The organism is Microcystis ichthyoblabe FBCC-A1114, assembly GCF_050500245.1.
Classification (GTDB): Bacteria; Cyanobacteriota; Cyanobacteriia; order Cyanobacteriales; family Microcystaceae; genus Microcystis; species Microcystis ichthyoblabe_A.
Genome location: NZ_CP191408.1, coordinates 2,191,180 through 2,248,850 on the forward strand (window position 1 = coordinate 2,191,180; position 57,671 = coordinate 2,248,850).

Sequence of the window (57,671 nt, forward strand, 5' to 3'; positions counted from 1 at the left end):
TTCCTCGCAACTGTTAGGAGGATTCGGAGCTAAATTAGATGAGGAGAATTGGGGGGAGGGTATCTATTTTTTAGCTCCCTCTTTACGCACGGCAATCACCGTTATCCATCAATTACCCCCAACAGAAGCAACTCTCTGGTTAAGAATTTTAGGCCGGGGAAAAGTACAAGCAAGGGCGATCGATGAGCTAGAATCGTTACCAGAGGATCATCCTTTTCGGGTAAATGCTCTAGAATTATTATTAAACTTGAGAACTTCTTTAACTAACGATCAAGAGCTTGAACAGGAGGACAGAGAGTTAATTATGAGATTATCACCTTTATACACTTCCCGTCTTCAGGAAGAACTGGATGCTGGCCGTCAACAAGGTCTTCAACAGGGTCTTCAACAGGGTCTTCAACAGGGTCTTCAACAGGGTCTTCAACAGGGTCTTCAACAGGGTCTTCAACAAGGAGAACGTCTGGTGGTAGAAAATTTATTGAAAGCTCGTTTTGGTAATTTAGACCCAGATTTGTCCGTAATCATCGATCGCATTTTATTATTACCAGTGGAGGAGTTTACCCCTTTAATACTCAATTCATCTCGCACAGAATTAATTGCCCACTTTTCTAATTGAAAGCATAACTCAATCTTTTGATGATAGTGGATTTGAAAATTGGCTGATTAACCAGAGCAGGCAATTTTCTGGGCAAATTCGGGGATATTTCGGATTAAGCAATTGCGAGATAAATTATGGCTCTTCGTTACTTGGTATGGTTCGATAGGGGGGCATAAATCGACTAAATCCTTATCTGGTAAAAGACTTAATTGATTAGTTCGCTCTAGATCGAAAATAATTAACAAAAATCGCTAAATGCCTTTCTATATAAGGGTTCCATCCCTTATAACCCCCGTCCATTGCATAACACAAACCAAAGAGCCTAAATTATTAAATCACGTTAGATAAACCTATGACTAGATTTATTCATGACCAGTTTGCTAAAGATTATCTCGAAGAATTATTATCTTCTCTGGGAGAAGTAAAATCGGCACGGGTTGTACGAGGAGAAGTACGAGAAATCGATGTCTGGTTTTCACCCCAGATTCTCGATAATAATCCGAGAGAACTGCTAGGATTACTGGGAAAAATGGCGATTAATCCCTGTTTATTTGAACCCTTTCGCAATCCTGTCACTGCTACAGAAATTAGGACTTGTCTGTTAAAACTGTTGGAAGTGGAAGGAGAAATTAATCGTCGAGCAAATCGTCAGAAAACGAATGTTAACGATGGAGAAATCCCCCGTCTCTGGATTTTGACTCCCACCGCTTCCTCGCAACTGTTAGAAGGATTCGGAGCTAAATTAGATGAGGAGAATTGGGGGGAGGGTATCTATTTTTTAGCTCCCTCTTTACGCACGGCAATCACCGTTATCCATCAATTACCCCCAACAGAAGCAACTCTCTGGTTAAGAATTTTAGGCCGGGGAAAAGTACAAGCAAGGGCGATCGATGAGCTAGAATCGTTACCAGAGGATCATCCTTTTCGGGTAAATGCTCTAGAATTATTATTAAACTTGAGAACTTCTTTAACTAACGATCAAGAGCTTGAACAGGAGGACAGAGAGTTAATTATGAGATTATCACCTTTATACACTTCCCGTCTTCAGGAAGAACTGGATGCTGGCCGTCAACAAGGTCTTCAACAAGGTCTTCAACAAGGTCTTCAACAGGGTCTTCAACAGGGTCTTCAACAGGGTCTTCAACAGGGTCTTCAACAGGGTCTTCAACAGGGTCTTCAACAGGGTCTTCAACAGGGTCTTCAACAGGGTCTTCAACAGGGTCTTCAACAGGGAGAACGTCTGGTGATAGAAAATTTATTGAAAGCTCGTTTTGGTAATTTAGACCCAGATTTGTCCCTGATCATTGATCGCATTTTATTATTACCAGTGGAGGAGTTTACCCCTTTAATAATTAATTCATCTCGCACAGAATTAATTGCCCACTTTTCCAATTAAAAGAATAACTCAATCCTTTGATGATACTGGATTTTAAAATTGGCTGATTAACCAGAGCAGGCAATTTTCTGGGCAAATTCGGGGATATTTCAGCTTTCTTGCTAATTTGTGGCCAAATTAGCGGCAATTTAACTCTGATGGCCTGAGAATAGCTTTTCTAAAGCTTCCTTCAAGGTTGGTTCCATGACAATTTTATTTTGATAAGCAACTGTTACTCTAGCGATTGTCGGGACACTATTTTGGTCTGCCACTAGATACAAAGGTTCTACATAAAGCAGCGATTGTTCAATGGGAATAATTAATAGGTGTCCTTGCAAAACTTTAGAACCGTCCCGATTCCAAAGGGAAATCTGTTGAGAAATATCTGGATCTTGGTTAATTAAAGCCTCAATTTGATTCGGTCCGTACACTAACCTTTGTTTAGGAAATTGATAGAGCAATAACTTACCATACTCTCTATCATCTGAACGAGCTGCCAACCAAGCGATTAAATTTTGCCGACTAGAGGGAGTATAGGGATGGAGGAGAATAAATTCTTCTTTGTCGGAATCGGGCAGTTTCATGATTAAATAATAGGGTGATACAGCCTGGGGTTCCGTGCCGTAAATTTCTAGGGGAATTTCCCATTGATCCTCCCGATTATAAAATACTTGCGGATCGGTCATGTGATAGGTTAACAATCTTTCTGCTTGGGTACTAAATAAATCTTCAGGATAACGGATATGACTGCGGAGAGTTTTCGGCATTTCTGCTAAAGATTTAAAGAGATGAGGAAAGATTTTACTCCACGTCTGAATAATTGGATCATTTTCATCGGCAACATAGAAATTCACCGTTCCATGATAGGCATCCACTACCACTTTGACCGAATTGCGAATATAGTTAAATTTATCTTTCCCCGGGTCAGAATAGGGATAGCGATCGCTGATAGTATAAGCATCAATAATCCAATGTAATTTACTACTACTATCGCCCACATCTGCCGCTACTAAATAGGGGTTGCGATCATAACTTAAAAAAGGGGCAATAGTTTGCACACGATTTTGGACATCACGACGCATTAATAAGCGAGTTTCGGGAGTAAAATCTTGGCTAAATAACATTTGCCAATCCCGCAGATAAAGGGCAAATAGCCAACGTCTCCACCCCGTCCCCACTAGGATTCCTCCCTTACCATCGTAGGTATTATAGACATTTCCATCCCCGCTAGGAAAATCCAATTCTTCTACGGTGGTGGGAGTAATCACATAATTATTAGTTAATTCCCCGTAGTAAATGCGGGGTTTACCAATGGGAATACTATAATCAATTAATTCGCTAGAGGTTTGTAGAGCTCCTTCGTCTTTATTTGTGCCGATATCTTTGACAAAATAGTAGGGTAAACCCCCGGCAGCGACTAAATTAACCGGGGAAAGAGTGAACCCATAACCGTGGGTATAAACGAGATGTTTATTCACCCAAGTATTAGCAGAAGTGGGAACCGCACTATAATCTAATTCTCTAGCGGCAATAATGGTCTGTTGTTTTTCGGATATTGGACGTTCCTCGATGTTTTGATGCGATCCTACTCGCACTTGATAGCGATCAATATCAGCATCGGGGAATTTATAATATAAGCGAATTTGCTGTAATTGTCGGTTAGTTTCTAGCAGTGGTTTGGTGTCCCAAAGACGAATATTATCGATAGTTAGATGGTTTCTCTCTAAAACTTCGGCATTTAATTCGGCCTGTGGATCGAAAACTTGGGCATCAATTCTATCTAAGTAAAAAGCCGCTCTTGTGGATTGAATACTTCTTTCAATATAGGGTCTTTCTCTCACCAACTCATTCGGTTGTACGACAGTCCTTTGCAATAGTCCACTGATAATTGTGCCACTTATCCAAACAATTAAATAGAGAAATACAGGAACTAAGTAGGGGGAAAATACCAACTTTTTCTTGGCAGTTTTGTATAATTTGCGACGGTTTATTTTAGCAAATAATGCTTTTTCTCCTAACCATATAGAGGTTATTCCTGCAATAATTCCCAGAATAATTTCAATAAATTGACCAACATGAACATCGATATAACCCGCACCATAAACTACCCCTTCCGGAGAGTAAAGTAGCAGGTAACGCTGAATAATATGGTGTAATACTAGCAGCCCCATTAACCCACTCCACAGGGCGTATAAATGACGCAGTTGCGGACGGGAAAACCCCGGAAATGTTCCCAGAGAAAGACTATTACCCGAAAAAAGATAGGTTAAAATAACAGCAAAAAGAGTATATATTCCCACACCACCGAGCCATAATTCTAGTAACTGCCACAGGGGTAATTGAAAGATATAAAAACCTAAATCATTCCCGTATTGAGGATCGTTAATATTGAAAGGAACACCATAAAAATATTTTAAAAAATTCGCCCACTGCCCAGCAATAATAAAAGATAGCATTACAGTAAATACTATAGATATTATTCTCAAAAAATACTCGGTTTTAATTAATAATCCCAAGACTAAAAGAGCGATAATTACCCCTTGCCAAAGATTACTAGAAATATCGGTTAATACTTGCCTAATCCAAACTATTTCCAGAGGAGAACTTAGGGAAGAACTAAGGTTAGGGAGATTAAAATCTGGTGTCCAGAGACTGAGGGCTAGTTTACTGTAATACAATAACATTGACCCAATCCAAGCTCCAATTCCCGTTGCGATAATCAAAAGACTGAGTAAATTAATACTGGGAGATTGAGGACTGGGAGGATAACTATCTTCTTTCGGTTTTTGCCAACGAAAACGCTGGGCTAAACGTAAATTAGTAAAGATAAAAAGTAGAGAAAGAATCGCACTTCCCCAACCTAATCCTAGTTGCCAAGATAATTGCTTCAGGAAAGTGTTTAAATAACCCATCTCGGTAAACCAGAGGCTATTGGCCACCACTAACACCCCCAACTCCCCGATCACAAGGCAGCCGAGAAACAGTAAAATGGGTTTAGCGATCGAGCTTCGGTTATGTCTGATCAGCATAAATAAAGTGATAAGGGAGAGTCTTCTTTCATTCTAGCGATTTTAGTTTCTCCCTGCTGCTTTTTCTTAATTTAAAGATAAACTTAAGAAACTATAGCCGGGTTAGGGCAATAATTTAGCTGAAAGTCAGCAATTTTCCCTAATTTTAGCGAGGATTAGCAGACTGGAGTATTTCCCGAAAAATCCTGCGTCGATAGGAAGGAGATTCATTGCTCATATTCCATAAAGTTTCGTAGAAAAAGAAAGAAACACCAAAATTTTTTTGTCTCGATTTTTCCACTTGTTGAGTAATATTAACCATCGGAATCGGACGACCTTTTAAACCAGATAAAATCCCAATAGCTACGGGGATAGATTCTCTAGCTTGTTGTAATTCTGGTTGGGATAATTCCAGGTCAAAGGCGTTCATATCAGTTCGATACACTTGTATTATTAATTCATCAATCAAGTTTTTTTGTTGCCATTTTTGCCAATCTAAAAGATAGGATTCTAGGGAGAAAGTGTAGGGATTAGGAGATAGGGAAATAATCGCTCTAGGTTGGTGCTTTTTAATCGTCTGGGCTAAACTATTCATGTAGTCAGTAATTTTATCGGCCCGCCATTGAATCCATGCTTTATCTTGGTAATCTTGCGGTGGTAATTCTCCCGAATGTTCCCTTTGATAGAGTTTAATTGTGGTTTCATCATAGCCAAAATCGGCGGGATAACCAAAATGGTCATCAAACTGAATTCCTTCTATATCGTAGTTAGTAATAATCTCACTGACTAAATCGGTAATAAAGTTTTGTACTTGCGGATGTAAGGGATTTAACCACACCCGTTGATGCACTTTTCCTTCCCACCAAATCACACTTTTATCCTGTCTTTGGGTTAACCAATCGGGATGTCGTTTGGCTAATTCTGAATCCGCAGGAGCCATAAAACCAAATTCAAACCAGGGAATAATTCTTAATTTTTTCCGATGACCTTGGCTAATTATTTCCTTTAAAAAGTCGCGATTTTTTAAAGATTCATGAGGATCGATCGCTCGTCCTGTCACTTTTTCTGCTACCCTAGAAGGATAGAGTGTATAACCCCAATTCCAGACCGTGGGATAAATAGTGTTAAAGTTTAAATCGGCCAACCTATCAAGGGCATCTTTTAGGGTTTCCCGTTTAAATAATACCTCACTATCGATATTAGTTAACCAAACTCCACGAATTTCGGGTTTTTCTTGGGTTTGATTGGTCGATTGTGCGGGAAAATTAAAGGTTATCGTCATGATACAAGCAAAGATAATTAAAAATATTAACCAGCTTATTTTCCCGTATCTTTGACTATAAATCACTAAACCATCGGCGAAATTATTAAAGGTTTTACTGATTTTATTCATAATGGGAAGTGGGGGAGTGGGGAGACTTATCAGTTATCAGTGAACTGATAACTGATAACTGATAACTGATAATGGCTAAATTATCTCTCTAAATTGCGAGGATCTAGAGAATCGCGTAAACCATCACCGAGTAAATTAAAAGCTAAAACGGTGAGAATAATTAACAAAGCAGGTGGCCAAATTAACCAGGGTTGTAGAACAATAATTGAGGCATTGGTAGCCAAAGAAAGCATATTTCCCCAACTAGGATCCGGTTGTTGAATTCCCAAACCAATTAAACTTAAAACCGATTCGGCCACGATAAATCCCGGCACGGCTAACGTAGCGGAAATAATGATATAACTAGCAGTTTGGGGCAGCACATGACGCAGAATAATATAAAGAGGTTTTGCTCCCATAGCTTTAGCAGCCTGAATAAATTCCTGTTCTTTCAGGGATAAAACTTGACCGCGAATTACTCGCGCTAATCCCGACCAACTGATAAAAGAAGTAATCAGGACGATTAATAAAAAGCGCTGGGTGCTGGTTAATCCTGCGGGTAAAACCGCTGCTAGGGCCACGAGTAAATATATGCCGGGGATAGTCATTAAAACTTCCACAAAACGCATTAAAATCGCATCTAACCAACCGCCAAAATAGCCAGAAATGCCACCGACAAATAAACCAATAGGGAAAGAAATTAAAATCCCGACCAAACCGATAAATAAACTAATTCTGCCTCCGAAAATCAGGCGACTAAAACTATCGCGTCCCGATTCGTCAGTTCCCAATATATTGATTCTACCATCGCCGATGACCCCGAACAGATGGATATCAAAAGGAATACCGGGGAATAAAGTTACTTCCTTCCATTTTGGCGGCAAAGGTAGGCGAATTTGACCGAAATTATAGGTTTCACCCTGAACCAAGAGACGCAGCGGCAAGGGTTTGTTAAAATCTCTAATTAGCTTCCGCTCACCAGTTTCTATATTAATAGCACTTTGAGTGGTGGGATAGACGTGGGGGCCAATCCACTCACCCTTGTTACTTCCCGACTGCGAGCGCCAAAAGATTGGGGTGGGGGGTAGGAGAGACTGACCGGGTTGGGAGGAGTAGGGAGAGTAGGGAGCGACAAAATCCGCCGCCATTACGCTTAAATAGAAGATTAACAGTAAAACTGCTCCCCAACGAGCGAGAGGATTATCTTTGAGTTTGTGCCACCAGTCCATAGGCGATGAGGTCAATAGGAGAGTTAATCTTTATTTTGTCAGTTTGATTGCTACAATTCATCATACCAACAAAAAAGCTGTCTAATGTTTATTAATCCCCTTGTTTATGAGAAATCTCCTGTCTATCGTCAAGATTTTGAGACAGCGCAACCGTTTAAGCATTTGGTCATCGATAATTTTTTAGTGAGGGAGCAAGCGCAAATTTTGCTAGAAAATTTTCCCAGTTTTAATTCGCAAAAAGCTATTAGTGAGTTAGGAAAAGTTGGCGGGAAGGCGGTTAATGAGGATTTAATCGGTTTGGGGGGTGTTTATCAACAGTTTGGCTGCTACGTTCAAGCTCAAGAGTTTTTAGAGTTAATTTCCCAATTAACCGGTATTGATAATTTAATTCCAGACCCTAGTTTTTATGGGGGTGGAACCCATGAAAATTTACACGGTCAAGAATTAGACCCTCACATTGATTTTAACCTCGATGAGCGTCACTGGTATCATCGCCGCTTGAATTTATTAATCTATTTAAATCCCCAATGGCAAGCAGATTGGGGAGGAAATCTAGAGTTACATTCCAATCCTCGTCAACCAGAAGAAAATAAGATTAAATCTTTTGTACCTATCTTTAATCGTTGTCTTATTTTTGAAACTAATGAACATTCATGGCATGGATTTTCTCAGATTAATTTACCAGAAAATCAACGGCATTTATCGCGTAAATCTCTTTCTATCTATCTCTATAGTAAAGAACGTCCAGCCGAGGAATTATCACCATCTCATACAACTTTTTACATCCCGCGCCCGCTGCCAGAAAATATTCAACCCCATCAAGTTTTAAGCTCGGAAGATTACCAACAAATTAAAATTTTACTGAAAAGACGGGATGATTTAATTCGTTTTTATCAAGATAGAGAACTGAAAGAATCTCAGGATTTAGTTAGTTTAAAATCCCATATTAAGCGCTATCTATCCCTCCAATATCCTCGCCTATGGAAAATTATTAAAAGTTTACCCCGTTGGCAAAAGTGACCAGAAAAAAATCCCTATTTTCCAATCAAAGAAAGTAGGGAATAATCAAAAAAACTGACTGGGAACTTAGCCTAATAACTGGGTAGCACGGGTAGTTAAAGCATTGGCAGTTAAACCATTATAGGCCATAATTTCCCCGGCGCTGGCGGTGGTTTCTCCCCGTTTCCAAGCGAAGACATCCCGACGCGCATTACTGCGTAACATAATCGGTTCTAACATGGCGCTTGTACCACCGGTTACTCCGATTAAAGCATCACCAGCAAAGAGACTGTCAAAACCAGCATCATCGAGGAAATTATTATCAGCTTCCGAGCTAGTTTCACTCATCACATCGCTAGGACGATAGAGACGACGGGGATTAATTACCGAGACGATTTTTACCCCGATTCCTGCTGCTTCTAACTGTTGTGCAGACTCAAAGACGGGTAATAAAGTCATATCACCAATGACGGCAAAAACGACTTTTTTGCTGCCTTCCGATTCGTGGAGAATTACGCCGCCTTTTTCCAAAGCTTGACGAGTTTGCTCAAAGCTGGTTCGCACCGGTAAAGGCGATTTACTAGCGGTGATTGTAATGCCTTTATTGCTAGTTCCTAACGCCCATTCATAGCAGACTTGAATACTGTTAGCATCGCAGGGAAAGAGAGGGAAAATATTACCATTTCGCATCATAGCAGCGAAATAATTTTCAATCTCTGGGCGTTGGTGTGTCCAACCATTACGTCCTTGCTCCAAGGCTCCGGCGGTGAATAAAGTAATAGTAGAAGGGGTGGGACGACGTAACTCGGCCATCGCTTGGGTTACAGTCTGCCAAATCGGTAAACCATTTATAGCAAAAGACTCGTAGGAACACCATAAAGTCCGCGCTCCCAAGAGAGATAAACCAACGGCTAATCCAGCACAGGCATCCTCGCTTAAAGGCTCATAAACTTGACCTTTAGGACTCTGGAAATAGGTATCATCGCTGGTGGGGTGAATAATCTTTAAACCGACGTTAATATTATTAATTCCCGAAGCGGCATTACCATCAGCATTAGTGACAACAAAATTGGGGTCAGCTTTACCCACAGCTACCACTAATTCCCCCATAGCAGTGGTGGCCACTTTTTTATCGCCACCCACAGTATATTCCGTCATCGGTAAGGTTCCTAAATCCGGCAGCGGGAGAACTTTTTCCGTTACCACTGTTTCCGCTGCCGGACCCCCTCCAGAGCGCTCGAAATTGGTACGAACAATTGCCCAAGCTTCAGGGGGTAAAGCGCGTTCTTGTAAGGCAGCAACGATATAATCTTTTTCTAGAGAATCTCCCGGATAAAGATTATGGGAAGCCGCTCCCCGTTTGTGAACTCCCGCCCCTTTCAGTTGTTTAATAATGATCACCGTTAGTTTACCACCTAGGGCTAATTGGGCGGCTTTATCCGTGGCTATTAACACCGCTTTCATGAACTCCAGACGCTGGTTAAAAGAGAATTTGGTGCTATCTACATATTCCCCATTTTGATTAGCATCATCGAAGTCTTTAGCATTAATTAAAATCACTTCCTCGAAACCATTACCGCGCCAATAGGCTTCCATTTCGGCGTTAGTTTTCAGGGACACCATGCTATGGTGTTCTTGGGAATAGCCATTCCAGACTAAAATCGGCAGAAAATTGGTAATTTCGGGATAAGCAGTGTGAAAATGACCAAAACTACTCATGATGTAGGGTTCTCCTAAACCACCATCCCCGATAGTCACAGGGAAAAGGGTATTAGGGTGTAATTTGGCCGCTGCCATGGCGAAATGTTGGCCTTGGCCCAAAGAACCGGCCGGCCCGAGCAGTCCGGGGATTTGTCCAGAAAGATGCCCTAAAAGTCCGTGTTTTTCCCGAAAACGTTCTCCCAATTCGGTGACGTTGCTGATGCCCATGGCTTCGAGAGAGCGATCAAGAAAGACGTTACTATAAAAACCGGGGGCATGATGGCCCACTTCGGTGAAGATATTTTTCTGGCCTAACATCATCAAAGAGGCAATTACGTCGGCAGCGCTGGCAAAACCGCCGGGGTGTCCCGATTCTTTGGTAGCGGTGATTTGTAGGGTGAGGTAACGCAAAGCATCGGCGGCTAGGAGGGTTTGATAGATAGCATTCGGGTCATTAGGAGCAATAATAGCAGTTTTTCCCTCAGCGATAGCGGCTTTTCCTGCATATTTATCAAATTCGGGTAAGGAACCCCAAAAATATTTTATCCCTTGACAAAAATCGGGAATTGTGCTAGTAGCTGTCATAAAATTAATATACCCCTTTACATACAGGCAATCGTTAAAACCATCTTACAGTTAGCGGTAACTCTCGATAGATACGATATTACAAGGGGTTTCCATAGGCGATCGACTATTTGTGCTACACTGATCGCCAATGTTAGCAATAAAATTAATCCTATTGATCATGTTAAATAGCAGCCAATTACAGCATTTAATCAGCAAATCACTGCGTTATCTATTAATTATCGGCACTATTGCCCCTCTAACTTCCTTAGAGGCTCGCCCAGTCCAAGCTACTCCTCCTAGTAGTGCTGCACCCCCTAAAGAAGCAATTGCCCCTATCCCCGCAGAAAGCAAAGATTATACCCTAGGAGAAGGGGATAAAGTGCGCGTCACCATCTACCAAGTCGCGGATTTAAGCGGCGATTTCCTTGTTTTAGCCGATGGAACCCTAACTTTACCTCTGATTGGTAGCGTCAAAGTGGAGGGAATGACCGTCACCGAAGCCAGCCAAACCCTGGCCAAACGTTACACCACCTATCTCAAACGTCCCGTGGTTACTGTTAGCGTTCTCACCCCCCGGCCTCTGCAAATCGCCATCGCGGGGGAAGTCAATCGTCCGGGTACTTATACAATTAACCCCGAACAAAGCCAAAAAACGCCCCTATTGACCGAAATAATCCGGCAAGCGGGGGGAGTGACTACGGTGGCCGATATTGGTCAAGTTCAAATCCGACGCAACCTCAAGGGACAAGAACAGCTAATTCAAGCCAATCTCTGGCAATTAATCCAAAAAGGCGATACAACCCAAGATATTAGCCTTAGAGATGGCGATAGCATCGTTATTCCCACTAAAACGACCCTTAGCGTCGGGGAAGTCAATCAATTAGCCGATGCCAATTTTGGACTAGATAGCGATCGAGAAATTAATGTTACTGTGGTGGGAGAAGTTTATCGTCCGGGGTCCCATCGTATTGTCCCCAGTCCCAACAATAACAATAACAATAATAATGAACAAGAGCGCGGCGGTACCAGGAAACCGGCCCGACTAACCCAAGCTATCCAACAAGCGGGAGGCATCAAACCCCTCGCCGATATCCGACAGGTGCAAGTGCTGCGTTATACTCGTGACGGTTCCCAACAGAAAATCCCGGTAGATCTGTGGAGTTTACTCGAAAAAGGTGATATGACCGGCGATATCTTTCTTCAAGAAGGTGATACGGTGATTATCCCCACCGCGACTGAAATCTCGGCCAAGGAATCAGAAACCCTAGCATCGGCCAGTTTTGCCCCTAAAACCATTAACGTGAAAGTGGTCGGGGAGGTGAAAAAACCGGGAACAATTGAAGTTCCTCCCAATACCCCCCTCAATCAGGCAATTTTAACCGCAGGAGACTTTGATAAGCGTCGGGCCAATCAGTCCACAGTGGAATTAATTCGTCTCAATCCTAACGGAACCGTCACCAAAACCTCAATTAACGTCGATTTTTCCCAGGGTATCAACGAGAAAACTAACCCGATTCTCCGCAATAATGATGTGGTGGTGGTTCATCGTAGCAATCTGGCCTCTGCCACCGACACCCTTGGCACGGTTTTAAGTCCCTTTACCGGTCTGACAGGCCTCTTCAACGGATTTTTTAATCTTTTCCGTTAAAAAAGTTTACTTTAACCCGATGTCATTAGCTAAGTAATCGAGCTAATAATAGATATAGAAACGGCGAAAAGTCGTGAGCAGTCACGGCTTTTCTGCTCAAGAGACTCAGGAAAGAAAACTATGATTTTTCTCCTTACTCTAGCCCTAATCTCCCTGTCGATTAGCTACAATGTTCACGGCGAAATAATTAGCCTCAGTACCTGCTTATTAGGTCTTTTTTGTGGCTTATTAAGTTTGTTCTTTACACCCCTACTGGTAAAGGTTTTTATCCTTGTCACTTTAGTCCTCTTTAGCTCAGATTTTAAACCCTAAACTCGACTAAAACCCTAAGCATACTTAACCCATCAAAAAAACTGTTATGCAAAAACGCTATCTCGGTCAGACTAATATAGAAATTACTCCCCTTCTCGTGGGTACTTGGCAAGCAGGAAAAAAGATGTGGGCAGGTATTGAAGATAAGGAAAGTATTAGGGCTATTCGTGCCGCTTTTGAGGCAGGAATTACCACTATAGATACAGCCGAAATCTACGGGGAAGGTCACTCGGAATCGATTGTCGCTCAAGCTTTGGCCGATGTGCGAGAACAGGTAATTTATGCCACGAAAGTCTTTGCTAATCACCTCAAATACGAGGAAGTTATCGCCGCTTGTGATCGCTCTTTAAAAAACCTCCAAACTGATTATATCGATCTTTATCAAATTCATTGGCCTAGTGGCTCATGGAACACGGAAATAGTGCCTATTTCTGAAACTATGGCTGCTCTTAATTATCTGAAAGCACAGGGAAAAATTCGCGCTATAGGGGTTTCCAATTTCTCCCGCTCTCAACTGGAAGAAGCTCGTCAATACGGCAGAATTGAGAGTATTCAACCTCCCTATTCTCTCTTTTGGCGCTCGGTAGAAAAGGAAATTATGCCCTATTGTATAGAAAATAATATTTCTATTCTAGCCTATTCTCCCCTTGCCCAAGGTTTATTAACAGGAAAATTTAGAAATGGTTATCAGTTGGCAGCAGAGGATCATAGAATTAAAAATAAACTCTTTCATGGCGAAAACTTTCAGAGGGTACAAGCGGCTTTAAATCAATTAGAACCGATTGCTAACCGCTATCATTGTTCCCTAGCTCAATTATCTCTTGCTTGGTTAATCAAGCAACCTCAAACTAATGCAATTGCTGGGGTAAGAAATGCCGCTCAAGCAGTTAATAACGCTCAAGCAATGACAATTAATTTAACCCCAGAAGACCTAAAATTAATTGATAATATTGGTAAACAGGTAACTGATTTCTTGGATGATAATCCTGTGCTGTGGGATTTCTAAGAATTATGCAGCAGTTATCCTAAGGGTGAGGATAGAAGTTTTGGTGGGTGCATCTCAACATTTGCAGAAATACCGACAATCAGCAATTATCAGTGACTCTTAAATTGGTACAAAAATATGAACAATCGCGTCTAAGCATCCCACCGAAAAACTAATGCGCGGGGGGTTTGGGGGCGGCGCCACGACCCCAACGGGGGGTTTGGGGGGTAGAACCCCCCAAAAGCTTGGATTGAGTGATAAAATCGGAAGTAACGCCCAATTTTAAAAGAGAGTTTCCCTTTAAAAATCCCAACTTAGTAGATTTACGAAAGTGAGATTCAGTTCCTGTTCTTTGATTGTAACTGGCTACTTAGTTGATGATAGGTGGTGCGTTAGTAACGCACCCTACGTTTTACTTAGTAGATTTACAAAAGTGAGATGCACCCTATTTAATTCTCAGGAAAAAGCCTGTATAATGATAGCTATAGTCCGATTCTTACCGCAGGATTATCCCTATGGCTAAATCCAAAAAACACAATCTGCAATGGATTAAAGAAACCCTCGACTTAAATCCAGATCATAACTGGAAATCTAGTCCGGGTAACAGTATTTTTGTAGCTGGTCGCGGTGCAGTGCGCTTTGAAGTTCCTCAAGATTGGCATTTTGAACCCGATGATAATTCCTTTCGTTTTTTAGATAGAAAACCCCCCGATGATGATTGTCGTTTAGAGGTTTCCTATAATTTACTTCCCCCCGGAGATTGGAAAGAATTACCCCTAAAAGGAATGGTCAAAAAGTTAGCTCGTGAAGATAGCCGCAATCCTCACGAAATCGGCGAAGTTATCCAAGAAAAACGTCAAACTGTCCGCATTGTTTGGGTGCAAATTCAATTCATCGACCCCCAAGAAAATCGTCCCGCTTATTCGCGCATTGCCGTGGGTATTGGTTCCGGGGTTCAATGTTTAATTACTATGGATTATTGGGTCGATGATGCGGACAAATTCACCCCCGTCTGGGATACGGTTATCTCCTCGCTGGTGTTAGGTTTATACATTCGTGATCCCCGCAGCGGTTTAGCTTTCCCCGACTAAAGGTAATAGCAATTTTGCAGGAAAATTTCCTTGACAAAAAACCTTAATTGTGATAGTAGAAAAATTGATCGCTCGACTCTGGTGGGGATAGCTGCCGGTCCCCGCATTGACGGGATGTGCAGGAAAGCAAGAGGCACTGAGACTCAAACGCAAGCTATGACCTTGAGGAATAGTGATAAAAGTAGCCTGCATGGCCATATTTAGGGATGATTCGGGATTATTTACCCGTTTATAACCCTGAGTGATATTAAAAACTCGACCATCGGGGGTAACTTGAGAAACCACCGCGCAGATATCGAAACTAACCGCATCTGCTTGACAATAACAATCCAGACGGGGACTACCCAAAATCGTTAAATCCTTCTCTAGAGGGGGAGAAGTGTAGGTAATCACATCACTGCGACAGTCTAGCATGGTGCGGTCGAATATTCCCCCCGGTAGGGCGCTATGACCTCCTAAAGATGGCACTGGTCGCCAAGGATCGTGAACTATGATATCCTCGATCGCAGGTTCTAACAAAATCGCGCTTAATTTCCCCTCATCCTCGCGCAGATTGGCTAAACCTTGACTAGCAAGATAATAAATTTGCTGATTTTCTCTGGGAAACTTTTCCAGATATTGCCATTGATTAGACCCCATTTGAAATAGATACAGGGGAGGATTTTTTAATAACTCCGTTTCCTGACCTTTTAAGAAATAATCAAACCATTGCAGCTGCATTTTATCCACAGGACTAATTGCCTCTTGACCATAATCTATCTCTCCTACTTTTCTCCCCCAGGGTAGATGAGTCCAAGGACCAATAATTAGCCGTTGGGGATAAATAGAACGACTTTGCATTTCTTGGTATAAACTCAAAGTTCCCCGGAGATGAGGATCGAACCAACCCCCGATATGTAACATCGGCAAATCGATATTTTTTAAAAGGTGTTGCGGTGATAAATTTTGCCAATAGTCATCGGGAAGATAACGAGTAATCCAATCGTGATAAAAAGAATCGGCGGCTAAATCCTGTAAAATTTGGGGAGAGGCTGCAATAGGATCAAAAAGGGGTAAATTTCGGGAAGCTACCCAGAGTTTTTGATAGGCAGTTTCGTCCCCTTTTAATCTAGCTGTTTCCGCAGCTAATTGTATTGACCAAGCGAGATTATATTGTAAATTAAATGCTTCATTTTCATAACCCCAATCTCGATATAAATCGTGAGCAATCATCGCTGGGCAAATAGTTTTTAAAGAACCGTGACCATTAGCAGCCGCATATAATTGGGTCATTCCCTGATAGGAAAAACCATACATTCCCACCACACCCGTATTATTAGAAATAGTTAAAACCCATTCAATAGTTTCTAATCCGTCGCTAATTTCATGGGCAAATAAATTAAAATTTCCCGTCGAGTTTCCCCGTCCCCGCACATCCTGAATTACTACAATATAACCCTGACTTGCATACCAGCTAGGATGGGCATAAACCACCGTGGAAGCGATCGCTTTTCCGTAGGGTTGTCGCATTAGTAAAATGGGAAAAAATTCCCTACTATCGGGACGATAAATATCGGCAGCTAAACTAATTCCATCTTTGGTGATGAAACTAGCTGTTTCTTTTTTTATGGGGTAGGGATTAAACATTATTATCTCTTTCAGATCAAAAATACTGTCAGGTGGCTCAATCGAGAAAACTTGACCAAGACTAGATAAAGCTTAACTAAATGTTACAATAAAGGCGGACTGCCTCAATTGCCTAGGACTGGAGAAAAATCAGCGATGCTACGACTAGAGAAAATTAGTAAGATTTACCCAACGGGAGAAGTGTTAAAAGATGTCACTTGGGAAGTAAAAACTGGCGATCGCATCGGGTTGGTGGGAGTCAATGGGGCCGGAAAATCCACCCAACTGAAGATTATTATGGGGGAAGTGGAACCCACCGCCGGGGAGATCATCCGTCCTACCAGTCTCCATATCGGCTATCTTACCCAAGAATTTGAAGTGGATCCCCGTCGGACGGTACGCGAGGAATTTTGGACGGTGTTTAAAGAAGCGAATCAAGTCCACCATCAACTAATAGAAATTCCCCAGCAGATGGAAAAAGCTGACCCTGAAGAATTAGATCGCTTAATTCATCAATTAGATCGCCTACAAAGACAATTTGAGGCATTAGATGGTTACGGATTAGAAGCACGCATCGAGAAGATTTTACCAGAAATGGGCTTTACTATTGATGACGGTGATCGCTTGGTAAGCTCCTTTAGTGGTGGTTGGCAAATGCGGATGAGTTTAGGCAAAATTCTCCTGCAAACTCCCGACATTTTACTCCTCGATGAACCAACTAACCATTTAGACTTAGAAACTATTGAATGGTTAGAAAAATTCCTCAAGGATTTAACCACTCCCATGGTCATAGTGTCCCACGACCGGGAATTTCTTGATCGCCTCTGTACCAAAATTGTCGAAACTGAAAGGGGGGTTTCTACCACTTATCTAGGTAATTATTCTGCCTACCTACAGCAAAAATATGAACAACAATCCGCTCAGTTAAGTGCCTACGAACGTCAACAAAAAGAACTAGAAAAACAGCAAGTTTTCGTCGATCGGTTCCGGGCCAGTGCCACCCGTAGCACCCAAGCAAAAAGCCGGGAAAAACAATTAGAAAAGGTGGAAAAAATTGAAGCACCAATCGCCGATGTGCGTACCTTAAAATTCCAGTTTCCTCCAGCAGTGCGTAGTGGTCGAGAAGTGGTAACTATCAAAAATCTTGTTCACATTTACGATGATAAAATTCTCTTTTTGGGAGCAAATCTGGAAATAGAAAGGGGCGATAGAGTGGCGTTTTTAGGTCCGAATGGGGCGGGAAAATCGACGCTTTTACGTTTAATTGTTGGGTTAGAAACCCCCACAGAAGGCTCGATTGAAATCGGTAAACATAACGTTATTCCTAGTTATTTTGAGCAGAACCAAGCAGAAGCTTTAGACCTAACTAAAACTGTTTTAAATACCATTCATGATGAAGTTCCCGATTGGAAAGATGTGGAAGTTCGCAGTCTTTTGGGGCGATTTTTATTCAGTGGGGAAACGGTATTAAAAAAAGTAGAATCCTTGAGTGGTGGCGAAAAAGCGCGTCTTGCTTTAGCCAAGATGTTACTTGCTCCCGCTAACTTATTAATTCTCGATGAACCCACTAATCACCTCGATATTCCCGCCAAGGAAATGTTAGAATCGGCTTTAAAAGTTTATGAAGGCACGGTTTTAATTGTTTCCCATGATCGTTATTTTATCTCCCAGGTAGCTAACAAAATTGTCGAGATTCGGGATGGTGAATTAATTGTCTATGCGGGAGATTATCACTATTATCTAGAAAAACTAGACGAAGAAAAACAAAAAGCCGAACAAAAACGCATTGAAACCGAAAAAGCGGCCAAATCTGCCGCTAAACGCGCTAAACAAAAGGCCAAAAAAGGTTAGAATGTAGAGTATCAACCTATCCACGATTATCTATCAATTAATTAATCTTATGGCAGCTATAAAAGTAGGCGATCGAGTTCCTAATTTTTCTCTCCCCTCCCAAACAGGGACAACGGTTAATATCAGCGATTTAATCGGTAAAAAATCCCTGGTCATTTATTTCTATCCCAAAGATGACACCCCGGGTTGTACCGCAGAATCCTGCGCTTTCCGCGATAGTTACGAAGTGTTTACCGATGCAGGTGCGGAAGTTATTGGTATTAGTGCCGATAGTCCCCAATCTCATCAACAATTTGCCCAAAAATATAATCTTCCCTTCACCCTTTTAAGTGATAGCGATAACCGAGTGCGGAAATTATTCGGTGTTCCCGCTACCTTATTTGTCCTCCCCGGACGAGTTACCTATATCATTGATAAAGAGGGAATCGTCAGACATATTTTTGATTCTATGTTAGATTTTAAGGCTCACGTTACCGAATCTTTGAACACAATTAAATCTTTTTAGGTTGATGATCACGAAAGAAATCCCGATCAGATAATTACTTGGGAAGAAATTAAAACATCTATCCGATAATTGTGCTGATTCTGACTAAAAAATACGCCAATTAAAGTCTGAATTGCTGCTTCTCCTCTGGTTTTAGCTGATCGCTTATGGATCAAAACTCATCTTAAAACAGAGGAGGAAAAACCACGGTTCTCAACTTAGTTGGGGTTTAACTAGGAGGATTTTTATGCCAAGTAAAATAAAAAGTTGCTCCTTCACCTGCTTGAGATTCTATCCAAATTGTACCTCCTTAACTGTCTTTAGAGACTAGATAGTGATCGGTTGTTCTCCTCGGTTTTAGCCAGCGTCAACCATCGTCAACGTTGATATGTTCTGCTTGTGGAAAAGCTTGCTCAGAAGTGGCAACCCTTTCTAAAAAACAGAAGGGATCACAGTCATCTAATTGAGATAAATTATCAAAACAATCATCGATCGCTTTTCTGGATAAAAAAGGTACTTATAGCGGTTCTCACACCTGTCTGGCAAACTTAAACCTTTGCTGATTAAGCTTTTTAACATCGATAATGTACCTCTTGCGAACAGGAAACGCTATATTATAGAAAAATATTGCTGAGATTTTTCCTATGCCTCTAATTAAAATTCAAACTTCTGTCACCTCCCTCGATGATGAGACGGTTAATCAACTTTTGCAGAGTCTTTCGGCTAAATTAGCTAAACATCTGGGAAAACCCGAATCCTATGTGATGACAGCTTTAGAATCGGGGATAAAAATGACTTTTGCTGGCACTTTTGAGCCGGTGTGTTATGTGGAGATTAAAAGTGTTGGTTCTATTTCCGCCGCTCAAACTAAAAGCATGAGTAGTGATTTTTGTCAAGAAATTGAGGCTTATTTAGGAATACCGAAAAATCGCATTTATCTAGAATTTGCCGAGGCGAAAGGTGATCTTTGGGGATGGAATGGCACTACTTTTGGCTAATTTATGCCAAAATTATCGGAGATAGGGCTTATTTTAACTCTCTGGTTAAGATTTTCGCCTGTTCAATCCAAGCTAACATCACCGCAATATCGGGACATAAATCGCGTCTTTGCAGATTAGCCACCTGAAAATTGATGTTTGTGCCAATTGCGGGGATGAGCCTTTTTCTGTCAACTCTTGAGGTTGACGCGTTTCATTTTTGAATTGGCGGATGGTATAAAAGTAGAATAGAGAGATTATACTAAGTATAGAAAAATTACAGCTTTGTTTCTAAAGATGAAGTGTAACCTAATTTGGTATCGAATCCTGACGACCGGCTCCCCAAAACGAAAACTTTGTACTTCACCATTAAGATAACTGCTATAAGATGAATTTATTAGAAGAAGTTAAGGCAAAAACTAAAGAATTTCGTACCGATAACTATCCTATGTCAATCGGAGAGATTATTAGTCTTTATAATGACAAAGAAATGACAATTAATCCAGATTTTCAAAGATATTTTCGTTGGACAATAGCCCAAAAAAGCCGATTCATAGAATCGATACTATTAGGAATTCCTATTCCCTCTATTTTTGTCTATCAGAGAGAAGAAGATAGTGTTTGGGAATTGGTGGATGGATTACAAAGGATTTCAACAATTTTGGAATTTGTTGGCGATTTAAGAGATGAGGACGATGAAACTAAGAAAAAACCGAAACTGGTGCTTCAAGGTACTAACTTATTACCTAGCTTAAACGGAGTTATGTGGGAAGGTGCAGAGGAAGGAGAGTATAATTTGCCCCCATCTCTAAAAATAGACTTCAAAAGAGCGAAAATACAGGTTCAGATTATCCAAAAAGAATCGGATAAAAATGCTAAGTTTGAAGTTTTTGATCGTTTAAATACCGGTGGCTCTTTTTTATCTTATCAAGAGGTGCGTAATTGTCTTTTGATTATGCTAGATAAAAGCCTATATAAGTGGTTAGAAGACTTGGCAGAAAATGAGAACTTTAAAAATTGTATTTCCCTATCCGAGCGATTAAGACAAGAACGCTACGACTTGGAACTAATTCTTAAATATTTTGCCCTGTCTTCTCCCACATTTGATCCAAAATCATTGAACAAAAAAGAGGTTAATGAATATTTGACTGACTATCTGATAGAATTATGCAATTCCAGGACTTTTGATCGTGTGTTAGAGCAAGAAAAATTCGCTAAAATGTTTTTATTGCTTGATCAAGCGACGAATGAAGATACTTTTACCAAATATGATGGAACAAGATTTAAGGGTAAATTTCTCGATTCTGCTTATGAAGCGATCACCACAGGATTACGAGAAAATATTGATGATTACTCTACTCAAGATATTGAACTGCTAAGAACAAAAATTCAGGAAATGTGGTCAGAATCTGACTTTATTTATAACATCGGTACGGGATCGAGAGCTAGAACTAGAATGCTCAAAATGATTGAATTTGGCAAAAAATATTTTAAAAAGTAATGAGTAAAGATAATAGAACTATCGAAATTCTCCAGAAAAACTTAGATGAAGATATGGCATGGCGAATCAGAGAAATTAGTATTTTAAAAACTAAAATTCCTCCACAAAAAGGAACTGAGCAAGATGTATTAATTAGAGTCGGAATAACCACTCTCTATGCCCATTGGGAAGGTTTTATTAAATATGCAGCAGAATGTTATTTGCAGTTTGTTTCCTTAAGAAAATTAAATTATCATGAACTGGATTACTGTTTCGTTGCCCTTAGTTCTAGAAAATCTATAAATGAGTTAATAAAAACCAATAAATTTAAGTTACAAAAAGAGATGATCAAAAATTTACTTGATAACCTAGAAAATAGAGCTTATATACCCTACGAAAATATTATTAACACCAAATCTAATCTCAATTTTGAAGTTTTCACTGATATCTGTACTATTCTAGGAATTGATGATAGTGATTATCAACTGAAGCAGAAAGCTATTGATGAACAACTTCTCACCCAAAGAAATAAAATTGCTCATGGCAAGTATTTAACTATCGATTATGAAGAATACATCAATACTTATAATTTAGTAATTAAATTAATCAGAGATTTTAAAGATGATCTATTAAATGCCGCCGTGACAGAACAGTATAAAAAAGTCAAAAGTATATAGGGTTAATACTAAATCCGTTGAGTATGCGCTACATATCAGAACAGGCACTCATGCAAGAGACAAAAGGGGAAATAAATAATCAGTTTTTAATAACCGGATTTAGTATGACTCCATCACTATCAAGAACTGTTCCAATAGTGGCAAGAGACGAAGTGACTAATCGGAGTAACTTGTCTTTTGTCTCTGCCAAATTCTTATCTTCTGTATTGCGCTGTAAACTTTGAGTATTATAAATTTTTTTAATTAATTCTTCACCAGCAGAAAAAACATTACTATCTGAATATTTGGTTGTCCTGGCTTCTTCAAAAAATATATTAATTCCCTCTGACCATTCAGCTTTTAACTCTGAGTCATCTACTTGCTCTAATAGATTATTACTAAGAGATTGAAGTTCTTGAAGCTGCGTTTTGACATGAGGTGCTTTCGCATAAATTCTTCCCCAAGTGGCCAAAAAATCAAAAGTTTGTTCGGCAATTAAAGGGGTTCCGTCCGCAAGACTAACTTTAAAAAAAGCGTCGAGGGCAGGGGCAAGAAGCGCAAAAATTGGTAATTCCCAATTATTGACAGAAGCGGTAAGAACAAGTAGGCTGATTCTAGATGAACTATCAGGGGGAATACTATTGCGAGATAAAATTGACGCAATAAATAACCAAACAACCTCATTGTTAATCTCGCTGTCATTCTGTAGAAGCTTACGTCCCAATACCCCTAAGCCGATTTCTGAAGCTTTGATCGATCCCAGTGCCAACAGATCTGCAAACTCTCTAACATGACTATCCACCCTTCTCAGATTGCCGAAAGCTCTATCAATTTCTTCTCTAGCGTTATCACTATCGCCAGAGTCTAAAAATTGTTGTACTCTTCTAAGCATCGTTGTCATTCTGTTTGGGGCGAAGGGATAAAGGTAAGACCACTGCGAATTTCAATATCTACACGGGCGTTTTTAGTTTTACGTTTAGAATCCTGAAATGAGTGCGGTTGTGCCTCTGGAGTGACACCACCTTGCTCACTAGCATTTGTAACAAAGCGTTCAGCTTTTCTAAAAGCTTGTTTCCGTTCCTCTCGTTGACATTCGCTGCATTGCCCTTTAATATTAGCAAGAAATAATAATCCTTCTTTAGCAGTAACAGGATTTTTTCTTGCCCAAGGGCAACTGTATCCACCCTCTTGCTGGATATCGTCTCCTTGAGCTTGTACCCTCCCACGATAAGGTTCTGACGAACTCGACATATTAAATATTCAAATTTATTCATTTAAGACAATTATATGGTAATTATCAGTAAAAATGTCAAACAAAGCCCAAATACTTGATTAGAATCAATTATCAAAAGTTTAGCTATAAAATTATGTAGAATGCTTTCGACGACGTACTGGGAAATTACCTGACAAAAAAAAGTTGATAGAACCAAAACGGTCTATCAACTCTTAAAGTTATCTATTCAAGAACTAAAAATTAACGTTCTTGAAAGACGATTTTTTTGTCCAGGGAAGGACGGTTATTCGACTTGGAGGGGTACTTACTACCACCACTGCGGGGAGTTTTATTAATCACCGGTTTACTGCTCGTCGCTGCGGGAACTTCCCAATCGGTTTTCATCCACTGGGGACAATTTTGATCGTAGATCATTTGCAGGGCAGCAGCCGCGATCGCTTGGGGATCGTATTCTTCACTTAAATCCCGCACTAAAGGCAAGAAAGAAGCCATCCGTTCCCCCGATAAAGCCTCTTTTAGCTGATTTTGCAGCTTGGCCAGGCGTTTTGCTTCCACTTCGGTGCGACTAGGAATGGGACTAGATTCCAGACGTTGACGCAAACGCTGTTCAATCTGACGTAATAAACGCCGATCGATCGGTTCTACTAAGGATATAGCAGTTCCTGTTTTACCAGCGCGGCCGGTGCGGCCAATGCGGTGAATATAGGTTTCGGCATTATCCGGCAGATCATAGTTAATAACGTGGCTGAGATTTTCCACATCTAGACCGCGGGCCGCGATATCCGTGGCTACCACTAATTTAATTTTGCCCTCGCGGAAACGTTGCACCAGTCGTTCCCGTTGCACTTGGCTTAAGTTACCGTGGTATTCATCCACCGTTTGCCCCGCTTCTTGCAGTTTGCTGGTTAATTCGGCCGCGGTTTGCTTGGTGCGGACGAAAATAATCGCCGATTCTAGGGGTTCGATCTCTAACAGGGGTTGCAGGACTTTTAATTTCGTCCAACCGCGAGGGATCAGATAAATTTTCTGCTCAATCTTAGCAGGAGCGGCCTGGGGTTGAGAAACCGTCACAGAAACGGGAGATTTCAAGAAATTAGCGATTAAATCGCGGATTTCCCGGGGCATAGTTGCCGAGAAACAGGCGGTTTGACGGGTGGAGGGGGATGCTTGCAGAATTTTCTTAACATCATCGATAAAACCCATACTGAGCATTTCGTCCGCTTCATCGAGGACTACCCAGTTTAAGGATTCGAGATGGAGTTTTTTGCGATCGAGCAGATCGATTACCCGGCCGGGAGTCCCGACCACAATCTGGACACCTTTTTCCAGACTGCGGATCTGACGTTCCATGGATTGACCACCACAGACTGTCAGGATAAAGAGACGACGATCATCAGAGAAATCTTTGATGGCGCTGGCCACCTGTTGGGCTAATTCCCGGGTGGGGGTGAGGATTAAAGCTTGAACGTTAGGATTTTTGGTGTCCATGCGTTCCAGTAAAGGCAGGGAATAGGCGGCGGTTTTGCCGGTTCCCGTTTGTGACATTCCTACCATGTCATGCCCTTCTAGAAGGAGAGGGATGGCTTTGGTTTGAATTTCCGTGGGGGTGGTGAATCCAAGCGTTTCTAGGTGTTGAATACGGCTATCGGATAAACCTAAATTGTTGAAACCAGTGGTCATAAGGGTTGTTTTGTGGGAATTAAATTAGAAAAATCGAAAAATTAGACTATTTCGCCGTAGAGATCGTAGGTATCGGCCGCGGTGATTCGGACTGGTACGATCGCACCTAGAATCGCCTCCCCTGTCACATAAACCAAGCCATCCACTTCCGGGGAAAAACGAGCGGAACGCCCGATTAATTCGCCTGTTTCTGGGTTTTCCTGTTCGATGAGAACATCGACAGTTTGACCGATATAAGCTTGATTTTTGCGCTCCGAGATCGGTTGCTGAGTTAACATCAACCTTTCGCGGCGTTCGTCCATAATTGCCTGTGGCACTGGATCGGGCAGGTCAAAAGCGGCTGTACCTTCTTCGGCGGAGAAGGTAAACACCCCGACGTGATCGAACTCATGACGCTTGACAAATTCCAGCAGATGGCTGAAATGTTCCTCGGTTTCTCCGGGGAAACCGACGATAAAAGTCGTTCGTAAAACCGCGTTCGGGATAGCTTGCTTGATCCGCTCGATAATGCCATCGTTGACTCGTCCTTGCCAGGGACGGTTCATCCCCCGCAGGATGTCGGGATGGGAATGCTGTAGCGGCAAGTCTAGATAGGGTAAAACATTCGGGCTCTCTCGGATCGCTTCGATAACCTTTGGCGTTAACCCGGTCGGGTAAGCGTAGTGAACGCGAATCCAAGGTATATCGACTTCTGCCAGCGCTCGCAAGAGTTCCGCTAATTTGGGTTCGCCATATAAGTCTAACCCATAATTGGTTGTTATTTGCGAAATGAGAATTAATTCTTGCACCCCTTGGCTGGCCAATTGTCGCGCTTCGGCCACAATGGACTCGATCGATCTCGATCGCTGATCGCCGCGCAGGTGGGGAATAATGCAGAAAGCACAGCGATAATCGCAGCCTTCGGCCACCCGCAGATAGGCGACTCCTTCGGTAGTGGTGCGATAACGGGGCAGATTTTCATCGGCGATAAAAGTGGGATCGGTGCTGACTTCTTTGACTCGTTCTCCCGTCTCTACCCGTTCGACGATCTCGACAATTTTCTGATAATCCCCCGTGCCGACAATGGCCACGGCTTCCGGCAATTCCGTCAGCAGTTCATCTTGGAAATGTTGGGCCATACAGCCGGAGATAATAATTTTTTTATTAGCTTCCGCCAGTTCCACGAGGGTGCGAACGGATTCTTCTCTAGCTGCTTGAATGAAACTACAGGTATTAACGATAACGTAATCGGCCAACTCCTCGTCATTATCTACGGGATAGCCGGCCTTGGCCAGCAGTCCTAACATATGCTCGGAGTCGATCCGGTTTTTCTCACAGCCTAGGTGTGAGATAGCGATGGTTGGCTTATTGCCCATGCGATCGAGTATCAACCAAATCTTAAACTTCTCTTTTAATGTTAAGACATTGTGAACTACTCTCAACGGATTTGAGAGCTTCCTGCTTCAATGGGATGCGCTTTCTACCTCGAAAGATAGCAAGTCTTACCTTCCCTCTACAGGCAGCAGTCCTAGTTCCTAAGACCCACACTTTTTCTTGCAACACGACCCGCCGAAGCTCGGTTATCGCTTAAGGAATAGTGGTCAAGACCCGTTTATGATAACATAGTTTTTTGGAATTGTCTATATACAAAGTCAGCATTGATGAGGGGAACTGTGGGGCGAATTACTTCGCCCCTTGAAAAGCCCCGTCCCATCGCACTAAGCGCATCGGGACGAATGCTGGCACTAAGTTAAAATAATTTCCCCCCCCGTGGAACCGTGGGTAGGCCTTCACCCTGTTAAAATGGGTGAGCGGCGCATGGTTGGGGACGCTAAGAGTAGTAGACGCTGTGAACTTAATTGCAACTTTCAAGACAAAAAACCCGATTATTGGCGTGGTTCATCTCGCCCCCCTGCCCACTTCCCCCCGTTGGGGTGGCAGTCTCAAGACGGTGATCGAGCGGGCTGAACAGGAGGCGACGGCTTTGGCTGCCGGTGGTGTTGATGGTTTGATTATCGAGAATTTTTTTGATGCCCCCTTTACTAAGCAACAGGTGGATCCCGCCGTGGTTAGTGCCATGACTTTAATTGTTGATCGCATTAAAAATCTGGTGGTACTACCGATTGGTCTTAATGTTCTCCGCAATGATGCCCATAGTGCCTTAGCGATCGCTACCTGTGTCAATGCCCAATTTATTCGGGTTAATGTGCTAACGGGGGTTATGGCCACCGATCAGGGCATTATTGAGGGTCAGGCCCACGAACTCCTGCGTTATCGGCGCGAATTGGGGTCTGAGGTCAAAATTTTAGCGGATGTTTTGGTTAAACACGCCCGCCCCTTGGGAACCCCTAATCTGACTACGGCGGTGCAAGATACGATCGAACGGGGACTGGCAGACGGGGTGATCCTCTCCGGTTGGGCTACCGGTAGCCCCCCCAGTTTTGAGGATTTGGAACTGGCAGTGGCGGCGGCCAAGGGAACACCGGTTTTTATCGGCAGCGGGGCTGATTTGGACAATATCGGGCGGTTGCTGCCGGCTGCCGATGGGGTGATCGTGGCTAGTTCCCTCAAGCGTCATGGCAAAATTACTGAACCGGTGGATCCGATCCGGGTGTCGCAATTTGTGGAAACGGCCCGGCAGATCAACGATCAAAAGGCAAAAATTAATAATTCTCTCCCTTCTTTGCCTCTGTCCACATAACCCCTTGCTAGAATGGCGGATAGTTTCAGGGGATAGCTATCCTAAGTTTTTAGGAATTGAAAACGTCCTAATTAACACAATATGGTTAGGGAATTTTTCCTTTCAACAAAGTACATTTAGATTTCTCTCCTGACTCCTGACTCCTGAATTCTGCTGTAATTTAATCTAAATAATATTATGCGTCGTCGTTCTGTACCTTGGATTCATCGCTACTCCCGGCCTCTAATTGGGAGCATTTCGATCGTGGGAGCGATTCTGACCGGCTATTTAACCATTACCAAACTGATGGGAGGGGCTGCAGCCTGTACCGCCGGGGCTAGTGATGGGGCTGGTTGTACTGGTGTGCTTAATAGTCCCTACGCTACGGTTTTCGGGCTGCCCTTGAGTTTGTTCGGTTTTTTGGCCTATATTGCCATGGCAGTTTTTGCCCTCAGTCCTCTATTTATTAATGGGGAAACTCAGAAAAATCTCCGCAAAAGTTTAGAAAATAATACTTGGTTATTGCTGTTAGCGGGGGCGACGGCGATGGCGGTATTTAGTGGTTATTTAATGTATATTCTAGCCACGGACTTAAAGGAATTGTGTCCCTACTGCATTACTTCGGCTTTGTTCGCTTTAACCTTATTAATTCTCACAATTATCGGTCGCGAATGGGAAGGTTTAGGACAAATTATACTGCCGATGGTTGTAGTGGCAATGATTACTTTGGTGGGAACTTTAGCGGTTTATACGGGAGTAAATTCCCCCACCGTGACAGGAGGAAAAGAAGAAATTACCCGGCCAATGACAGCGGCTACCCCCCCCTACGGTTGGGAAGTAACCACGGTTTCGGGAGAGGCAGAAATTGCCCTGGCTCAACATTTAAAAGCAATTGGTGCGAAAGAATACGGGGCTTTTTGGTGTCCCCACTGTTACGATCAAAAACAGTTATTTGGTAAGGAAGCGGGAGAAATCCTCAAAAAAGAAGGGGTTTATATCGAATGCGATCCCCAAGGGGTTAATGGTAATCCCCAAGCTTGTCGCGATGCCGGAATTAAAGGTTTCCCCACTTGGATTATTAAGGGTCAAGAATATTCGGGAACCCAAAGATTAGAGAAATTAGCGGAGATTTCTGGTTATACCGGCCCGATGAATTTTAAATATACAGTTCCGGGACGCAATTAGGAAAATATTGAGGGGTTGAACCTAGTTCAGCCCCGACATTTTATAGTGTTTGTTCTCTAGATAAAGTAGAACTTTAATTTTGTTCTTAGCAATAGAGGGAGATTGAAAGTTGCCAGATTTTGATCAACCTATACCCCAAGAAAAACTTGACATTATTGAGAAAACTAGAGCCAATTTATTTGCTTGGCGAGGTCAGTTTTCACCCCAACTGATAGAGACTATTTTAAGTTTCTATTGCCCATCTAATTCGGTCATTCTCGATCCTTTTGTGGGTAGCGGAACTGTTTTGCTAGAGGCAAGTTATTTATCCCTAGAAGCTTATGGATTTGAGATTAATCCCGCTGCTTATATCATGAGTCGTACCTATGAATTTATCAATGATTCTCAAAAAAAAGAAGTTCTTAAAAACCTGAGAAATATCCTCGATCAAGAATTTCCTTTGAGAATTTTTGAAGTCAGTGACCAAGTAGAAAATTTAGTAGATAAATTGCAAAATACTAGGAATATGCTACCGGATCGGTCAAAGGTTTTATTTGATGCTTTGGTAATCATTCTTGATGTGTGTAACAATAAAATTACTCAGGAATTTATTCAGAAAAAATTTTTACATCTTAGTAATATAATTACTAAGCTACCTTACTCTCAAAAGCCGATCATGGTTGGATTATCTGATGCTCGTTCTCTACCACTAAAAAATAATCAGATAGATTTTGTTGTGACTTCTCCACCCTATATAAATGTTTTTAATTACCATCAAAATTATCGTCAATCTGCTGAAATCTTAGGATGGGATTTACTCAAGATAGCCAAGTCAGAAATTGGCTCTAATAGAGCAAATAGGAGTAATCGTTTCTACACTGTAGTACAATACTGTTTAGATATGGGTGACATTTTAAAGGAACTGGCAAGAGTCAGCAAGCAGCAAGCAAGAATTGTTTTAATTGTAGGACAAGAATCTAACGTTCTTGGCGTACCTTTTTATAATGCTGATATTATTGAAAAAATAGGTGTCAAAACCAAGCTATTCCAGAAAGTATTAAGACAAAAAAGAAAATTTAATAATAAATTTGGTAAAGTTATTATAGAGGATATAATTAATTTTATCAACTTAAATAATCAAGTTAGCCAAGAGGTAATAGAACAAATTTCTAGAGAGGTAGCATTTGAGGTATTGGAAAGCAATAGGCTGTTTGTATCTTCAGAAAACCAGCTATGTTTAGAATCAGCAATTGCCAAAGTCAATAATATTCAAAAAACACCAATTTTAGATAAGAGATTATATATTGACCTTTGAACATCAACAAAAATACATGAACGAATTTTCCCGTCCTCACTACACGAAACTAACTGCCTGTCTTAACAATCCTCGGTTGCCAGAAGCTGATCGGGAACGTTTAGAAGAAGCTATTATAAAATATCGCCAGTGGATTATCGAGTTAGAATCGATTAATTCTAGTCAAGCAGATGCAGTAGAAAAGCTAGTGTCAGCTACTAACCGATATAAGCGTTTTATTGAACTTGACTTGATTTTTGATAGTTCAGATAACTTTTTGTATAGACAGAAGGGACAGTTAAAATTAGATAATACTATATTAGAAGAATTTTTACCGCAGCTGATTTTCCGTAGTTTACAAGGAATAGATAACTCTTTTGAATTGGGTCCACGAAATACCTTCTCTGGACTAAGTTTCCTATCCTCTCTCGGCAATATTGGTCAAGGTGGTCAAGCAAATATTAGAAGCAAAAATCAGGATTTTATGCTGGGTAAAAAGTTATATATAAAGTCATCTTTTGACCCAGAATTTCAAAATTATGAATTGATTGAGTCCCATCTTGGCTATGTTTGTGCAGAGTGCAAAACTAATTTAGATAAAACTATGTTTCAGGAAGCTGTAGCCACAAGTAGAGATTTAAAAATTGCCGTTCCTAACTCTTTATATTTTTTGATTTGCGAATTTCTTGATATGACACCAGTTTCAATAATTTCTACTCAAATTGATGATGTGTTAATTATACGAAAAACTAAGCGTATGACCGCTAATCTTCGACAAGAGTATCGCTCCTCAAAAGCAAGACAGCTGCACAGACAAGAATATGTAGATTTTTTGGATGCTTCTCAATATTATCCCGATGTGTTTCAAAGGATGATCGATAAAATACAAACTCATATTGATAATACAAATCCATCACTGGAAAATGTTTTATATCAAGGATATTTCTAAAAATTTTCTCGACATCAAGTTTAGCTAATGTGATTTATAATCAAGATGTAGATAGGTTGCTAATTATTGGTTATGACTCAGGTAAATCTACAAAAAGCCGCTAATATTCTCGGTGTAACTACCGCAGAAATACTAACATGGCAAAAGAAAAAATTAATCAAAGGTCAGAAAATCAATCAAGTTGATTGGTTATTTAATCTCGAGCAATTAACCAATCTTAAAAATAACCAATCCCCCGGAGAATTAAGAATTTTACAAACTGTTGAGCCAACTAATTACACGGTTATCGAATTATTTGCTGGCTGTGGTGGTATGGCTTTAGGTTTAGAAAATGCGGGACTAAAAACGCAATTACTGGTGGAAATTAATCAAGATTGTGTTAATACTTTAAGACTCAATCGACCGCAATGGAATGTTATAAATCAAGACATAAAAAAGATTAAATTTTCTGATTTTAGAGACAAAATAGATGTTGTAGCTGGAGGTTTTCCCTGCCAACCTTTTAGTTATGCTGGGTTAGGAAAAGGATTAGAAGACTTGAGAGGGAGCTTATTTTTTGAGTTTGCTCGTTGTTTACAGGAAGTGCAACCTAAAATCGCTATGGCCGAAAATGTTCGAGGATTATTAAGCAATAAAAAAGGAGAAACTCTGCAATTAATGCTGGAAGCTTTACAGGAAATCGGTTATTATGCTGCTTATCAAGTTTTATCGGCTCAATTTCTTGATGTTCCCCAAAAAAGAGAAAGATTAATTATTATTGCCACCCGTCAAGACCTAAATATTAAACCCATTTTTCCCCAATATAAAAATTATACTATTTCTCTGAAAAAAGCCTTAGAGAATTGTCCAACTTCTCTAGGAGTAGAATATAAAGAAAGAAAAAAAGAGATTATGTCCTTAGTTCCCCCAGGAGGAAATTGGCGTAATTTGCCGATGGATATTCAAAAAGAATATATGAAAAATAGTCTCAAAAATCACGGCGGACGGACAGGATATGCTAAAAGATTATCTTGGGATGAACCAGCTTTAACTATTACCTGTAGTCCGGCACAAACCCAAACAGAAAGATGCCATCCCCAAGAAACTCGTCCTTTGACCGTGAGAGAATATGCACGAGTACAGTCCTTTCCCGATGATTGGCAATTTACCGGTAATTTAACCTCTCAATATCGACAGATTGGTAACGCTGTTCCCGTGAATATGGCCTATCATCTTGGTGGCTGTTTAATTAATATGTTGCAAGGGGATTATCTGGGGGAAACACAGCCAAAAACTGAACAGTTAAGCATTCCGGGGTTAGAAGTTAATTAATTTTGACTAAAAGTAAATAGTTTTTACCTAATCAGCAACAGCTGCAGAAAAATTAAGTAGCTAGATACAATTAATTACACATATCTAACTACTTCTTCCATGAGTGCATGAGTTCCTATCCTCAGCCAGAAATTGATTTTGTCGGATTTTACTGTGCGGGGGGAATAACTTCTAATGGAATACTTTCAGTTTCTCCATCTTTAGATGGATTGACATCCGGACTTTTTTCTGCATCTGGAGTTTTTTCCACCGCTTTGGTTTCTGGGGTGGGGGGATTTTCGGGGGGTACTTCTGGACTGGGGTTATTTTCCGGGATGGGAGTGAATTCTACTGGGGTTTCGCTTTCAGGAGACGGGGAAACTTCGGGGGAAGCTTCGCTATTGCGGGTAGTTTCCGTGGGAGTTTTTTCTATCCGGGGAGATTCTGGGGTAGTTGCGGGGGGAGATTCCCGGGTAGTTGTGGGGGTGTCTTCGCTGGTTTTTTCTTCTTCCTGGGGACAAGCTGCCGATTCTAAACCGAGATGACATCGGACTTCCTCCCGTCCCAAAGATACGGCAATTCCCGACACCGACATTAATAAAGCTAGGATGGGTAAGATATTATTCATAAAATTAGACTTGATTCTACTCCTCGACATCACATTATCTATTTTAGATAGGATCGAACTGATATTGAGAACCCTTTGGCCCCTCATTGCCGCGATTAGCGCGTACTAGGGGAACTTGGTTAAAAATATTAAAATCCGTGGTGTTTCCCTGCAAGGTGATTCCTCGATTTAAAGTTTCGACTACAGTAGCACGGTCAGAACTTTTAGCGATCGCTTCTCCTAATACTTTCATGGTATCGTAGGCGGTAGCAGTACGCCAACTGACGCGACCGCGCCAACTTTTCAGCGCATCTTTGGCAAAAGGATCCGTTGCTTGGAAACTCCAAGGTACTGCTAGAACTAATCCGTCGATGCTATCCGCTCCTTGAATGAGTATATCGGGTGTATAAAGTTCATTTCCGCCTAATAAGAGCATTCCAGACGATTCTTGGGCAATAGCCACGGCTTGATCGATGCGATCGCCATCTTTACTGAGGGCCAAAAATACCACCTTAGCGCCGGCTTGTTTTGCCTGATCTATGGCGGTTTTAGCGTTAAAATTGGCTTTGGTGGTGTCTATTTCCTTAACTATCTTGCCTCCCGGTTGCTTTATTGCTTTAGCAAAGGAATCCCTTAATTTTTGACTATAGGGACTATCGGAATTATAAAAAAGAACCACTGACGGAGAATTCTCTTGCTGACTAGCATAATTAGCCAAAGTTTTGGCCACTGCTTCCAGATAACTACCGAAAACTTCCTGAGATTTATCGTCAAGGGGAATAGTTTTCAGGGTTGATTTTCCCGTTTGACTAACACGGGTAGTCAGGGGAGAAAGAATCGCTAATCCTTCTTTTTCGTAACTTTCAATCGCTTTTTGACTAAAAGGATCGATTCCGTGGCCCATAACTGCCAAAACTTGACCGGATTGAATCAGATCATCGGCTATCGCTTTTGATTGTAACCCACCGCCATCATTAGCGATGACTATTTCCAAAGGATTACCCGGATTAGAATTATTAAACTCCTCTTGATACCTGGCCACACCTCGGAGAATTTCCTTGGCGCTGTTGGGGTCGTTAGCGATGGGGACAACAACGGCTATAGTCTTTTGATTACCTTTTTGTCTGGCTTTGGCGTTATTGTAATAGATTTTGCCTTCTGGATCGTTTGCTTGGGGAGTGGCTGCTAGTTGATAAGCTGCGATCGCATTTGCCCAATCTTCCTTTTTAAAGGCCGCTGCGCCTTTTTCTTTGTTAGGAGTGGAATTAAGCAGTATTTTCTCACCTTGGCTAAATAAATCGGGATTTTTAGCCGTATTACTCACAAAAGTTGCCTTGGGTTGCTTGTCTGGGGTTTCTTCTTGGACGACTGGGGAAGTATCGGGTTTGGGAATGAGCATTTGCAATAGACTCCAACCCCCTAAACCTGCGGTTAAAGCGGTAATTATCAAAGCGAAGGGAAGTAACCAGTTAGATTTTTGACCGACTCTAGTTGTACCCCCTGGGGAGACCACAACCGTGGTTTTAACCGTCGTTGTGACGGGATCCATCGCTTCCCTAGGCAGGCCACAGATAGGACAATCAGGAGTAGTATTTTCGCAGGGTTCATGACCCCCCGCAGTCGCTTGCGGATAAGTTTTACCATCTTTAGGGATACCGTCACATTGCCAAGTAGTCATAATCAGTTATCAGTTATCAGTTATCAGTGGGTAAGTTATCAGTTATCAGTTATCAGTTATCAGTGGGTAAGTTATCAGATTTGAGTTTTAAGTGAGCAGTATGTGTTAAGTGAGCAGTATTAAATAGCAGTTTCTTGCCATCTTTTCACTGTTTACTGATTACTGTTTACTGTTTACTGGTCACTGTTTACTGTTTACTGATCACTGTTTACTGGTCACTGTTTGAGGACGTTGTCGTAAGCTTTGGAAATAGAGGCCACCGATAAGCAGTAAAAAGAGGATATAGGCAACAATTTGACTGATATAGAGGTTTTGACGATAACCAAACAGGGATTTGAGGAGGAGTCCGGGGAAAGTGCGATCGCTCAAAATTTGGGAACCGTCCCAAACTTGAAAACCGAGAAGACAGGAGGAGGGGAGAGAAGGACAGAAATTGCGATAAAAAGGGTCAATTTCACTTAAAAGACTGATTCCTGCGTCGATATGTTTCAAAACACCGATGAGTAATCCCGCAACGATTAAGAGGAGGAAAGTCCCCATAATTTGGAAAAAGAGACGGATATTAATTTTTACTCCCCCCGCAAATAGGAGAGTTCCCAACAAGGTTGCGACGCTTAACCCCGCTATCGCACCGAAGGTTTGTATCTGCCAATCTTTTTGGAATTGGGCCAGGATAAAGAGGACAGTTTCAAATCCCTCCCGCAAGACAGCGATAAAAACGAGCAGAAAAATCGCTTTTCCTGCCCCATTTTCCGCTTTTAAACCCGCTTTTACCGCACTTTCTACCTCAGATTTCAAAGATTTGGCCTGTTGAGTCATCCAAATTAACATCCAACTCAACATCAAAACGGCAATCAGTCCAAAAGTGGCGGCCAATAATTCCTTGATCATTGGTACGAATGGACTAGGAGAGGCATCCACTTGCAAAAGGATTCCCCCTAGCAAAACACCGACCAAAACACTAGCCACTACTCCCGCACCAATACCACGATACACCCATGAGTTAAGTTGCGATCGACCCGATTTTTGTAAACAAGCGAGGACAATTCCCACCACTAAAGCGGCCTCGAAACCTTCCCGGAGAGTGATAATAAAAGTGGGTAAAGCGGAACTGAGATTCATAAGCTAGTCGATAAACTCTAGCTTTGATCCTAGCTTAAGCAAAATCCCGCAGCATCTTGCGAATTTCCAGATTGTGTAATTCTTCTTGTCCAATCATACCGCGAGCGAATTCTTCTAGGTAAATACTGGCATCTTCGACGGTTTCTAGGAGTGCTTTGTACAAATCAAGGGATTTTTTCTCATGATTGAGGCTCTCACTCAAGATTGCTTTGATATTATGTTCATAGCTTTCCTCGATGGGGGCAATTTTTAAGCTAGGATGACCTTCTAAACCGGTGAGAATTTCCCCAACTTGTTGCGCGTGGGTGAGGGACTCCGTGGCCTGAGTCTGGAAAAATTGGACGATGGGGATGCGATGGGGACCTGTCACCATCAGGGAATAGTGGGTGTAACGGACAACTCCCGCTAGTTCAAATTCCATGATTTCGTTTAGTTGTTCGATGGTTTTGTCTCTGTCTAGTTCTCGCATAGGATTCTCAATAATTTTTCTCTAATTGCAATTGTAGCTAATCCAAACTGGCTGAATAAATCTAAAAACCTTGTTGGCTAATATTTTTAGGCTTTTTTGCCATCAAAAAAGTGCTAGATATTGGAGCAATCGGGGGGAAGTTTTCGGCACTTTTTCCCTGAAAATGCCGAAAATTCCACACACCCCACGACAAACCCTTTCAGCAAACCCTAGGTGCTGCAAAAAGACTTTAGCTGGGGGAATAGCAACTCAAGAGGTCATTAAAGGTTTCATTTTGCCTTAAACCATCGAAAACAAAGTTATTACGCACTAATTCGCCACATATATCCGGTTCTATGTCTAGAGCTTCGCGTAAACAGTCGATCGCTTTTTCTTGTTGACCGAGGGCAGCATAACAGCAGGCGGCATTATACCACGCATAGCGATCATCTCGATCGATTTTTAACGATTCTTCATAACAGGCGATCGCTTCTAGTAAACGCTGTAATGCTTGTAAGATCACACCCTGTTGATACCAGGACCAGTAATCTTGCGGTCGGATATCGAGGGCGGTACGATAATTAAATAAAGCCTCTTGGGGATTGCCCCAATCCCGGAAAGCGTCGCCGCGACGATACCAGGCCCAATAATCCCGGGGTCGCGCCCCCAAGGCCAGATCATAGAAAGTGATAGCGCGTTCGTAATTTTTCAGCAATCGATAGGCCTCCCCTTGCCGGTAGGCTGCCCAATAGTCCCCCGGACTATGACTTAGGGCCCGTTGAAAACAAGCGGTCGCTTTTTCGTAGTCCTTTAATTCCTGTAGATAAACACAACCTTGATCATACCAAGCCCAATAGTTATCGGCCTTTACCTGTGCGGCGTTAGCGTAACTTTCAGCCGCTTCTTCATACATTCCCAAGTCTTCTAGTATCATACCCTTTTTGTACCATGCCCAATAATCATCTGGATAATATTCTAAGGCTTTTTCGTAGCTGATTAAGGCTCCCAAATAGTCCATTCTTTCTCTTAAAATATTGCCTTGGTCATACCAGTCCCGATAGGTATCTGGACGGCATTCGAGCGCTCGATAGACAGTGAGTAGATAGGTCATAGTTATTAATCTATAGTAATTAGGTTCGTCAGTCTTATCAGTTATCAGTTATCAGTTATCAGTGGGAGTGTTGGGTGAGCAGTGGGTGCTTTTTCCCTGAAAATTAGGTAGTTGACCACCTGAAAATCGATAAAACCCCACACCCTACACCCCACACCCCACACCCTGCCCCCAGGAAAAGCTTTTTGCCGCAAACCCTAGTTATACTTTTAGAACAGATTCAGATCTGTTAAAGCGCCGAGACTGCTAGAGGAGACTAACTTGGCGAATTTGCCGAGAATTCCCGTTTTATAGCGTGGGGGACGCGGTTGCCAATGGTGACGACGACGGGTTAATTCTTCCTCCGATACATTTAACTGCAAGAGACGCTGACGAGCATCAATAGTGATTTGATCCCCCTCCTCGACTAGGGCAATTGTACCACCCACCGCCGCTTCTGGAGCGACGTGACCAACTACCATGCCATAGGTTCCCCCGGAAAAACGACCATCGGTAATTAATCCCACGGAATCCCCTAAACCAGCGCCGATAATTGCCGAAGTGGGGGCTAACATTTCCCGCATACCCGGTCCGCCTACTGGTCCCTCGTAACGGACAACCACCACATCCCCGGCTTGAATTTTTCCGGCTAAAATTGCCTCTAAACAGGTTTCTTCCGACTCAAACACCCGCGCGGGCCCAGTGATGACTGGAGTTTTCACGCCGCTAATTTTGGCCACGGCCCCCTCTGTGGCCAGATTTCCTTTTAAAATGGCTAAATGACCCTCTTTATAGACAGGATTGCTAAAAGGACGGATAACGTCTTGGCCTGGGGGCGGTTGGTCGGGAATATCGGCTAAAATCTCGGCGATAGTCTGACCGCTAATGGTGAGAGCATCCCCGTGTAGTAAACCATTAACCAGGAGAATTTTCATCACTTGGGGAATACCGCCGGCTTTATGCAGATCTACGGTAACGTAACGCCCGGAGGGTTTAAGATCGCAGATAACCGGTACACGCTGGCGGATGGTTTCAAAATCATCGATCGATAATTCTACCCCGATGGTGCGGGAAATGGCTAAAAGGTGCAGGACAGCGTTAGTGGAACCTCCCACCGCCATAATTACCGAAATGGCGTTTTCAAAGGCTTTACGGGTCAAAATTTGGCTAGGGAGAATCTGTTTTCTAACCGCCTCGACCAAAACCTTGGCCGATTCTTCGGTACTATCGGCTTTTTCCTCATCTTCGGCGGCCATGGTCGAGGAGTAGGGTAAACTCATCCCCATGGCTTCAAAAATGGAAGACATGGTATTAGCAGTAAACATTCCACCACAGGAACCGGCGCCGGGGCAAGCGTTGCGTTCGATCCCGATGAGGTCTTCTTCACTGATTTTACCGGCGCTGTACTGTCCCACGGCTTCAAAGGAACTGACTACGGTTAAATCGCAATCTTTGTAGCGCCCCGGTTTAATCGTGCCACCATAGACGAAAATAGCGGGAATATTCATCCGGGCCATGGCAATCATTGCCCCCGGCATATTTTTGTCACAACCCCCGATAGCGAGGACTCCATCGAGACTTTGACCATTACAGACGGTTTCAATGGAATCGGCGATTACCTCCCTAGAAACGAGAGAATATTTCATCCCTTCTGTTCCCATGGAAATCCCGTCACTAATGGTGATAGTCCCGAAAAGTTGCGGCATTCCCCCCGCTAATCTGGTGGCTGCTTCGGCACGCATTGCTAAATCATTAATTCCCATGTTACAGGGGGTAATGGTGCTAAATCCGTTAGCGATGCCGATGATGGGTTTGCTAAAGTCCTCATCCCCAAAACCTACCGCTCTTAACATGGCCCGATTGGGACTGCGTTGGGTACCTTGGGTAACAATGCGACTTCTGTAGTTATCTGCCATAACTTTATCTTTCTCCAATGGCGGCTGACAGGTGCGATCGCTACTCAAGTTCTCTAATCGCACCTTTATTTCTATTTTCTGACTTTTGGCCGCTCTGAGCAGGTTTTAGGACAGCCCATCTCTAAAGAAAATATAAAACTGCGGGATGATTCAGGGGACAGGAGGTAGCAGCGGGAGTGTATCATCGATTTTAAAAAAGCTGGAAATCCTGTTTAAAAGGTATAGAAAATGGCGTTGCTAAATCAAGATATGAATACTAATTGTACATCCTATCCACAAGTTAGCTTAGTCCTAGGTTTGGAACACTACCTAAAGGACAATTGATACCAAATCCGACTTATAAAACCCAGTTATGAATTAGGTATCTTGAAGCCAACTATGATAGGATAGGATGGCTTTTTAATTTTTCTCCTTATTTGTTGGTATTCAAATAGAAGTGATCAAAAGATTTACAACTTAGTAAATTTACGAAGAGGAAATACACACTATAACATCTCTTCTTATCATAATTTAATCCTGTTAATCGGATGTAGTTTTAATCCTTTAAATCTTTACAAATTCTTGAAATTTCAAACATTTAACCCCGTACAAACAGGGAAAATTGTCCAAAAAAAACTCTCCCCAAAAAAGGGAGAGGGGGGGTAAATATTTAAAAGCTTACCATTTGAGCAGATTAAACTGTTCCATATCGATGGTGTCGCGGTTACGATAGATAGTCAGGATAATCGCTAAACCCACGGCTGCTTCGGCTGCCGCTACGGTAATCACGAAAATAGTAAAAATTTGGCCTCGGATATTAGCGGGGTCAAGATAGTTGGAAAAACCCATTAAGTTAATGTTAACAGAATTGAGCATCAATTCGATCGACATTAAAACCCGGACAGCATTGCGACTGGTGACTAAACCATAAATTCCGATACAAAATAAAGCCGCCGCTAATAACAAATAATACTCTAACTGAATCTGCATGATACCTCTAACACCGTACAGTGCAAAGTTCATGAGGTAAAAAATTATGATAACCGCCGCTTATTTAGATACCTGTATCTTTGATATATTTTTTAAACACAGGAGATAAATTAAATAAGATTTCTGATTCTTCAATTTTAGTTAACAAATATCTTTTTTGTAAAGATTGTAACCCTTTAATCAAGTCATCCGCTGATAAATCTAAACTTAATTTTAATTCATTTCTTGAACAATCTTTTTTTAGGTTGATTAAGGATTGAATAATTTGTTTTTCAATGGGCGATAATCTCTTAATTATTGTAGTCAAACTTTCCTTTATTTTTGCTGTAATAACAATATTTTCCTCTTGTAAAAACTCACCGACACAACCATGATAAACATCTTGAATTAAAACAGCAATATCTTTTAAATAAAATAAATTTCTTTCGTATAACTGAACTACTTTTAACCAGCTTTCTTCATCTTCAGAACCTAAATTATTGAGGATTGCCCGATTATTTAAACCTTGTAATTCAAGTAAATCTAATTTTTCATCTGAATAATACATTTCTGAACATCGCTCTTGACTAATTAAAATTAAACTACTTTGATGTTCAATTTCGTTAGTAATTATTGAAAAGAATTCCTGATACTTTTTATGTTTAGTTTGATATTGCCCTGCTAATTCACCCTCGCTAAATAATTCCTGTACATTGTCAAAAATAATTAAACACTTTTTCCGTTGCAATAACTTTAAAAACAGAGTCAATTTATCGTGATCATTTAAGATAAAATCCGTATTAATTTTAGTGAAAATATCAGTAATAATTGTGTCTAAACAATTGAATATTTTTAGATTTTGCCAAATAATTACTTCAAATTTTTCTAAATTTAATTCTACAAAATGTCTAACTAAGGTAGTTTTTCCAATTCCACTCAATCCTGATACAGAAATTAAGGGCTTTTTCTCAATTAATATTCTCTGTGTTAAGATTTCTAATTCTGAAATGCGATCGCAGAAATTACGATTTATCTTTGGAGCTAAACTTAAATCATGATATGATGTTTCTGATGGAGATTTTTCTTTATTTTCAATTGGTTTAGTGGTGTCAGGTTGAGGAGACTTTACACAATAATTAACATTTTTATTTAACGCAAAAAGTTGAGAATTAACTGCTTTTTCGATAGTCCAACGAAAATTAGACTTATTAAGCTCTTTTTCTTCTAATCCTAATTGCTTAGATAAAACCTTAAATATTTTATTTCTACTCACATCGCCAATATGTTTCTCATCATAACCATAACTATCCGCAATTTCTTTATAGGTTTTGCCGTTTAATAACTCTTCAATAATGTGTCGCTGAATATCGCTAAGACTTTGCCCATCTTCCTCTATCAATAAATCTTCGATAAAACGCAACAAGTGTAAACTATCCTTCATGGCGTGAAAGTGAATAAATTGTTACCTATATTATAGTTCAGTCATTGTAAAACAAGATCAAGTCATTTCTGGCATCGTCTTAACATTTCTTTACAAAACATCAGGTGAAATCTGGTGGTGGTTGAAAAAAAACTTTGCGATGATGGTGAAAAATTAGCTAAGACAACTGGCTAAGAATTTTTCATTAACTCAAAAAATGAACTTAGGAGTAACACCCAATAATGACTTTTACAATGAATAAATTCAACCTAATCTTAGGCTTAAGTATGATTTTTTCCAGCACTTCACTTTTAGCAGATGTGAACATTTCTAACGCACAAACATCTATGAGAAATCACTGCAATAATGTTTATTATGAGTATCTCAATAGTAAAAATTCTCCAAGTGGAGGGATAGTTACATCAGCAGTATCATTTCAAACTTATATGAATGCTGTTTTCAATTGTGCTGAACGTTATTTAGAATTGGTGAAACGAAATCCTCGATATTGTAGCGAAGCCGTAAGTTATGCAAATATGATTTATCCCGAAGTAGCTTCGGTGGTATCATCTCAAATCCTTTTTAAATGTCAAAACCAATAGCAATATATATTGAACCTAAAAGGAATATTAAGTTATGAATTTTGGAATGAAAAAAGTAAGTCTGATTTTTGCTTTAACTGCAATATTTGGTAGTTTACAAGTTATCGTTACTATGGACAATTCTGATGCACAAACGGCACAGGAAATACTTAACGAAGTTAATGGACTTTATGACGAAGCAAATGATTTAATTAACTATACATTACAGGAAGAACAAAAACATATCTCATCTCTTTCTTGCCAACAGTTGTTATCAGAGCTTACTGATTATAAAAAAGCAGGTGATTATTGGGCAAGTCAGGTTAATATTCCTCATTACGCCTCTCGTGCTGAAGGCTATTATGCTTCGGCTGAAAGAAGAAGAACGGCATATCTAAAAAATTGCCTATAGTATGGACATAATCTTGTCCGTAACTAAACAAACATACAAATTGACCCAAGGAAAAATGAAAAAGTTTTTATTAACAACGTCCGTAATTTTATCGGGAATATTTCCTATATTTAATTCTAACACTCCTGTGTTAGCACAACCAGTAGATCCGGTATATATTGGTCCGACCACTGGTGGTGACTCAAAGTGTAACTATTACTTAGTGCGTGATAAATATGGAAACATTTGGGAATGTAGAACTTGCCCTTGGGGTGGACCTTATTGTTTCAAAAAAGAGTAATTTTTAAAATTAACAGAATTTTGTTAGCAATTATGATTAAAAATGTCATCATTTTGATTCTATTAGCTTTGGGAGGTGTGTTTTACCACCTCAATAGTGTAAATCAAAGAGCTTTGGAATGTGTTGCTTATGTACATGAAGGGGTTGATCTTACTGGAAGAGGAAAAAATAACTGTACCAATCCCGAACTTATTCCTTAATTTTCAGGGCGATCGCCTTTTTGTTTGTAGCAATGGCTTTAGTTTCATGTTATTCAACCCTACCTACATTTAAAAGCGATCGCCTTTTTGTTTGTAATCATGACTTCAATAACCCCTAAAAGCGTTACTATGAAAGGGGTGATCTCTTTTTGAGTGACAATCTCGCAGAGAAAAATTTTAAAATTATAAAACGGCAATATTAAGTTTTATGGAATTTAAACAATCTGTGTCCTTCGTTTTATCTGGATTATTGACTATCGCCAGCATAGCAAACACAACTTCAGCTATAGCTCAGGGTTCCAATTTTTTTCCTTCTTTTTTTGAATTATGTAATCGTTTACAGTCTCTTCCACAAGATCAAAAATACACTATAGAAATACTGCTACGAGAAGCAAAAACTGAAAATTGTCAAACAGCCTCAAATTATTTAACAAATCTTCAGAAGTTGTCTTTAGTTAATAATCAAATAGTAGATCTAACGCCTTTAGCTAATTTAACTAATCTTATCGAGTTGCGTTTACGTCAGAATCAAATAGTAAATGTAAATGCGTTAGCTAATTTAACTAACCTTACCCACTTAAATTTACAAACCAATCAAATAATAGACATAACCTCATTAGCTAATTTAACTAATCTTGAGGTATTGCTTTTATCAGACAATAAAATAAAAGATATAACTCCCTTAGCTAATTTTACTAATCTTAGGACTTTGTCTTTAATGGATAATCAAATAGTAGATGTAAGTCCTTTAGCTAACTTAAATAATCTTGAGGTATTGTTTTTATCAGACAATAAAATAAAAGATTTAACTCCTATATATAAGTTAGGTCTTCATGTGGATTTGTTAGGTGGAATTATTATCAACATCAGCCCTGAAGGAGTACCTGCTATCGATGGTGGTTATTCCTGTGAGTGTGATCGTTCTTCCTGTGTGTGCGATCGCCTTCAGCCCACGACTCCAACCCAACCCATCCCAGAGCTTAAAAAAAACTCTTATTGAGAAATATCCTCAACAAAATAGGGCTAATCCACGACAACCCTACTCAAAAATTACTTTGGCAAAATTTTGCCCCTGATACCCTATCCACTCCCCTAAGACTGCTCTCTTAGGTTTGGTGGGCAAAATGTATTCTAAGATACAGTCCTGCTGGCGAGCGAGTGGAAGGAACCACAAAGACACAAAGGACACAAAGATTGAGCGATCATAATGTAAGTTAAACTTATCACACAGAACCTAGAAGAGCCAACTCTTGAAATTTCAAACATTTAACACCGTACAAACAGGGAAAATTGGCCAAAAAAAACTCTCCCCAAAAAAGGGAGAGGGGGGGTAAATATTTAAAAGCTTACCATTTGAGCAGATTAAACTGTTCCATATCGATCGTGTCGCGGTTACGATAGATAGTCAGGATAATCGCTAAACCCACGGCTGCCTCGGCTGCCGCTACGGTAATCACGAAAATAGTAAAAATTTGGCCTCGGATATTAGCGGGGTCAAGATAGTTGGAAAAACCCATTAAGTTAATGTTAACAGAATTGAGCATCAATTCGATCGACATTAAAACCCGGACAGCATTGCGACTGGTGACTAAACCATAAATTCCGATACAAAATAAAGCCGCCGCTAATAACAAATAATACTCTAACTGAATCTGCATGATACCTCTTTTTTTGGTCTTATTTAGGGGCGGTTAATTCTCTAGGTCGTTCGGGTAATGTTAAAGCTGTGGCCGTAGGTTCTTCAGCTTTTAGGGTGGGGATAAGGTCACGACGAGCTAAAATAATTGCTCCGACCATGGCCATTAATAATAGCACGGAAGCTAATTCAAAGGGTAGCAAGAAATCACTAAAGAAATGCTTACCGATTTCTACTAAAGTGTTAGTCACCACGGCGGGAGAAGTGCTAGAAATTGACCAAGGTGTGATTAAAACCATGGTCGATAACAGGACAAATAAACCCACACAAACTAAAGCAGTAGATGCCTGACGAATCCAACGTTTAGGAATAGCAGAAAAGTCCTCTTGCTTGTTAACAAGCATAATAGCAAAGAGAATTAAAACGTTAATTGCACCCACATAAATTAGAATTTGTGCCGCCGCTACAAAATCAGCATTTAGTAAGAGATATAAACCCGAAATGCTGATAAAAACACCGCCCAATAAAAAGGCGGAATAAACGATATTAGATAATAGTACCACGCCTAAAGCTGTCCCGATTACCAGGGCTGCTAAAATGCCAAAAGATACTATTTGAACGCCCTCGGCTAAATTCACAGTAGTTTCATCTCCTTTTATGTTTGAGAGTTATTAATTATTAGTTATCAGCTTCTGAAGGCTGACGGCTGACGGCTGATAGCTAACTGCTAATTAATCGGTAATTTCTTCCGGACGTTTACCGGCGCGTTGACTACCGGCGGGTAAATCGTGGGGTTCGATAACACCTTTAGGCAGATAACCTAATTCCCTCAGAGGTGTTACCATCGGATCTTGGGTGACTTTGTAGGGTAAACGGCCTAGGGCGACGTTATCATAGTTTAATTCATGACGATCATAGGTCGCTAGTTCGTATTCTTCGGTCATCGATAGGCAATTAGTCGGACAGTATTCCACACAATTACCGCAGAAAATACAGACCCCAAAATCGATACTGTAGTGTTTGAGTTCTTTCTTTTTAATTTCCTTGTTAAAAGTCCAATCCACTACTGGTAAATTAATCGGACAAACTCGCACACAAACTTCACAGGCGATACATTTATCGAACTCAAAGTGAATTCTACCCCGATAACGTTCCGAGGGAATTAACTTTTCGTAGGGATATTGGACGGTAATCGGACGACGACGCATATGATCGAAGGTAACGGATAAACCTTCGCCGATGTATTTCGCCGCTTGAATGCTACCTTTGGCGTAATCGCTGACTTGTTTGAGAATGTTAAACATGATGGTCAGAGGGGTAGTAGGTTAACAGGGCAAAAACGGGAATTAACCGCCAAAAGCAAAGGGAAAAGCTAGTTTTAGGGCGGCGGTAAGTAGTAAGTTAACTAAAGATACCGGTAAGAGGAATTTCCAGCCTAAATCGAGTAATTGGTCAATGCGAACCCGGGGTACAGTCCAACGCAAGAGAATAGCGATGAAGATGAGAAAATAGGCTTTTAATACCGTCATCGTAATCCCTAGGGAAGCGGTGATAATTTGTAGCCAAGGATTGGTTTCACTAACTCCCAACCAGCCGGCCAAAGCATTGACGGGGATAGGAAATTCCCAACCGCCAAGATAGAGGACGGCGAAAACTAGGGCCGACAGCACGAGGTTAACGTAGGAACCCACATAAAAGAGAGCGAATTTCATCCCCGCGTATTCGGTTTGATAACCGGCGACTAATTCCTCCTCCGCTTCCGGTAAATCGAAAGGCAGACGTTCACACTCAGCTAAAGCGGCAATCCAGAAAATCAGAAAACCCACCGGTTGGCGCCAGATATTCCAGCCTAAAATGCCATAACCGGATTGTTGTTCGACAATATCAATGGTACTGAGACTATTAGACATCATCACAATCGCTAATACCGATAAAGCCAAGGGAATTTCATAACTAATCGATTGCGCCGCGGCCCGCAGGCCTCCCAGCAAGGAATACTTATTATTCGAGGCATAACCCGCCATTAATAAACCAATGGGGGCAATACTGGACAAGGAAATCCATAAAAAGATCCCCACGTTTAGGTCAGTAATCAGCAGATTTTGACCGAAGGGGACGATGAGGTAGGAGACAAACACCGGCATCACCACCAAAATCGGCCCGAAGAGGAATAACCAAGGGTCAGCCTTAGCGGGGACGACATCTTCTTTAAAGACTAATTTCAGACCGTCGGCGACTGGTTGTAAAACGCCTAAGGGTCCTGCGTATTCGGGCCCGATACGCTGTTGGACGGCGGCGGAAATTTTCCTTTCTAACCAGACGCACACTAAAACCCCCACTGTGGCGGCAATAATCATCAGGAACATGGGTAAAGGCATCCAAATCGCTTTAGCCAGTCCTCCACTTAATCCCAAGTCTGTTAGGGATTTAATGAAACTTTCTTGTAAATCTATGCCTTGATTCATATTTGGCGATCGCTGTACTGTCAATAGTTCGGCATGGTCTGAAGATTTTTAAGCAAATCTTATAGCCTAGTATACAGTTAGTCGGTCTGAGGGTTATCAGTAAAGTGACAAAGGCTTCAACTCATTAGCAGCCAAGAGAGTCAAGCAATCTTGATTCCCCGTCCGAGAATAGGTATTAGTCAATAGTTAGACTCTGAATCTATCAATGTTCTCATCTGTTTCTTAGCGCCGACAACCTCAGTTAGTTACCAATTATTCACAGGAAAAAAATACAGCTAAGTTTTACCCACTGTTAAAACCCAGTTATCGAGCGTTTCTCGCCAATCGCGGCTATTTTTTCTGATAAGCCGCCTGTAGATCCCGAATCGAAAACAAAGCTTGAAACTGTATTCCCTGAGATTGGTAAAATTCCGCCCCTCCTTGTTCTCTATCCACCAAAGCAATGATTAAATCTACCTGATAACCCGCATTGCGTAATCTTTCTACCGCTACCATGGCACTTTTCCCCGTTGTCACCACATCTTCGAGGACAACCACCGCGGCACCGGGGTTTAAAGTCGGCCCCTCGATATAAGCCATAGTACCGTGACCTTTTGCCTCTTTACGGACGATTAAAGCTGGAATCGGGCGATTTTCGTAGGCAGATACCACAATAACGGCACTGACAATCGGATCCGCCCCTAGGGTTAATCCTGCCACCGCTTGGGTATCTGGAGGCAGTAGGGACAGCAATAAACGCCCCACGGCTAAAGCTCCCTCAGCATTGAGGGTAACTTGTTTACCGTTGATATAGTAGCTGCTTTTTTGTCCTGAAGACAGGGTGAAATCCCCCTCTCGATAGGCAAGACGGACAAGAGCATCGAGGAGAAATTGACGCAGGGAAGCAGTGTCGAGATTCGCTACCGAGGAATTAGCCATATTTTCAGGATTGGGAGCCTGACTGACTCCAAAATTTCGGTTACAATTAAGCCAAAAGTCATTATATATTGACTCGATCGCTAGTATTGATTTCTTTCTCATCCCATTGAAGCAATTTTTTAATTAACCCTATCCCTGTGAGGAGATTTTTACCCATGCGCGCTAAGTTTTTACTTCCTTCCCTGTTTTGTTTAACCGGTTTAGTCTGGTTGAGTTCGCCTAGTGCGATCGCCCAACGTTCCCCCGCCACCACTCCGGCACCGGTAAAAACCCAACAATTGCAACTTGTCCCCTCTCCCGATACGGCGGTAGGATTTAATAATATCCCTGGTTTGTTTAACCGCGCTGTTAATAACAATACGGGTCGTTTCTACGACTACACCAGCATTTTAGGACAGTTAAACTCTCTTTTTGGTTGGCGTACTTTTATGCAAGGTTCCTATTTCGATAATCTGATTACTCGGGATGCGAAATTGGTCGAAACTTTATACTATGATGTCATGCAACAGCAACAGTCTGGACCTTTAATTCGCACCCAAGATTTACCCAATCCCTTCGATACTTCCCTACAGGAAAATCCCAGTTATTTAAGTCCAGGCGGATTTTAATCCACCTGAGAAGCTAAACTCTCACCCATTTGGCAATATCAAGGGTTTTGTCATAACGATAGCTCATGCCATCATTGGCAACAATTATTTGACCTCGACTGGCTTTATTTTTGATCGTACTTAAGCTATAGTTGGTCAGTTTTTGCATTTCTTGATGGGTAAAATTGTCTTGATTGTTCATTTCAGAGACAATTTCTATCGTTTCATCAACGGTTTTGGCATTGTTGGTATGAGTTGCAATCGCTGCTGATGGATGATAGTCTGCCATTCTCATTAAACGCCAAGTAGAATCCTCGGAAAGTTCCAAAACCCTTTGATGATAGTTAAACAAACTTTCTCGATGTCCGACACTAATAAAGGTCTTGCCAGTTTGTTGTAACTGTTTATATAAATGATCTTCATTTTTTAAATCTAAAGCACTGGTGGCTTCATCTAAAATCACAAAATCTGGCTGATTAACGAATAGTCGCGCAAAGGCTAGACGCTGTTGTTCTCCTAAAGATAAAATATTTTCCCAATCCACTTCCTCATCAAAATTTTTGATGCGATTAAGAACATCTTGCAGGTTAACTTCTTGTAAGATTTCTTTTAATTGGGATTCACTCATCTCCGTTGTCGTTTGAGGATAAATTAGCTGTTCGCGCAGGTTTCCTAAAATGATATAAGGACGTTGGGGTAAAAATAATAAATCGTCGAGGGGAGGTCGCACCAAATGACCTGTACCTGTATTCCATAACCCAGAAATAGCGCGTAAAAGAGAACTTTTTCCTCGACCACTTGGCCCAACAATTAATAAACCTTCCCCTGGTTCAACGGACAGGGATAAATGTTCGACAATCACTTTAGCGGCATCGGGAGTTTGTAAGGTGACATCATCAAAAGCTAGATTGTTATCTTCAATGACTTTAATGGTATTAACTGGGTTGGTTTGTTCGCTTACACCCTCTAAAGCTTGGTAAAACTCTTCTAAACGTTCAATATAATTAATAAACTCACCGGAGCGTCCAAATTCATCCACTAACACGGATAAGGCTGTGGAAAAGAAATAGCAACAATAGCTGACTTGGTTAACTTGTCCAAACTCAATTTCACCACTAATATATAATGGGGAAACAATTAAGAAGGGGAAGATTTGAACAATGGATTGATAGCCGCGGTTAAAAAATTCTTGGGTTCTTTCCCAATTAATTCTTTCAATTATAATTTTAATCACCTGATTGAACTTCCTTTGAATAATATTTAACTCTTTTTCTTCCCCTCTAAAAAATGCAATTGATTCGGCATGAGTCCGAACATGAGTAATGGCGTATTTATAGGTTCCTTCGGTTTCTAATTGTTGTTTACTGACTTTATTTAATTGTTGAGTAATATAGGTAGCAAGAATATTTCCAATAATCGTATAAACCAGAAGCACTATAGAAATGGTTCTAGAAATTGACCAAAGGATGACAATAAAAACCAGCATCTCCATGAGTTTTTCGACGCAGGTTGTTAAAAAGTCCATCGTTGTTCTGGTGATGGGTTGAATTTCTTGGGATAAACGCTGATCTGGATTTTCAATATCTCCTTTAAAATTGATTTGATAATAAGCACGATTTTTAAAATATTTTTGCAAGATACTACTATTGATCCATTGATACCAATCCAGCGCAATTAGTTTTTTAAGAAACTTGGACAATCCTCCGAAAAACGTCATACTGCCTAGGGTAATCCCATAAATAATGACAAAATAAGTTAATTTTTCTGCATCCCTAGCTTCTGTGAAGGTAATTAAGTCTCTAAAAACAAAACTATTAAACGCATTAAGACCTACTAATCCCACTAATAATAAAAACAATAAAACGAGCATTCCCCAGGAACGAATAATCTGCGAAAAAGCTCTATCCTGGTGTTCTTTAGGATACCAATAAACTTAAATAAATCTTAAAAATTCTTGAAGAGATTGATTGAAAGTTCGGACATCTTCTTTGAGATTTATACTATCTGAGGTTTTTTCTGAAACATTCATAGGATTCTCCTTGGGCTAAAATGGTGACATTATAACTTTGAATGTCTATCTCTTGAGTTAGACATTAATTCAGCATACCATAAAAATCTGCATTGTTATCAGAAATTATATTATTACTATTTTCTGGATTTTCTACAGATCAGGAATGAATATTAACCGAATTGAATCAGATTCATAATCGTTTGATAATTTTGGCAGGATTACCTGCAACGATTGTAAAAGGTTCTACATCTTTTGTTACAACAGAACCTGCTCCAATAATTGCCCCTTTCCCAATCGTAACCCCTTTAAGAATCGCAACATTAAATCCAATCCAAACATGATCTTCTATCACCACGGGTGCAGATTGTATATCAACATCCTTAGCATCCTTAATCAGATTATTCAAAATGAGTACTTCCATAAATTCTTTCTGTCTTAAAACATAATTTAATGAATGAGCATCGGTATCATAAATACTGACATCATCGGAAATTATAACTTCGTTTCCAATTTTGATAGAAGTAGCTGATCTAATTCGAGTTCCTTCACCAATATAACAATTTCTCCCTATTTCTATTTTTCCACCATAAGGAAATATAGCTAATTCTCCGATAATTACTGTATTCTCTCCAATTTGAATTAGAGTTTTATCCTCCCTATAGTTTATACACTTTCCGATAAATTTGACGGAACTGTGAAATGTAGCATTGTCGGAAAGTTTTTTATGTTTTTCGATCCGTTTTTGTTTTTCTAAAAATTTTGAAATTAATAAATATAATTGATGTTTTAAATTAAACATAAGATTTTACTCGTGAAATTAATGAATGGATGAGATAAGCTGGTGCAATTCAGCTTATCGGGTATGATTAAATCGACATTTATTGTGTTAAAAACCCACTTTTAGTAAAATATGCAAAATAACTGTTGTCTTTGCCAAACGGGAAAATCACCGTATTGAATAGGGAAATTTGGTCAAGGATTAGATTATTTTTGTAAAAAGCTTCATATAAATGAGAAAGTTCTTGTAGTAAATCCAATAAAGGCAAATTTAACTGAATTTTTAGTTTAATAATTTGTCGAGGAGTTTTGTCAACTTCTTGAAAACAAGTTCGCAACAATTCATGACGTTGCATAATAGTTTCCAAAGCTTTTCTAAAGATATTAACGTCCAAATTGCCGTCAATTTGAAAGCGAAACGGCATATTATAGGTATAGCCGTTAGCTTCTAATTGGTACAAAAACCAAAGTCGTTCTTGAGAAAAAGAAAGCGGTACAAGTTGAGACGGATTCCTAGGAGGTATCGTATTTGTTTTTACACCGATTCCTTTTTTTTGTAGTAACAGCTTGAGTAATTTCTGTTTGTCTTGAGAGTTATGGTTCATTTTTGACATGGGTTAAATAGGATTAATTCAGTGATTTTAGGTTGGTTTGATGGATACAAATCAACCTAAAAATTGTTTAATTATTGATGCTAAATAGCGGTATAACCTCCATCTACCATTAAAATTGCTCCAGTTACATAAGAGGAAGCTTCGGACGCTAAAAACACGACAGGGCCAATTAACTCTTCTAAATCTCTGGTTCGTTTCATGGGAATTCTAGTATATAATTCGTCCACTTCATCGGAAGTTGAACGTAAACCTTCTGTTCCTTCCATCATATTATTCATATACCCCAGTGCAAAAGCATTGACTCGAATTTTGTGACTAGCTAATTCGACCGCTAGGGATTTTACTAATTGATTGACACCACCTTTTGCGGCGCTATATGCTCCTGAAGATTTGGGAACAGCAACGAAAGCACAGATAGAAGAATTCATAATAATTGATCCCTTTGTTCCTTGTTTGATCATTTGTTTGGTTGCGAGTTGAGCGCAATTAAAATAACCTTTTAAGTCAACATTAATAACCTGATCCCATTCAAATTCCTCTAATTCATCAGTGTTTTTGAGAATTTCAACCCCTGCATTACAGACCATAATATCGAGTTGACCATAATTAGCAACCGTCTGGTTAATTAAATTCTGACAAGCTTGACTTTGACGAACATCGGTCTGGATTGCGATTGCCTCGCCTCCTGCTTCTTGAATCAGTTGAACCGTTTGTTCAACACCAACTTGATTAATATCACCAATTACTACCTTAGCTCTAGCTTGTGCTAATCCTTGGGCTAATACCCGACCAATTCCTCGGGCAGCACCCGTGATAATTGCAACTTTACCTGTTAAATCAAAGAGATGATTTGTCATTTTTTTCCTTCAGTTTAAATCAATGTCCACTATAGAAAGTTTAATTCATTTAGGTTCAGCTTTGAGATAGTAAAGCTTGAACTTCTTCTGGTGAAAGTCTAGAAATTTCTTGAACCGTTACGGCAATTTCATTTAGTAACCCTTCATTCCCCACTAATTCAATCATGACTTGAGTTAATTGGCTGATAGTTGAGTGATTAAAAAGTTGACGCACAGAAATTTCAATTTCTAAGGTTTGACGGATTTTACTAATCAGTTGAATCGCTTTTAAAGAATGCCCACCTAACAGAAAGAAATCGTCTTCAATCCCAACTCGTTCGACTTCTAAAATTTCTGCCCAAATTACCGCTAAAACTTCTTCAATTGCAGTTCGAGGAGCGACATAATTTTCAGTTAACGATAAGGGGTTTTTATCGGGTATTGGTAAGACTTTTCGATCAACTTTACCGTTAGGACTGAGTTGAAAAGATTCCATTTATCAAAGACTAATGGAGTTGGAGAGGTAAAACCTTGAAGATTTTGTCGCCAAAAGCGTTCGGACTGAGTTTGCTCTTGCTGTTGTACCCAATTAATATAGTCTTGGTAAGGGCGAGGTGTCGGTAAATTGACGGGTCGATGGTTGATGAGTCCAGCGTAAAACTCGAAAACTTCTTTCAACAGAATTGCTGTTGACCAACCATCTAATAAAATATGATGCCCAGTATTAATAAATTCATATTTTTGATCTTCGACTTGAATTAAATGACATCGAATTAAGGGGACTTTATCTAATTCAAAATATTGCTCTCTATCAGAGGTTAATAATTCCTGAAATTTAGTTTCTTGTTCGGCGGAAGAATGCGATCGCCAATCTTGATTAAACCAAGGCAAGGTGACATTTTTTCTAACCACTTGTAAAGGCTGTTTGGTTTTTTTCCAAGCAAAACAAGTCCGTAAAATACTATGTCTATCTACTACTTTTTGCCAAGCTTGTTGGAACGCATTAATATCTAAATTGCCTTGCAAGGTGACTTGAATTTGTGATAAATACGTCTTTGATTCTGGATTATATAAAGAATGAAATAGCATCCCCTGCTGCATGGGAGAAAGGGGATAAATGGATTCAATATCTTTTTTACTAACCCTAGATTGTTGAGGTGTTACCATTATTTTTCCCAATAGATTAAATAAAAATGTGCGTGAGTTTCTTGAATCAAACTTAGAACGAATTACCTTTAAGGCTCTTCTAGGTTCTGTGTGATAAGTTTAACTTACATAGGATCGATCAATCTTTGTGTCCTCTGTGTCTCTGTGGTTCCTTCCACCCCCTCGCTAGTAGGATTAATTTTATCCCAAATTTTGGCAACAATTTCTGTGTTTAAATTATGAACATGATACACCGCTTTTTCTGGAGAAGTTTTTTTAATAGCAAGATAAGGATTAGCAGAACCAACTTTACCCATTTGATCAACTAGGATCACCGAAGGTTGTTGAAGCTCCTGTTTAAATTTGCGTGGCAGCCTGCAAATATTAAAATTATTAATAATACTGGAAAAAATGGGAAAGTTACGATTATCTTTAGTCGGATAATAGGGAACAAATTTGTCTAACATTTGAGATTTAGATTGGCTATTCATGACCCCTGTGGTTGTTGATTTTTAATTGATGGATAAGTTTAAAATGCTGACGAGGATAAACCCCCATCGAGGGGAATAGTAATTCCCGTTATATAACTCGCACATTCTGAAGCTAAAAATACAACGAGATTAGCAAATTCTTCAGTCGTACCAATTCGATTCATGGGAATTGTTTTTAGAATTCTTTCTCGGATTAAATCTGGGGTCGTTCCCTCCTTTTTGGCATAAATTTCTAAATATTCTCGATGTCTAGGGGTGTCAATAACGCCGGGGTTAACACTATTAATTAAAACATTATAGGGGGCGGTTTGTCTAGCTACTGATTTGGTAAAATTCATTAAAGCTGCATTGACAACACCCGATTTAACTAAACGAGGGGATGGCTCTTTTCCCGATGTGCCAATGATATTAACAATTCTTCCCCAATGTTGTTTTTTCATAATCGGTAATACTAAATTGGTTAAGCGAATATAACCGATTAATTTCCCTTGAAAAACGTTGAACCAATCTTCATCGGAAAGGTTTTCAATTAAATTTTCAGCAAAGTTAGCTCCTTCAGAATTATTGACTAAAATGTCAATTTTGCCGTATTGATTTAAAGAGTCCTGTATTAATTGTTCAGAATCTTGAGCTTGATGGACATCAGCCACTAAACTCAGAATTTGTTGGGCAGGATAAGCTTGAGCCAGAGATTGATAAGCTTGTTCTAAGCGTTGGGAATTGCGACCACAAATAATTAAGTGACAGCCTTCTTCTGCTAATTTTTTAGCAATAGTAAACCCAATTCCCGCACTACTTCCCGTAATCAAAGCCACTTTATATTTTAATCCTAAATCCATAAACTTTTTCCTAGCATTTTGAGGTTAAACTTAAAATTTTAAAACGAACTAAATTAAAATTTTAATCAAATTAATATCTTGATTCGATGAATTATATCCCTTTTTTAAAATTTTTGAAGGAGCATAATAAATTTGACCATATTCTAAACACGGTTTTTCATTTTCTATGAAAATTTCTAATTTTCCATTCAAAATAAATCCGATTTCTTCTTGCTCACCTTGATGTGGGGGAATGGAATAACCATAAGGTATTTTCATCATCACGATTTCAAACCAAGAACCCTTAACAGATTGACAGGGTAAATGAGTGATTTTATCTTGGTTGTTGGATAGTGTTAATACAACGTCTTCTGAAGAGAAAGAAGAGGTAATCCGTTTAAGATCAAATCCAATCATCGGTTCTGATAAAGGATTAAAAGCACCATGAGGAATATTGCCATCAGCTATATAAACATCTTGCAAAGGTCTTAAGGGTTTAATCACATCTTTAATATACAGTTTCAGTTCTCCTGAGAATACCATGCCAATTTGACTTTCAGGATGTTGGTGGGATTCAAGTTTAGCATTAGGAGCTATAACGTATAACTGAAAATGGTGTCTTGGCATTGAAAAACCTCTAATTCTACATGAGGATTGAGTTTAATAGTTTTGGGAATTGGGAAAAATTCAGACATGATTTTAGGGGACAAGTTCAAAATGAAATTGAGAGGTTAAATTTCAATTATTTTTATGTGATGAAGACAACTATTTTCATCGGATAGGTAACTTTTTTAGGTATGCACAGGTAAATAAATACTTTGAATCATGGTGTTTTCCTTTTTGTGAAATAAAGACCAACTCATCTCAATTTTACCATATTGTGAAATAAATTCTAAATCATATTCTCGGAGGGCATTTTCATTGGTAATGGCTAAATCTGCCAACCCTTGTTTAACTTGAATAGCGGCCACACTGATAGAATTCACAAATTTGATTTTCATCTTATTTTGATTCAGGTCGCCTGGTAATAAATAGGGAAGTAAAGGAAGAGGAGCGGGATGAGTAACCAGGGTACAATTTTCTAAAACGATTTCTTCATTTTTTCGCTTGGCTAATCCGTAAACGGGTGTGGGATAGGTGAAGATAAAACCTAGTTTAAAACTCGGTTCCATATAGAAATCATTAATTTTTTCATAGGCATGGGGTACTAACGCCAAATCTATCTGATTTTCGAGTAAAGATTCTTTTAAATCTGTAAAGCTATCAAATAAATAACTATTAACCGAAATCTGTTGTAATTTCCATTGAGAAATTAGATAATTTAAGGTTTGTTCACTACTGGTTTCTTTGGAACCAAAAGTGCCAACGCTTAAAGTTTTGACATCAAGCTGGGGATAACACAATTCCATTGAAAACTTTAACATAGTTTTAAGGCTCCTGAATGTTTAAGGGCGGATAAATTAGGATTTCCGGTACAAAATAAAACAATTTCAAGTTCAGCAATTAAAAATTTTACCAACTCATCAACGGCGGCTTCTGATTCAATCGCTGCCACGAGAAACGGACGAGCCAACCCTCCTAAATCGGCTCCTAAAGCGATGGATTTGGCAAGGTCTAAGCCATTTTTTAAGCCCCCAGAAGCAATTAAAGGAATGGTTGAATTCATGGACCGAATGGCGGTAATACATTCAGCCGTAGGTAAACCCCAATCGGCAAAAACTTGTCCGAGATGCCTTTGTCTGTTGTCTTTGGCTCTTTGGCTTTCGACTTTAGCCCAGGACGTGCCTCCGGCCCCCGCCACATCAATCGCAGCGACTCCGGCTTCAATTAATTGTTTGGCCATCACCGCAGAGATGCCATTTCCGACTTCTTTGGCGATGACGGGAACGGGTAATTGAGCGCAAATTTGCTGAATTTTAGCGAGTAAACCTTTAAAATTGGAATCGCCTCCCGATTGCACCCATTCTTGTAAAGGATTGAGATGCAGAATTAAGGCATCAGCTTCTAATAATTCCACCAGTTTTAAACAGTCTTCTAAACCGCAGCCGTAATTTAACTGTACAGCCCCTAAATTCGCTAACAGGAGAATATCTGGCGCCAGAGAACGGACTGCAAAGGTCGGCGCTAATTCCGGTTGTTCGAGTGCAATGCGTTGAGAACCCACCCCCATCGCTAAACCATAACGTTGAGCGACCATTGCCAATCGAGTATTGACTAAATGGGCTAATTCCGTTCCTCCGGTCATGGAAGAGATGAGAATTGGAGCTTTTAAAGATTTCCCCAAAAAGGTTGTCCCCAGTTCAATATCGCTACGGTCAAGTTCAGGAAGACAACAATGGGTAAAACGATATTTTTCTAAACCGCTTGTAAGTTGTTGAAATTCTACATCTTCTTCGATACAAACTCGCAGATGTTCGCTTTTACGATTTTCAATTTCACTGGGAAGATTAGGTGATGGCATA

General features: G+C 40.4%; 54 protein-coding genes and 1 pseudogene (1 of these 55 running past the window's edge). 21 read left to right on the forward strand and 34 right to left on the reverse strand.

The window, feature by feature from the left end:
* On the forward strand, positions 1-616 hold the 3' portion of the coding sequence (locus ACQY1Y_RS10660; RefSeq protein WP_069475123.1) for a flagellar assembly protein H. It extends 356 nt beyond the left edge of the window; 616 of the gene's 972 nt are visible here — the last part of the coding sequence; its start codon lies beyond the left edge, outside the window; it ends in the stop codon at positions 614-616.
* A 47-nt stretch (positions 617-663) separates the two neighbouring features.
* Here the strand turns inward: ACQY1Y_RS10660 and ACQY1Y_RS10665 are convergent.
* Positions 664-855 (reverse strand): annotated as a pseudogene (locus ACQY1Y_RS10665) (hypothetical protein).
* 95 nt (positions 856-950) lie between these two features.
* Here ACQY1Y_RS10665 and ACQY1Y_RS10670 point away from each other — a divergent pair.
* Positions 951-1,994, forward strand: a complete 1,044-nt coding sequence (locus ACQY1Y_RS10670) for a flagellar assembly protein H (protein WP_069475122.1) — start codon at positions 951-953, stop codon at positions 1,992-1,994.
* Between the two features lie 128 nt (positions 1,995-2,122).
* Here the strand turns inward: ACQY1Y_RS10670 and ACQY1Y_RS10675 are convergent, their stop codons facing one another.
* The 3 genes from ACQY1Y_RS10675 to ACQY1Y_RS10685 form a co-directional block, all read right to left on the reverse strand.
* Positions 2,123-5,002, reverse strand: coding sequence for a UPF0182 family protein (locus ACQY1Y_RS10675; RefSeq protein WP_430014535.1), 2,880 nt, complete (start codon positions 5,000-5,002; stop codon positions 2,123-2,125).
* A 145-nt stretch (positions 5,003-5,147) separates the two neighbouring features.
* Positions 5,148-6,374 (reverse strand): glycoside hydrolase family 10 protein, encoded by a 1,227-nt coding sequence (locus ACQY1Y_RS10680; RefSeq protein ID WP_430014536.1) that lies wholly within the window; start codon positions 6,372-6,374, stop codon positions 5,148-5,150.
* 80 nt (positions 6,375-6,454) lie between these two features.
* Positions 6,455-7,582 carry an ABC transporter permease gene (locus tag ACQY1Y_RS10685; protein ID WP_430014537.1) on the reverse strand — a complete coding sequence of 376 codons (1,128 nt, stop codon included), beginning with the start codon at positions 7,580-7,582 and terminating at the stop codon, positions 6,455-6,457.
* An 84-nt stretch (positions 7,583-7,666) separates the two neighbouring features.
* Between ACQY1Y_RS10685 and ACQY1Y_RS10690 the strand changes: the two genes are divergently transcribed.
* Positions 7,667-8,602 (forward strand): 2OG-Fe(II) oxygenase, encoded by a 936-nt coding sequence (locus ACQY1Y_RS10690; protein ID WP_430014538.1) that lies wholly within the window; start codon positions 7,667-7,669, stop codon positions 8,600-8,602.
* 66 nt (positions 8,603-8,668) lie between these two features.
* Here the strand turns inward: ACQY1Y_RS10690 and ACQY1Y_RS10695 are convergent, their stop codons facing one another.
* Positions 8,669-10,867: a phosphoketolase gene (locus tag ACQY1Y_RS10695; protein ID WP_430014539.1), complete on the reverse strand. Its 2,199-nt coding sequence runs from the start codon at positions 10,865-10,867 to the stop codon at positions 8,669-8,671.
* Between the two features lie 130 nt (positions 10,868-10,997).
* Between ACQY1Y_RS10695 and ACQY1Y_RS10700 the strand changes: the two genes are divergently transcribed.
* The 3 genes from ACQY1Y_RS10700 to ACQY1Y_RS10710 all read left to right on the forward strand — a co-directional run bounded on the left by ACQY1Y_RS10700 (position 10,998) and on the right by ACQY1Y_RS10710 (position 14,885).
* A complete protein-coding gene (locus ACQY1Y_RS10700; protein ID WP_430014540.1) occupies positions 10,998-12,497 on the forward strand; it encodes an SLBB domain-containing protein in 1,500 nt (499 codons plus the stop codon).
* A gap of 358 nt (positions 12,498-12,855) precedes the next feature.
* On the forward strand, positions 12,856-13,815 hold the full coding sequence (locus ACQY1Y_RS10705) for an aldo/keto reductase (RefSeq protein WP_430014541.1): 960 nt from the start codon (positions 12,856-12,858) through the stop codon (positions 13,813-13,815).
* Positions 13,816-14,309: 494 nt separating this feature from the next.
* Entirely contained in the window at positions 14,310-14,885 is a 576-nt protein-coding gene (locus ACQY1Y_RS10710) for a hypothetical protein (RefSeq protein WP_002741242.1), read from the forward strand.
* Here the strand turns inward: ACQY1Y_RS10710 and ACQY1Y_RS10715 are convergent.
* A complete protein-coding gene (locus ACQY1Y_RS10715; protein WP_430014542.1) occupies positions 14,868-16,511 on the reverse strand; it encodes a CocE/NonD family hydrolase in 1,644 nt (547 codons plus the stop codon). The two genes, ACQY1Y_RS10710 and ACQY1Y_RS10715, sit on opposite strands and share 18 nt — an antisense overlap.
* Positions 16,512-16,646: 135 nt before the next feature.
* Here ACQY1Y_RS10715 and ACQY1Y_RS10720 point away from each other — a divergent pair, with 135 nt between their 5' ends.
* The 5 genes from ACQY1Y_RS10720 (at position 16,647) to ACQY1Y_RS10740 (ending at position 21,959) form a co-directional block, all read left to right on the forward strand.
* Positions 16,647-18,341, forward strand: a complete 1,695-nt coding sequence (locus ACQY1Y_RS10720) for an ABC-F family ATP-binding cassette domain-containing protein (protein WP_430014543.1) — start codon at positions 16,647-16,649, stop codon at positions 18,339-18,341.
* A gap of 49 nt (positions 18,342-18,390) precedes the next feature.
* Entirely contained in the window at positions 18,391-18,846 is a 456-nt protein-coding gene (locus ACQY1Y_RS10725) for a peroxiredoxin (protein ID WP_002732461.1), read from the forward strand.
* 623 nt (positions 18,847-19,469) lie between these two features.
* Complete coding sequence (locus ACQY1Y_RS10730; RefSeq protein WP_002734736.1) at positions 19,470-19,823, forward strand: phenylpyruvate tautomerase MIF-related protein; 354 nt, start codon at positions 19,470-19,472, stop codon at positions 19,821-19,823.
* 367 nt (positions 19,824-20,190) lie between these two features.
* Complete coding sequence (locus ACQY1Y_RS10735) at positions 20,191-21,303, forward strand: DUF262 domain-containing protein (RefSeq protein WP_430014544.1); 1,113 nt, start codon at positions 20,191-20,193, stop codon at positions 21,301-21,303.
* Positions 21,303-21,959: an MAE_28990/MAE_18760 family HEPN-like nuclease gene (locus ACQY1Y_RS10740; protein ID WP_430014545.1), complete on the forward strand. Its 657-nt coding sequence runs from the start codon at positions 21,303-21,305 to the stop codon at positions 21,957-21,959. Before ACQY1Y_RS10735 ends, ACQY1Y_RS10740 begins: the two co-directional genes overlap by 1 nt.
* Positions 21,960-22,038: 79 nt before the next feature.
* On the opposite strand, the gene ACQY1Y_RS10745 is transcribed toward ACQY1Y_RS10740, so the two are convergent.
* The 4 genes from ACQY1Y_RS10745 to rimO form a co-directional block, all read right to left on the reverse strand.
* Positions 22,039-22,740: a hypothetical protein gene (locus ACQY1Y_RS10745; RefSeq protein WP_430014546.1), complete on the reverse strand. Its 702-nt coding sequence runs from the start codon at positions 22,738-22,740 to the stop codon at positions 22,039-22,041.
* Positions 22,741-22,835: 95 nt separating this feature from the next.
* Positions 22,836-23,189, reverse strand: a complete 354-nt coding sequence (locus ACQY1Y_RS10750; RefSeq protein ID WP_002776900.1) for a hypothetical protein — start codon at positions 23,187-23,189, stop codon at positions 22,836-22,838.
* A 223-nt stretch (positions 23,190-23,412) separates the two neighbouring features.
* Positions 23,413-24,852, reverse strand: a complete 1,440-nt coding sequence (locus ACQY1Y_RS10755; RefSeq protein WP_002733094.1) for a DEAD/DEAH box helicase — start codon at positions 24,850-24,852, stop codon at positions 23,413-23,415.
* A gap of 41 nt (positions 24,853-24,893) precedes the next feature.
* Entirely contained in the window at positions 24,894-26,207 is a 1,314-nt protein-coding gene (rimO, locus tag ACQY1Y_RS10760) for a 30S ribosomal protein S12 methylthiotransferase RimO (RefSeq protein ID WP_430014667.1), read from the reverse strand.
* A gap of 473 nt (positions 26,208-26,680) precedes the next feature.
* On the opposite strand from rimO, the gene btpA reads away from it, so the two are divergent.
* From btpA to ACQY1Y_RS10785, 5 genes are all read left to right on the forward strand, one after another.
* Positions 26,681-27,532 (forward strand): photosystem I biogenesis protein BtpA, encoded by an 852-nt coding sequence (gene btpA / locus ACQY1Y_RS10765; protein ID WP_004158629.1) that lies wholly within the window; start codon positions 26,681-26,683, stop codon positions 27,530-27,532.
* Between the two features lie 177 nt (positions 27,533-27,709).
* Positions 27,710-28,696 (forward strand): vitamin K epoxide reductase family protein, encoded by a 987-nt coding sequence (locus ACQY1Y_RS10770; RefSeq protein WP_024970415.1) that lies wholly within the window; start codon positions 27,710-27,712, stop codon positions 28,694-28,696.
* A 109-nt stretch (positions 28,697-28,805) separates the two neighbouring features.
* A complete protein-coding gene (locus ACQY1Y_RS10775) occupies positions 28,806-29,990 on the forward strand; it encodes a DNA methyltransferase (RefSeq protein WP_430014547.1) in 1,185 nt (394 codons plus the stop codon).
* Positions 29,991-30,006: 16 nt separating this feature from the next.
* Positions 30,007-30,918, forward strand: a complete 912-nt coding sequence (locus ACQY1Y_RS10780; RefSeq protein ID WP_039899603.1) for a Bpu10I family restriction endonuclease — start codon at positions 30,007-30,009, stop codon at positions 30,916-30,918.
* Between the two features lie 72 nt (positions 30,919-30,990).
* Entirely contained in the window at positions 30,991-32,229 is a 1,239-nt protein-coding gene (locus ACQY1Y_RS10785) for a DNA cytosine methyltransferase (RefSeq protein ID WP_316577716.1), read from the forward strand.
* A gap of 148 nt (positions 32,230-32,377) precedes the next feature.
* Here the strand turns inward: ACQY1Y_RS10785 and ACQY1Y_RS10790 are convergent, their stop codons facing one another.
* From ACQY1Y_RS10790 to ACQY1Y_RS10825, 8 genes are all read right to left on the reverse strand, one after another.
* On the reverse strand, positions 32,378-32,836 hold the full coding sequence (locus tag ACQY1Y_RS10790) for a hypothetical protein (protein WP_430014548.1): 459 nt from the start codon (positions 32,834-32,836) through the stop codon (positions 32,378-32,380).
* Between the two features lie 43 nt (positions 32,837-32,879).
* Entirely contained in the window at positions 32,880-34,493 is a 1,614-nt protein-coding gene (locus ACQY1Y_RS10795; protein ID WP_430014549.1) for an ABC transporter substrate-binding protein, read from the reverse strand.
* A 201-nt stretch (positions 34,494-34,694) separates the two neighbouring features.
* Positions 34,695-35,615 (reverse strand): FTR1 family iron permease, encoded by a 921-nt coding sequence (locus tag ACQY1Y_RS10800; RefSeq protein ID WP_002775056.1) that lies wholly within the window; start codon positions 35,613-35,615, stop codon positions 34,695-34,697.
* Positions 35,616-35,649: 34 nt separating this feature from the next.
* Positions 35,650-36,084, reverse strand: coding sequence for a ferritin-like domain-containing protein (locus tag ACQY1Y_RS10805; RefSeq protein WP_002731529.1), 435 nt, complete (start codon positions 36,082-36,084; stop codon positions 35,650-35,652).
* Between the two features lie 229 nt (positions 36,085-36,313).
* Positions 36,314-37,174 carry a tetratricopeptide repeat protein gene (locus tag ACQY1Y_RS10810; protein ID WP_430014550.1) on the reverse strand — a complete coding sequence of 287 codons (861 nt, stop codon included), beginning with the start codon at positions 37,172-37,174 and terminating at the stop codon, positions 36,314-36,316.
* 209 nt (positions 37,175-37,383) lie between these two features.
* On the reverse strand, positions 37,384-39,069 hold the full coding sequence (gene ilvD, locus ACQY1Y_RS10815) for a dihydroxy-acid dehydratase (RefSeq protein WP_271936113.1): 1,686 nt from the start codon (positions 39,067-39,069) through the stop codon (positions 37,384-37,386).
* A 657-nt stretch (positions 39,070-39,726) separates the two neighbouring features.
* Positions 39,727-40,032 carry an NADH-quinone oxidoreductase subunit NuoK gene (gene nuoK, locus ACQY1Y_RS10820; RefSeq protein ID WP_197533180.1) on the reverse strand — a complete coding sequence of 102 codons (306 nt, stop codon included), beginning with the start codon at positions 40,030-40,032 and terminating at the stop codon, positions 39,727-39,729.
* Between the two features lie 70 nt (positions 40,033-40,102).
* Positions 40,103-41,458, reverse strand: coding sequence for an AAA family ATPase (locus ACQY1Y_RS10825; RefSeq protein ID WP_271936107.1), 1,356 nt, complete (start codon positions 41,456-41,458; stop codon positions 40,103-40,105).
* Between the two features lie 221 nt (positions 41,459-41,679).
* Between ACQY1Y_RS10825 and ACQY1Y_RS10830 the strand changes: the two genes are divergently transcribed.
* The 4 genes from ACQY1Y_RS10830 (at position 41,680) to ACQY1Y_RS10845 (ending at position 43,910) form a co-directional block, all read left to right on the forward strand.
* On the forward strand, positions 41,680-42,039 hold the full coding sequence (locus tag ACQY1Y_RS10830) for a hypothetical protein (RefSeq protein WP_002794027.1): 360 nt from the start codon (positions 41,680-41,682) through the stop codon (positions 42,037-42,039).
* 34 nt (positions 42,040-42,073) lie between these two features.
* Positions 42,074-42,430 carry a hypothetical protein gene (locus ACQY1Y_RS10835; protein ID WP_002794028.1) on the forward strand — a complete coding sequence of 119 codons (357 nt, stop codon included), beginning with the start codon at positions 42,074-42,076 and terminating at the stop codon, positions 42,428-42,430.
* Positions 42,431-42,742: 312 nt separating this feature from the next.
* The gene (locus tag ACQY1Y_RS10840) at positions 42,743-42,910 is read left to right on the forward strand and encodes a hypothetical protein (protein WP_002732982.1); all 168 of its coding nucleotides are present in this window, start codon (positions 42,743-42,745) and stop codon (positions 42,908-42,910) included.
* 208 nt (positions 42,911-43,118) lie between these two features.
* Positions 43,119-43,910, forward strand: a complete 792-nt coding sequence (locus tag ACQY1Y_RS10845) for a leucine-rich repeat domain-containing protein (RefSeq protein ID WP_002731658.1) — start codon at positions 43,119-43,121, stop codon at positions 43,908-43,910.
* Positions 43,911-44,256: 346 nt separating this feature from the next.
* On the opposite strand, the gene nuoK (ACQY1Y_RS10850) is transcribed toward ACQY1Y_RS10845, so the two are convergent.
* From nuoK (ACQY1Y_RS10850) to pyrE, 5 genes are all read right to left on the reverse strand, one after another.
* Positions 44,257-44,562: an NADH-quinone oxidoreductase subunit NuoK gene (nuoK, locus tag ACQY1Y_RS10850; RefSeq protein WP_197533180.1), complete on the reverse strand. Its 306-nt coding sequence runs from the start codon at positions 44,560-44,562 to the stop codon at positions 44,257-44,259.
* Positions 44,563-44,587: 25 nt separating this feature from the next.
* A complete protein-coding gene (locus tag ACQY1Y_RS10855) occupies positions 44,588-45,184 on the reverse strand; it encodes an NADH-quinone oxidoreductase subunit J (protein ID WP_185239303.1) in 597 nt (198 codons plus the stop codon).
* A gap of 93 nt (positions 45,185-45,277) precedes the next feature.
* A complete protein-coding gene (ndhI, locus tag ACQY1Y_RS10860; RefSeq protein WP_002733194.1) occupies positions 45,278-45,850 on the reverse strand; it encodes an NAD(P)H-quinone oxidoreductase subunit I in 573 nt (190 codons plus the stop codon).
* A gap of 42 nt (positions 45,851-45,892) precedes the next feature.
* Positions 45,893-47,011, reverse strand: coding sequence for an NADH-quinone oxidoreductase subunit NuoH (nuoH, locus tag ACQY1Y_RS10865; protein WP_002775034.1), 1,119 nt, complete (start codon positions 47,009-47,011; stop codon positions 45,893-45,895).
* A gap of 330 nt (positions 47,012-47,341) precedes the next feature.
* On the reverse strand, positions 47,342-48,031 hold the full coding sequence (gene pyrE / locus ACQY1Y_RS10870; protein ID WP_430014551.1) for an orotate phosphoribosyltransferase: 690 nt from the start codon (positions 48,029-48,031) through the stop codon (positions 47,342-47,344).
* A gap of 53 nt (positions 48,032-48,084) precedes the next feature.
* On the opposite strand from pyrE, the gene ACQY1Y_RS10875 reads away from it, so the two are divergent.
* A complete protein-coding gene (locus ACQY1Y_RS10875) occupies positions 48,085-48,537 on the forward strand; it encodes a porin (protein WP_430014552.1) in 453 nt (150 codons plus the stop codon).
* Between the two features lie 13 nt (positions 48,538-48,550).
* On the opposite strand, the gene ACQY1Y_RS10880 is transcribed toward ACQY1Y_RS10875, so the two are convergent.
* From ACQY1Y_RS10880 to fni, 11 genes are all read right to left on the reverse strand, one after another.
* The gene (locus ACQY1Y_RS10880) at positions 48,551-50,386 is read right to left on the reverse strand and encodes an ABC transporter ATP-binding protein/permease (protein WP_430014553.1); all 1,836 of its coding nucleotides are present in this window, start codon (positions 50,384-50,386) and stop codon (positions 48,551-48,553) included.
* A 331-nt stretch (positions 50,387-50,717) separates the two neighbouring features.
* On the reverse strand, positions 50,718-51,326 hold the full coding sequence (locus ACQY1Y_RS10885; protein ID WP_130757482.1) for an acyltransferase: 609 nt from the start codon (positions 51,324-51,326) through the stop codon (positions 50,718-50,720).
* A gap of 79 nt (positions 51,327-51,405) precedes the next feature.
* Complete coding sequence (locus tag ACQY1Y_RS10890) at positions 51,406-51,909, reverse strand: condensation domain-containing protein (RefSeq protein ID WP_223210823.1); 504 nt, start codon at positions 51,907-51,909, stop codon at positions 51,406-51,408.
* Between the two features lie 89 nt (positions 51,910-51,998).
* Complete coding sequence (locus tag ACQY1Y_RS10895) at positions 51,999-52,775, reverse strand: SDR family NAD(P)-dependent oxidoreductase (RefSeq protein ID WP_002753728.1); 777 nt, start codon at positions 52,773-52,775, stop codon at positions 51,999-52,001.
* Positions 52,776-52,830: 55 nt separating this feature from the next.
* Positions 52,831-53,250 carry a phosphopantetheine-binding protein gene (locus tag ACQY1Y_RS10900; protein WP_043998503.1) on the reverse strand — a complete coding sequence of 140 codons (420 nt, stop codon included), beginning with the start codon at positions 53,248-53,250 and terminating at the stop codon, positions 52,831-52,833.
* Entirely contained in the window at positions 53,169-53,921 is a 753-nt protein-coding gene (locus ACQY1Y_RS10905) for a condensation domain-containing protein (RefSeq protein WP_430014554.1), read from the reverse strand. The genes ACQY1Y_RS10900 and ACQY1Y_RS10905 overlap by 82 nt, the downstream gene beginning before the upstream one ends.
* A gap of 104 nt (positions 53,922-54,025) precedes the next feature.
* A complete protein-coding gene (locus ACQY1Y_RS10910; protein WP_187602901.1) occupies positions 54,026-54,391 on the reverse strand; it encodes a capsular polysaccharide biosynthesis protein in 366 nt (121 codons plus the stop codon).
* A 38-nt stretch (positions 54,392-54,429) separates the two neighbouring features.
* Positions 54,430-55,230, reverse strand: a complete 801-nt coding sequence (locus tag ACQY1Y_RS10915) for an SDR family oxidoreductase (protein WP_002753721.1) — start codon at positions 55,228-55,230, stop codon at positions 54,430-54,432.
* A 48-nt stretch (positions 55,231-55,278) separates the two neighbouring features.
* Positions 55,279-55,836 (reverse strand): cupin domain-containing protein, encoded by a 558-nt coding sequence (locus ACQY1Y_RS10920; protein ID WP_002753720.1) that lies wholly within the window; start codon positions 55,834-55,836, stop codon positions 55,279-55,281.
* A gap of 164 nt (positions 55,837-56,000) precedes the next feature.
* Entirely contained in the window at positions 56,001-56,633 is a 633-nt protein-coding gene (locus tag ACQY1Y_RS10925; protein ID WP_430014555.1) for a LysR family transcriptional regulator, read from the reverse strand.
* A complete protein-coding gene (gene fni, locus ACQY1Y_RS10930; RefSeq protein WP_002753718.1) occupies positions 56,627-57,670 on the reverse strand; it encodes a type 2 isopentenyl-diphosphate Delta-isomerase in 1,044 nt (347 codons plus the stop codon). Before fni ends, ACQY1Y_RS10925 begins: the two co-directional genes overlap by 7 nt.
* Position 57,671 lies beyond the last annotated feature (1 nt).

Coding starts and splice junctions, on each gene's coding strand:
- pyrE (WP_430014551.1), bottom strand. CDS start 48,031: ATGAGAAAGAAATCAATACTAGCGATCGAGTCAATATATAATGACTTT.
- ACQY1Y_RS10770 (WP_024970415.1), top strand. CDS start 27,710: ATGCGTCGTCGTTCTGTACCTTGGATTCATCGCTACTCCCGGCCTCTA.
- ACQY1Y_RS10805 (WP_002731529.1), bottom strand. CDS start 36,084: ATGCGAGAACTAGACAGAGACAAAACCATCGAACAACTAAACGAAATC.
- ACQY1Y_RS10710 (WP_002741242.1), top strand. CDS start 14,310: ATGGCTAAATCCAAAAAACACAATCTGCAATGGATTAAAGAAACCCTC.
- ACQY1Y_RS10830 (WP_002794027.1), top strand. CDS start 41,680: ATGACTTTTACAATGAATAAATTCAACCTAATCTTAGGCTTAAGTATG.
- ACQY1Y_RS10780 (WP_039899603.1), top strand. CDS start 30,007: ATGAACGAATTTTCCCGTCCTCACTACACGAAACTAACTGCCTGTCTT.
- ACQY1Y_RS10720 (WP_430014543.1), top strand. CDS start 16,647: ATGCTACGACTAGAGAAAATTAGTAAGATTTACCCAACGGGAGAAGTG.
- ACQY1Y_RS10785 (WP_316577716.1), top strand. CDS start 30,991: ATGACTCAGGTAAATCTACAAAAAGCCGCTAATATTCTCGGTGTAACT.
- ACQY1Y_RS10840 (WP_002732982.1), top strand. CDS start 42,743: ATGATTAAAAATGTCATCATTTTGATTCTATTAGCTTTGGGAGGTGTG.
- ACQY1Y_RS10925 (WP_430014555.1), bottom strand. CDS start 56,633: ATGTTAAAGTTTTCAATGGAATTGTGTTATCCCCAGCTTGATGTCAAA.
- ACQY1Y_RS10800 (WP_002775056.1), bottom strand. CDS start 35,615: ATGAATCTCAGTTCCGCTTTACCCACTTTTATTATCACTCTCCGGGAA.
- ACQY1Y_RS10695 (WP_430014539.1), bottom strand. CDS start 10,867: ATGACAGCTACTAGCACAATTCCCGATTTTTGTCAAGGGATAAAATAT.
- ACQY1Y_RS10825 (WP_271936107.1), bottom strand. CDS start 41,458: ATGAAGGATAGTTTACACTTGTTGCGTTTTATCGAAGATTTATTGATA.
- rimO (WP_430014667.1), bottom strand. CDS start 26,207: ATGGGCAATAAGCCAACCATCGCTATCTCACACCTAGGCTGTGAGAAA.
- ACQY1Y_RS10685 (WP_430014537.1), bottom strand. CDS start 7,582: ATGGACTGGTGGCACAAACTCAAAGATAATCCTCTCGCTCGTTGGGGA.
- ACQY1Y_RS10895 (WP_002753728.1), bottom strand. CDS start 52,775: ATGACAAATCATCTCTTTGATTTAACAGGTAAAGTTGCAATTATCACG.
- ACQY1Y_RS10900 (WP_043998503.1), bottom strand. CDS start 53,250: ATGGAATCTTTTCAACTCAGTCCTAACGGTAAAGTTGATCGAAAAGTC.
- ACQY1Y_RS10735 (WP_430014544.1), top strand. CDS start 20,191: ATGAATTTATTAGAAGAAGTTAAGGCAAAAACTAAAGAATTTCGTACC.
- ilvD (WP_271936113.1), bottom strand. CDS start 39,069: ATGGCAGATAACTACAGAAGTCGCATTGTTACCCAAGGTACCCAACGC.
- fni (WP_002753718.1), bottom strand. CDS start 57,670: ATGCCATCACCTAATCTTCCCAGTGAAATTGAAAATCGTAAAAGCGAA.
- ACQY1Y_RS10795 (WP_430014549.1), bottom strand. CDS start 34,493: ATGACTACTTGGCAATGTGACGGTATCCCTAAAGATGGTAAAACTTAT.
- ACQY1Y_RS10905 (WP_430014554.1), bottom strand. CDS start 53,921: ATGGTAACACCTCAACAATCTAGGGTTAGTAAAAAAGATATTGAATCC.
- ACQY1Y_RS10715 (WP_430014542.1), bottom strand. CDS start 16,511: ATGTTTAATCCCTACCCCATAAAAAAAGAAACAGCTAGTTTCATCACC.
- ndhI (WP_002733194.1), bottom strand. CDS start 45,850: ATGTTTAACATTCTCAAACAAGTCAGCGATTACGCCAAAGGTAGCATT.
- ACQY1Y_RS10845 (WP_002731658.1), top strand. CDS start 43,119: ATGGAATTTAAACAATCTGTGTCCTTCGTTTTATCTGGATTATTGACT.
- ACQY1Y_RS10835 (WP_002794028.1), top strand. CDS start 42,074: ATGAATTTTGGAATGAAAAAAGTAAGTCTGATTTTTGCTTTAACTGCA.
- ACQY1Y_RS10680 (WP_430014536.1), bottom strand. CDS start 6,374: ATGAATAAAATCAGTAAAACCTTTAATAATTTCGCCGATGGTTTAGTG.
- ACQY1Y_RS10755 (WP_002733094.1), bottom strand. CDS start 24,852: ATGACCACTGGTTTCAACAATTTAGGTTTATCCGATAGCCGTATTCAA.
- ACQY1Y_RS10750 (WP_002776900.1), bottom strand. CDS start 23,189: ATGTCGAGTTCGTCAGAACCTTATCGTGGGAGGGTACAAGCTCAAGGA.
- ACQY1Y_RS10675 (WP_430014535.1), bottom strand. CDS start 5,002: ATGCTGATCAGACATAACCGAAGCTCGATCGCTAAACCCATTTTACTG.
- ACQY1Y_RS10730 (WP_002734736.1), top strand. CDS start 19,470: ATGCCTCTAATTAAAATTCAAACTTCTGTCACCTCCCTCGATGATGAG.
- ACQY1Y_RS10890 (WP_223210823.1), bottom strand. CDS start 51,909: ATGAACCATAACTCTCAAGACAAACAGAAATTACTCAAGCTGTTACTA.
- ACQY1Y_RS10810 (WP_430014550.1), bottom strand. CDS start 37,174: ATGACCTATCTACTCACTGTCTATCGAGCGCTCGAATGCCGTCCAGAT.
- ACQY1Y_RS10705 (WP_430014541.1), top strand. CDS start 12,856: ATGCAAAAACGCTATCTCGGTCAGACTAATATAGAAATTACTCCCCTT.
- ACQY1Y_RS10875 (WP_430014552.1), top strand. CDS start 48,085: ATGCGCGCTAAGTTTTTACTTCCTTCCCTGTTTTGTTTAACCGGTTTA.
- ACQY1Y_RS10885 (WP_130757482.1), bottom strand. CDS start 51,326: ATGTTTAATTTAAAACATCAATTATATTTATTAATTTCAAAATTTTTA.
- ACQY1Y_RS10700 (WP_430014540.1), top strand. CDS start 10,998: ATGTTAGCAATAAAATTAATCCTATTGATCATGTTAAATAGCAGCCAA.
- ACQY1Y_RS10740 (WP_430014545.1), top strand. CDS start 21,303: ATGAGTAAAGATAATAGAACTATCGAAATTCTCCAGAAAAACTTAGAT.
- ACQY1Y_RS10670 (WP_069475122.1), top strand. CDS start 951: ATGACTAGATTTATTCATGACCAGTTTGCTAAAGATTATCTCGAAGAA.
- ACQY1Y_RS10725 (WP_002732461.1), top strand. CDS start 18,391: ATGGCAGCTATAAAAGTAGGCGATCGAGTTCCTAATTTTTCTCTCCCC.
- nuoH (WP_002775034.1), bottom strand. CDS start 47,011: ATGAATCAAGGCATAGATTTACAAGAAAGTTTCATTAAATCCCTAACA.
- ACQY1Y_RS10920 (WP_002753720.1), bottom strand. CDS start 55,836: ATGCCAAGACACCATTTTCAGTTATACGTTATAGCTCCTAATGCTAAA.
- ACQY1Y_RS10880 (WP_430014553.1), bottom strand. CDS start 50,386: ATGCTCGTTTTATTGTTTTTATTATTAGTGGGATTAGTAGGTCTTAAT.
- ACQY1Y_RS10790 (WP_430014548.1), bottom strand. CDS start 32,836: ATGAATAATATCTTACCCATCCTAGCTTTATTAATGTCGGTGTCGGGA.
- ACQY1Y_RS10910 (WP_187602901.1), bottom strand. CDS start 54,391: ATGAATAGCCAATCTAAATCTCAAATGTTAGACAAATTTGTTCCCTAT.
- ACQY1Y_RS10690 (WP_430014538.1), top strand. CDS start 7,667: ATGTTTATTAATCCCCTTGTTTATGAGAAATCTCCTGTCTATCGTCAA.
- ACQY1Y_RS10915 (WP_002753721.1), bottom strand. CDS start 55,230: ATGGATTTAGGATTAAAATATAAAGTGGCTTTGATTACGGGAAGTAGT.